The organism is Streptomyces sp. bgisy159, assembly GCF_057707805.1.
Window position 1 is genome coordinate 224,413 of record NZ_JBYIQX010000001.1, and the last position, 56,792, is coordinate 281,204.

Sequence of the window (56,792 nt, forward strand, 5' to 3'; positions counted from 1 at the left end):
CGCTTCTGGCCCTCGCGATCGGGGCCTTCGGAATCGGCACCACCGAGTTCGTGATCATGGGACTGCTGCCCGAGGTGGCGGACGACTTCGGGGTCTCCATCCCCACGGCCGGCTTCCTGGTGACCGGTTACGCCCTGGGCGTGATGTTCGGCGCCCCGCTCATGACCGCTCTCGGCACCAGGGTGCCCCGCAAGCGGATGCTGATGCTGCTGATGGGCCTCTTCATCGCCGGGAACCTGCTCTCTGCCGTCGCCCCCGTCTTCTCGGTGATGCTGACCGGCCGCGTCGTGGCCTCGCTCGCGCACGGTGCGTTCTTCGGCATCGGCTCGGTCGTCGCGGCAGACCTGGTGGCACCGGACAGGAAGGCCGGTGCCATCGCGATGATGTTCACCGGACTGACCGTCGCCAACGTCATCGGCGTTCCGCTCGGCACTCTCGTCGGCCAGAGCGTCGGCTGGCGCGTCACCTTCGGTGTCGTCGCCACCCTCGGTGTGGTGGGCCTCGCGGGCATCGCCAGGTGGGTTCCGGAACTGCCGGAGCCCGAAGGCGTGCGGCTGCGCCACGAACTCGCGGCGTTGAAGAACCCGCAGGTGCTCCTCGCCATGGCGATGACCGTCCTCGGCTTCGGCGGAGTCTTCGCGGCCATCACCTACATCGCGCCCATGATGACCCATGCCGCAGGGTTCGCCGACAGTTCCGTCACCTGGCTGCTGGTCCTCTTCGGCCTCGGCATGGTCGGCGGCAACCTCGTCGGGGGCAGGTACGCCGACCGCTCCCTGATGCCGTTGCTGTACGTCTCTCTGGGCGCACTGGCGGTCGTTCTGGCTCTGTTCACGCTCACCGCGCAGCACAAGGCGCTCGCGGCCGTGACGATCGTCCTGATCGGAGCGCTGGGCTTCGCCGCCGTGCCCCCGCTGCAGAAGCGGGTCCTCGACCAGGCGCACGGCGCCCCGACGCTCGCGTCGGCCGTGAACATCGGGGCCTTCAACCTGGGCAACGCGCTCTCGGCCTGGCTCGGCGGTCTCGTCATCGCCGCCGGTCTCGGCTACACCGCGCCCAACTGGGTCGGGGCCGCCCTCGCCGGGTCCGCGCTGCTGCTCGCCTTCGTCTCCTCAGCCCTCGAACGCCGGGAGAGCGGGCCGAGTGCCGTGGTCGCCGGTTCCCTCACCGCTGAGGAACGCGTGGCCGCCGGGAGGTGATCCGTCGCTGGGAGCGGCCGGGGCAGTCGCCCGGAACGCTGCCGACTCGGCCGGGCCGCCGTCGACCGGAAGGGACCGGGCCCTGCTCAACCTGCCGCGACCGTCAGCGGGGCGAACCGCCGGCTCCAGTCGCCGGGCAGCTCCGGTACGCCGTAGGTCATCACGGCGTTGAAGGCGACCGTGCTGAGCCCACGCTCCTTCACCCAGGCCAGCAGTTCCTCGTGACGTACGTCGATGTCGGTGCGCAACGGCCGGTCGGTCCGGGCGGCGAGGGAGGCCACCAGGGCCTTCGCCGTCTCCGTGTCCCGGGCGACCAGCGGGCCGACTACATGGGTCTCCATGTTCGGCCAGAGCGCCGCGTAGCCGATGACCCGGCCGTCGTCCTCAGCGACCCGCAGCTCGTCGGCGAAGGCAGGCAGCCGGGTGATCATGTGGGTGCGATAGGTGCCGAAGACCTCTTCGTCGAGGCGGAGAATGGCGGTGAGGTCTTCGGCCGTCGCCGCTCGTGTGGCCGTCCCGGGCCGCTCGTCACCGGACGCGAAGTGACCGCGCACCATCTCGGCGCGTCCGGTCGTCTTGAAGCCCAGCTCCTCGTAGAGGGGCCGGCCGTTCGGCGTGGCGTGGAGGGTCAGCGGGGTCGTGTCCAAGGAGGAGACGACATGGCGCATCAGCTGCCGTCCGACGCCCTGTCGTGCATACCGCTCGGCGACCAGGACCATGCCGATGGCCGCCAGGTCGGGGCGCTCCTGCGGGCCGTACCTGGTGACGATGCAGGCGGCCATGAGCCCACCGTCGGGTGCGTCGATCCCGTACCCCTGGCCGGCCGTGAGGAGAAGGCCCCACTTGTGTTCCTCGCGCGGCCACCCCCGATTCTCGGACAAGTCGGCGCAGGCGGTGAGATCGCGGAAGGTCAGTCGACGGATGGGGTGAGCGGCGGGGGAAGGAGTCGGCACGCAGGTCAGGCTGTCCGAACAGGGGGCTCCGCGTCCACCTGTTTCCACTGAGAGACATGTGCTTTTGGCCATGCCGTCGCCCGGTGCACAGTGCCCGGCAAGGTCGCCGTCGTTTCACGTGAAACTACGGCTAGAACCCTCCGCGAGGGTGCCTCACCCGAGATCGGGCGCGTGCATGGCGCGGACACCCTCGATGTTCCCGTCCAGGTAGTGCCGCAGTGACAGGGGGACGAGGTGCACGGAGGCGATGCCGACGCGTGTGAACGGCACGCGGACGATCTCGTACTCCCCGGCCGGTTCCTCGATCTCGGGCCCGTGTCGCTGGGCTGGATCCATGGACTCCAGTCGGCAGACGAAGAAGTGCTGGACTTTCACGCCGGTGGCTCCGCCGTCGTCACCGATGTGCTCGACCGTGTCGACGAAACAGGGCACCACGTCGGTGATCTTGGCGCCGAGCTCCTCGTGCACCTCGCGGTGCAGAGCGTCGATGACGGTCGGATCCTCGGGCTCCACCCCGCCGCCGGGGGTGACCCAGTACGGATCGACACCCGGTTTGGTGCGCTTGATCAGGATGAGGTCGTCGCCGTCCAGCAGAACAGCACGGGCGGTGCGCTTGACCACGGGTCGGACGGTCATGGGAGAAATGTGGCCCAGCCTGTTCCACGTGAAACATGCGCGCCGGTTTCACGTGAAACCTGGCGAACCGTAGCCAAATGAGCTCCGCCAGCGACCAGGCCTGGCGTGGTCGGGGCGTCAGCTCCACTCCGTGGCCGTCTGCAGCAGCCATTCATGAGCCCGGGCGATGTGCGGCATCCCCAGAGTGCCGGCGCGTACCACCAGGAAGTACGTCCGCAGGGGCGGCACCGCCGGCTCGTACAGGGGGACGACGTCGCCGCGTTCCCTGGCGGACGCGCACAGGTAGCGGGGCAGGACCGCCAGCCCGGCGCCCGCGCTCACGCAGCCGAGGACCGCACGCAGATCCGGGACGATGACGGTGCCGGAGGCGACGGGACGGGAGTCGAAGACGGACGCCCAGTAGCGGGAGACGAACGGCAGCGACTCGTGAACCTCGACCACGGGGCACTGCTCCAGGTCTGCCGGATCCCGACGCGATGGTTGTCCTCGTCCGACCCGTTCCGCCCACTGCGGCGAGGCGACCAGCACATGCTCCTCGTCGCACAGCGGTGTCGCCGTGAACAGGGCACCGCGCGGGCGGGCGGTGCTGATGGCCAGGTCGTGGTGGCCGGCGGCCAGACCCTCCAGGACCTCCTCGGCGTGACCGAAGGAAACGCGCACGGCGAGCGCCGTGCCGTCCTTCCCGGCGAGGCCGGTGAGCGCGGGAAGAGCCTGCTCGGCGGTGAACTCCGGGGGGCCGGCCAGATGCAGGGTGCGGGACGCGGACTCGTCACCGGGGCCCACCTCGGCGATCTCGGCCAGGGCGTCGAGATGCGGCGCGGCTCGGTGGGCGAGTTCGTCCCCGATGGTCGTCGGGGTCACTCCGCGTGCCCTCCGCAGGAAGAGAGGTCGCCCCAGCTGCCGTTCGAGCGTGCGTATCTGCGAGGTGACGGCCGGCTGCGACAGCCCCAGCAGGGCGGCGGCGCGGGTGAAGGAACCTGCCCTGTGCACGGCCACGAACGTGCGCAGCAAGGCCAGGTCCATCGCACGCCCCTTCCCCTGCCCCCTCCGCCCCCGAGGCAGGGCCCAACTATAAATAAGTCGATAGGTCTCTGTCGTCAGAGTGATTGGACACTGACACTGAGTCAACTAGCCTTGTCGACGCGGTTCTTCGCGCGCAGAACCGGGGACGGTCCGAGCCACGAGGGGGGAGGCTCGGACCGTCCGTCAGAGTCGGGGGCACCCGTCCGAAGCGCCGACAGGCCCGTCAATCCGCCGATTCCTCCAGCGCGCGCAGTACATCCGCCACCAGGTCCGCGGGGTCCTCGGCACCGACCGACAGGCGGATGAAGCCCTCCGGCACCGCGTCGCCGCCCCAGCGACCGCGCCGTTCGGCGGTGGAGCGCACACCACCGAAACTCGTCGCGTCGTCCACCAGCCGCAGCGCGTCCAGGAACCGCTCCGCACGCGCGCGGGTGGGCAGCGCGAAGGACACCACGCACCCGAAGCGGCGCATCTGCGAAGCCGCGACCTTGTGCGCGGGGTCGTCCGCCAGCCCGGGATAGCGCAGGCCGCTCACCTCGGGACGCTCCCGCAGGGCCCGCGCGAGGGTCAGCGCGGTGGTGTTCTGCCGGTCGACCCGCAGTTGCAGCGTGGCGATCGAGCGGTGGGCGAGCCATGCCTCCATCGGTCCGGGAATCGCCCCCGCGATCTTGCGCCAGCGCCGTACGGCCGTCATAGGTTCGCCCGCGCGCCCCGCGACGTAGCCGAGCAGGATGTCGCCGTGCCCGGTGAGCTGCTTGGTGCCGCTGGCCACCGAGAAGTCCGCGCCGAGGTCCATCGGGCGCTGCCCGAGCGGTGTGGCGAGGGTGTTGTCGACGGCGACGAGTGCGCCGCGCGCGTGTGCCGCCTCCACCAGCCGGCGGATGTCGCACACGTCCAGCCCCGGGTTGGACGGGGACTCGATCCACAGCAGCCGCGCACCGTCCAGCAGGTCGAGCTGGGCGTCCCCGCCCGTCGGCGCGGTGCGCACCTCGATGCCGTACGCCTCCAGCTGGGCGCGCACCAGCGGCAGCACCTGGTAACCGTCACTGGGCAGGACGACCGTGTCTCCGGCGCGCAGCTGCGAGAAGAGCACCGCCGAGATCGCGGCCATGCCGGACGCGAACACGAGGGTCTCCACCTCGTCGCGACCGGGCGCCTCCAGCTCGCCGATGGCCTGCTCCAGGCGGGTCCAGGTCGGGTTCTCGTCACGGCCGTAGGTGTAGGGGCCGGTCGGCTCGCCCGGCAGGTGGTAGTGGGCCGCGAACACCGGCCCGGGTAGCGTCGGTTCGTATTTCACCGGGTCGGGCAGCCCGGCGCGCACCGCGCGCGTGCCGTCCCCCGTACCGCGGTCATGGTCGTTCATGCCGCCCGGCCTCCCGCTTCGTCGCGTACGGCGGCGAGCAATCCGGTGCTCGCCGCCTCCACCATCTCCAGGCACTCCTCGAACCCTTCCATGCCCCCGTAGTAGGGGTCGGGTACGTCCAGGTCGTCGGGCGCGGGCCGGGCGTAGGAGCGCAGCAGGCGCACCTTGCCCGCGTCCTCCTCGGTGGGAGCCAGACGGCGCAGCGCCCGGAGGTGACCGGAGTCCAGGGCGATCACGAGGTCGAGCCGGGCGAACCACTCGGGCCGGAACTGCCGTGCCGTGTGACCCGCGGCGTAGCCGTGCTCCTCCAGGACGGAGACGGTGCGCGGGTCGGCGCCGTCGCCCTCGTGCCAGCCGCCCGTGCCGGCGCTGTCGACCTCGATCAGGTCGTCGAGTCCGGCCTCGGCCACGCGCGCGCGGAAGACGGACTCGGCCATCGGGGAACGGCAGATGTTTCCGGTGCAGACGAAACAGACGCGGTAGGTCATCGCTCAGTCCCCGTCGGGCAGGAACATGTCGAGCGCCCAGGAGACGACCGAGACGATCAACGCGCCGACGACCGCCGTCCAGAAGCCGTCGACATGGAAGCTCAGGTCGAGCTTGTCGGCGAGCCACGAGGTGAGCAGCAGCATCAGCGCGTTCACCACCAGGGTGATCAGGCCGAGCGTGAGGATGAACAGGGGGAAGGTGAGCACCTTCACGATCGGCTTGACAATGGAGTTCACCAGCCCGAAGAGCAGGGCTACGAGAAGCAGGGTGCCGACCTTCTTGCCCGTGCTGTCACCGGTCAGGGTGATCTTGGCGAGCAGCCAGACGGCGACCGCCAGGGCGCCCGCGTTGGCGATCGTCTTGACTACGAAATTCTTCATGTGTCTGATCGTGGCAGAGAGATCGTACAAGAGCACCGGGCGAGGGCGGACGAACCAGATGAAGGCATTCCGGCTGGACGAACTGGAAGCGGAGCGGGCCGCCCATGACGGCGCCTACCTGCAGTTTCTACGCGAACGCAACATGTCCGTCGGGTTGTACGCGCTCGACGCCGGCGGCCACGACCCGCAGAACCCGCACCAGCAGGACGAGGTGTACTTCGTCGTGTCCGGCCGGGCCTCCCTCACCGTCGGACGGGAGACCACGCAGGTGGCCCGCGGCAGCGTGGTGTACGTGCCTGCGGGAGTCGCCCACAAGTTCCACCACATCAGCGAGGATCTGCGGGTCCTGGTGGTGTTCTCTCCGCCCGAAGCCTGATCCGGCGCCTCAGGGTTCCCTAGGGGATCGGTCAGGGGAGGACAAGGGACGCGAGGCCCCCGCCGGGCCGCCCGCCCCCCTAGCATCGAAAGCGACATCAGGAGGATCCGGCACCGGGCCGGGTCCGAGGGCACCCGGCACAACGACGGGCGAGAGGTAAGGACGAGGGCGATGCGTGAGATCTTCGCGGGACTGCCGTGGTGGGTGAAGTGGGTCGCGGTGCCGGTCATCGCCCTGGTCGTGTTCGGCGGGCTGATAGCCAGCGTGGTCGGCTTCGTCATCGGGCTGCTGTTCAAGGTTCTGGTCTTCGTCGCCCTGGTCGGTGGACTCGTCTACGTTGTACGGAAGTTCAAGGCGAGCTCCTCGTCGCGCGGCGACTGGTGAGCGGTCCGGGAGCCGGTGAGCGGTAACAGGAATCGCCGGTTCCCTCGGGCGAGGGAAGTTTTGCGGACAGCCCGGCTGCAAGCGGTGGCGCAGGGTTAGAGTCCGGAACTCGCCGCGGGGACCACCCGCGAGCGGCGCACACCCGCCCACCCTCCCGTGTTTCCCCGGCACGGCCCGCCCCCTCGCGCTTCGGGAGTGACCCTTGGCCACGGCTGACACCGCATCCGCAGAGCCGTACGCGCCCCCCAGGCGGCCGCGCTCCTCCGCACCCCCGCTCCAGCGGCCGCCGAGCCCGGCGATCCATGACCGACCGCACTCCGCGACCACCCTCATCGGGTCCGTGCAGCGGGCGATGCGCCTGCTGGAGGCCGTCGCCGAGCACGAGTGCGGAGCCCCGGCCAAGCAACTGGCCCGCGAGACCGGCCTCGCGCTGCCCACCGCCTACCACCTGCTGCGCACCCTCGTCCACGAGGGATATCTGCGGCGGGACCGGGGACTGTTCTTCCTCGGCGAGGCGGCCGAGCGCCTGAGCAGCACAGGAGCCGCGCAGAAACGTCGCAGCACGGTCGTCGACACGCTCGCGCAATGGCGGGACACCCTCGGGGTCCCCGTCTACTACGCCATGTACCGCGACGGTGAGATCGAGGTCATGTGCGTCTCCGACACCCCCGGCAACCCCGCCGTCGAGGAGTGGGCGGACTTCCGGGAGACCGGCCACGCGCACGCCATCGGCCAGTGCCTGCTGGCGCAGATCGACGAGGACGCCCGCCGGGACCACCTCGCCCGATACCCGGTCCAGTCGATCACCCCGTACACCGTGCCCGACGACTGCGCGCTACTGCGTCGGCTGGAGCGGATGCGACGTATGGAGCCGGTGTTCGAGCGGCAGGAGTACGCGCTGGGCACGGTGTGCGCCGCCATCCCGCTCACCATCGGCACCACGGCGGCGACGATGGCGCTGTCCCTGCCCGCCCACCAGGCCGACCGGCTGGTACCCGCGGCGCAGCGGCTGCAGAGCGAGGTCGGGCGGCTGCTGGGATCGCTGGCGATCTCTATCAGTATCTGAAAACTCACTCCTTGTGATCTGTCGTGCACGTTCAGCAAGATGCCTGGGTGTCAGGGGTAGATTCCCGGCCAGTGGACAACACATGACGGGGTAAGGCGATACGCGATGCGCGAGTCCGTACAAGCGGTACAGGCAGAGGTCATGATGAGCTTCCTCGTCTCCGAGGAGCTCTCGTTCCGCATCCCGGTGGAGCTGTACTACGAGGCCACGGATCCCTATGCGGTGCGGCTCACCTTCCATCTGCCCGGGGACGCGCCGGTGACCTGGGCCTTCGCGCGGGAACTGTTGATCGACGGGGTGGGTCGGCCGTGTGGCGAGGGCGATGTCCGGATCTCGCCCGTGGACGCCGACCTGCTCGGTGAGGTGCTGATCCGCCTTCAGGTGGGCATCGACCAGGCGCTGTTCCGCGCGTCGGTGGCGCCCCTCGTGGGGTTCCTCGACCGCACCGACAAGTTGGTGCCGCTCGGCCAGGAGAACGCGCTCGCCGACTTCGACACCCATCTCGACGAGGCGCTGGGCCGGATCCTGGCAGAGGAGCAGAACGCCGGCTGAGGCATCCCGGCAGACGGACCAGGCGGAACGCTTCCGTAGAGGTGAGGAGGCGCAGGAACGCTTCTCCTCGGCGCTTCCGGCGCGAACGGAACCGGAACCGGACGGCCTGGACGCCCCGGACGGGTGGACGACAGGACGGCGGTACGGCGGACGAGGGGGTGCGGCGGACGAGGGGGGTGCGGGACCGCCCGGCCCCCGCCCCCGCCCCGCCCCGAGACTGGAGCGCCGCCCGTCGTCAGCGCTTGCGCCGGCGCCCGCGCCCGCCCCGGAGCGGGGCCGCACCGTCGCCCACCATGACCGGCGCCCCGGCCGCCGGGCGCTGTTCCGGGCGGTCGGCAGAGACGACGAGGGCGGCCAGCGCCGTGGTCACCGGCACCGACGCGACCAGACCGATCGACCCCACCAGAGTCCGCACGATCTCCTCCGCCACCAGCTCGCTGTTGGCGACCGTCCCCACACTGCTCTGCGCGATCGAGAACAGCAGGAGGAGCGGCAGCGCGGCGCCCGCGTAGGCCAGAACCAGCGTGTTCACCACCGACGCGATGTGGTCCCGGCCGATACGGATGCCCGCCCGGTACAGCCCGCGCCGGCCCAGCGCCGGGTTCGCCTCGTGCAGCTCCCAGACCGCCGAGGTCTGTGTCACCGTCACGTCGTCGAGGACACCGAGCGACCCGATGATGATGCCCGCGAGCAGCAGACCGCTCATGTCGATCGACGGGTAAAGGCCGTGGATCAGACCGGTGTTGTCGTCGGTGTTGCCGGTCAGGGCGGCCCAGCCGTTGAACAGGGAACCGAGCACACCGATCAGCAGCAGCGAGACCAGCGTGCCGAGCACGGCCACGGACGTACGGGCCGACAGACCGTGACAGAGATAGAGGGCGATCAGCATGATGACGCTCGCCCCCACGACCGCCACGACCAGCGGGTTGGAGCCCTGCAGGATCGCGGGGAGGATGAAGAAGTTCAGCACCAGGAAGCTGATGGCCAGTGAGACCAGCGCCATCACACCCCGCAACCGCCCGACGACCACGACGGCGAGCGCGAAGATCCCGGCCAGCAACGCCAGCGGCAGGCGGCGGTTGATGTCGGCAACGGAGTACTGCAGGTCCTTGGGCGCGGCGGGCTCGTAGGCGACCACGACCTTCTGGCCCTCGTGCAACTGGCGGGACTGGTCCGGCTGCACGATCTCGGTGAAGGTACGGCCCTTGTCCTTGCCGGTATCGACCCGAATCGTCGCCTTCTTGCACGCGCCGCTCGCCTGCTGCTGCGCGGAGGAGCCCTCGGCCGTGGAGGTGTCCCCGGTCGGAGTGCCCGCAGAGCCGTTGACGTCCTGGCAGCTCAGCTTGACGACCTCGGTCACCGTGGCGTGCTGCGTCTGGCGGTCGAAGCCGACGCCGGTCCGCTCGTGCGCCGGGGCGCCGCCGGGCCACAGCACCGCCAGGCCGATGGCCACGACAGCTGCGAACGGGATCAGAACGGCGGCGATGACCTTGCGCAGGTGTTGGGAGACGGGAGCCGCCGGTCCGTGACTGTGGCTGTGCCCGTGCGAGTGACCGTGGCCGGGGTCGGATCCGTGCCCGGGCCCAGAGCCGTGCCCCGGTCCAGAGCGCTGACCCGGGCCCGAACCGCGCGAGGCTCCCGGGCCCCGCGCTTGATCTCGGACGGGTCCGTCGCCGAGTACGGACGCGGGCCCACCGGGCCGCTGTTCATGGCCGCCGTGCCCGCCGTGCCCGCCGTGCCCGCCGTGCCCGCCGTGCCCGCCGTGCCCGCCGTGCCCGCCGTGCCCGCCGTGCCCGCCGTGCCCGCCGTGCCCGCCGTGCCCGCCGTGCCCGCCGTGCCCGTCGTGCCCGTCGTGACCTGCGTGGTCGTCATACCCGCCCGGACCGTCACACCCACCGGGGCCACCATTGCCGCCGCCGTGGCCCCCGCGACCGCCGTGGCCCCCGCGGCCCCCGTTTTCCGCACCGGCCGGAGCGGGACCCTGTCCGCCGGAGAAGTCGTGCCCGTCCCCGAAACCGAGACGGGGGCCAGGGTTGGCGGGGGTGCCGCCGCTGGTCCCGCCGGCCGGTTCGCGGGGCGGTTCGGGGGGCGGGTACGGGGGGCGGTGTGTCGTGGTCACCGACCGATCATCGCAAGAACGGCAGAGGCCCACTGTTCACCGCGCCACAAATGACGCTAGCGTGGAGGCACCTTTGCACACGCGGGAGCTCGGAGCACCGGGCTGAGAGGGCGCTGACCTCCGTCTTCGCGATGTTTCACGTGGAACATCGGCAGACGGCGAACGCTGCGTCGACCGCCGAACCTGTTACCGGGTAATGCCGGCGTAGGGAGTAGGTCTCATGACCAACAAGGACGCACGCACGCCTGCCTCCGTTCAGGACGAGACGTCCCAGGAGGCCGGGAAGTCCATCGGCTGGCACAAGGCGTACGTCGAGGGCGGACGCCCCGACCTTCGAGTGCCGGTCCGTCAGGTGCATCTCACCAACGGGCAGTCGGTCACGCTGTACGACACATCGGGCCCGTACACCGATCCACTCGTCGAGACAGACGTCCGCAGGGGGCTGGCGCCGCTGCGGGAAAACTGGATCATCGCCCGCGGCGACACCGAGGAGTACGCGGGCCGCCCCGTCCGTCCGGAGGACGACGGGATCAAGCACACCTCGCCGCGTGGCGGGCTGCGCAACCTCGACGCGGTGTTCCCTGGTCGGCCCCGGCTGCCGCGCCGCGGCCGGGACGGAGCCGCGGTCACGCAGCTGGCGTACGCGCGTCGGGGCGAGATCACTCCGGAGATGGAGTTCGCAGCCATCAGGGAGAACGTTTCTCCCGAGGTGGTGCGCGAGGAGATCGCGGCGGGCCGGGCGGTGTTGCCCGCGAACGTCAACCACCCGGAGATCGAGCCGATGATCATCGGTAAGCGGTTCCTGGTGAAGGTCAACGCGAACATCGGCAACTCGGCGGTGACGTCCTCCATCGAGGAGGAGGTCGAGAAGATGACCTGGGCGACCCGCTGGGGTGCCGACACCGTCATGGACCTGTCCACCGGACGCAACATCCACACCACCCGCGAGTGGGTGCTGCGCAACTCTCCCGTGCCCATCGGCACGGTGCCGCTCTACCAGGCGCTGGAGAAGGTCGACGGCCGCGCCGAGGAGCTGACCTGGGAGATCTACAAGGACACGGTCATCGAGCAGGCCGAGCAGGGCGTGGACTACATGACGGTCCACGCGGGCGTGCGTCTGCCGTACGTACCGCTGACGGCCAACCGCAAGACGGGCATCGTCTCGCGTGGCGGATCGATCATGGCGGCCTGGTGCCTGGCGCACCACAAGGAGAGCTTCCTCTACGAGAACTTCGAGGAACTGTGCGAGATCCTCGCCGCCTACGACGTCACGTACTCGCTGGGCGACGGCCTGCGGCCGGGGTCCATCGCGGACGCCAACGACGAGGCGCAGTTCGCGGAGTTGCGCACGCTCGGGGAACTCAACCGGATCGCCAAGCGTTTCAACGTACAGACCATGATCGAGGGGCCGGGACACGTCCCGATGCACAAGATCAAGGAGAACATCGACCTTCAGCAGGAGATCTGTGATGAGGCTCCGTTCTATACGCTCGGCCCGCTGACGACGGACGTCGCACCGGCCTACGACCACATCACCTCCGGGATCGGTGCGGCGATGATCGCCTGGTGGGGTACGGCCATGCTCTGCTACGTCACGCCCAAGGAGCACCTGGGCCTGCCCAACCGGGACGACGTCAAGACCGGTGTCATCACCTACAAGATCGCCGCCCACGCGGCCGATCTCGCCAAGGGGCACCCGGGTGCGCAGGAGTGGGACGACGCGCTGTCCGACGCCCGGTTCGAGTTCCGCTGGGAGGACCAGTTCAACCTGGCCCTCGACCCGGACACAGCACGGGAGTTCCATGACGAGACGCTGCCGGCCGAACCCGCCAAGACGGCCCACTTCTGCTCGATGTGCGGGCCCAAGTTCTGTTCGATGAAGATCTCCCAGGACATCCGCCGCGAGCATGGTGGCAGCCGGAGTGAGGTCGAGGCGGGGATGGCTCAGAAGTCGAAGGAGTTCGCGGCCGCCGGTAACCGGGTGTACCTGCCGATCGCGGACTGACCTCCGCCGCGGGGCGCATCGCGCCGCGGGTCTCCGGTCCGGGGTGCCGCCGTCCCCGGGCCGGGCCGGGGCCGCGGCGGGGCCCCGGTTCCGGAGGGGCGTGGGTGGCGTCAGGAGGTCGCGTCCTGGGGGTACCAGCGCAGTTCGATGATGTTGGCGTCGGGGTCGCGGACGTAGAGGGAGGTGGCGGTGCCGCGAGCGCCGAAGCGGGGGCCGGGGCCCTCGACGACGTCGAAGGTGCCGGAGGCGATGACCTCGTCCCAGTCCACGGGGTCCACGGTGAGACAGATGTGGTCGACGTTGGACTCGCCGCGGGGCCGGCTGACCAGGTCGATGATGGTCTCCGCGGTGATCCGGACCGACGGGAAGGGTGCCTTGCCGGCCCGCCACTCGGCCACCCGGACCGGCTCCAGGCCGAGTGGGCCGGTGTAGAAGGCCAGGGCGCGTTCGACGTCGGCGACGTTGAGGACCAGGTGGTCGAAAGCCTTCACACGCATGGGAGGGCCGCCTTTCGGGAGGTGGTCGTCACGGGGTGGACGCCTTCCACGATCGTCTGTGGGCAGGGCACCATCAAGGCGGAATCCGAGCGCGGTCGTTGAGCCGGATTCAACGCCGAAGGCCGAAGGGCCGGGTGCAACGCCGGGTTGAACGCCGGATCCTCGGCGGGCCGGACCAGAGACGGGGGATGAGAGCAAAGCCGTGTGGGAACGAGGCGAGATCGAGATCTTCCTGACGCTCGCAGAGGAACTGCACTTCGGCCGCACCGCCGAGCGGCTGCGGTTGACGACCGGGCGGGTCAGTCAGGTGATCAGAAAGCTGGAGCGCAGGGTCGGGGGACCATTGTTCGAACGCACCAGTCGTACTGTTCGGATCACCCCGGTCGGACGACGGCTGGCCGACGACCTGGCACCCCTGGTCACGGCCATGCAGGAGGCGGTGACCCGGGCCGCCGACGCCAGCCGCGGGATCACCGGCGAACTGCGGGTCGCGTTCCTCGGTGAGTGGACGGCGCCGGCCCTGCTTGCGGCCGTCGCCCTGTTCGGCGAGCGGCACCCCGACTGCCGGGTCGACATACGGGAGGTGCACCTGTCCAACTCGCGCGCGAGCCTGGTGGACGGTTCGGTCGACCTGCTGCTCGCCTCGTATCCGTTCGACGGGATGGCCTGTGGGCCCGCGCTGCTGCGGGAGGCGCGGGTGCTGGCCGTCGCGGCAGGCCACCCGCTGGCCGGTGCCGAATCGGTGTCACTCGAAGTGCTTGCGGACCACCCGGTGGTGCAGTACCCGGCCGTCACTTCCGAGGGGTTCAAGCGGGACCGTACGCCCGACCGCACTCCGTCGGGCAGACCGGTGCCCAAGGGGCCGGTGGGCGGGTCGTTCTCCGAGATGCTCACGCTCGTCGCGCTGGGCCGGGGCGTCCTGCCGGTCGGTGAGCACAGCCGCCGGTACTACCCCCGGCCCGACATCGTCTACGTGCCGGTACGGGACGCACCACCGATCGAACGGGGGCTCATCTGGGCCCCGGGCAACGCGACGGAACGCGTCCGGGCGTTCGTCCGCGCCGCGAGCGACGCGGCACGCGGGAAGAGCGGGTCGGCCGGTGCTGGGCCCGAACCGGCGGGAGCCGGAGCGGGCACAGAAACCGGCGTCGGTGCGCGCACGCCGTAGGGCACGCTCCGGAGCAGGAGGGCGGGGCCCGTCCTCGGCGCCGTCACTCCGGTTGGTTCTCCGGCCCGCCGAACTCCGGACTCGTGTAGTCGGGGCTGCTGAAGCGCGGGCGGGAGCTCCGGGTGGAGCCGTCGTCAGGGCTGGAGAAGCCGGGACGGTCGTAACCGATCTTCGGGAGGCGGCCGGTGGAGGCCGGCGGTCCGAGGTGGGGCAGGGCAGCCGCCGTGTCCGGGTCGGCGAGTGCCTCGCGCAGGAAGGGCAGGACGCCGCGTGTCAGCAGGGCTTCGCGCCAGGCATCCCGCGCCCGGTCGACCTCCGCGCTCAGCGCGCGGTACGACTCCGCTTCCAGCGACGGCCGGTTGCGCAGGGCGGTGAGCAGCAGGCCCACGGTGGCGACGAGGATCGCGACCGCCGTGATCGCGCCGAACGCCCAGCCCGCCGTGAGCAGGGTGTCCGCGACGGCCGGCCGGGGGTCGAGCATCCGCAGGACGTACCCGACGAGCAGGAAGATCACCGCGGCGGTCCCGGCGAGTACCGGGGTCAGCACGGCGGCGACCGCGACGGCGCCCGCACCCGCCGCCTCGGCGGCGTCTCCCATGGTGGCGGCCAGTCCGATCGTGCCTCCGCCCGGTTCTCCCCGGCCGGCGTCGTGGGCGGCGGAGGCGGTGGTGGGCGTGCGGGCCGGCGTCGGCTGGCGCAGTTCCTCGCGGAGCTTGACGTAGTGCTGGTACTCGGTCGCCGCGGCCGCCGCTATGAGGGCGGTGGCGTTGAGCGCCATGGTGCGCAGTTGCTCGGGGTTGAGCCGCCGGCCTCCGGCGGCCGGTTCCGGATGGTGTGGTGCGGAGCGCAGCGCCTCGTCGAGGAGCCGCTCGTACTCCGGGCGGTCCTCGTTGTGCAGGTGCTGCGGAACGCTGTTCATGTGCATCCCCCGATGCTCCGTAGGGCTTGGGGCTCGCATGCCAACGAGCCGTCGGGCAGAAACGGAGGGGAGCCTGCTACGGATAAGCCGATGGTAGAGCGGTGACACCGCGCGGTGACAGGGGGTTTGCCGAAATTGGCCGTACCGGCCGCCCGCCGGACCCGGCCACGACAGCGCCGGAGTACGGGCGTTCGGTGCGGATCGGCGAACGGTCAGACGTCCAGCGGCAGGGGGCGGACCAGCAGCTTTCCGGCCATGGTCACGCCGCCGTCCATCGCGATGGCGAGCCCGTCGGCGTAGACGTGCGGTCCCTCGACGACGGGTCCGGTGCCGTCCTCGCCGTCCTCGGAGCCGACTTCGCCGAGCAGATAGGGGATCGGGCTGTGGCCGTGAACGATGCGGGTGCCGCCGTACGTATCGAGCAGGGAGCGCACGGCGTCGGCGCCACCCTCGTCGCGGAAGGAGAAGCGCTTGGTGAACTTGCGGAACAGGTCCCAGCATTCGTCGGCGTCGTTGCGGGTGAGGGTCTCGCGGACGGTGTCGTTGACCGCCTCGATCGAGTCGCCGTAGTCGAGATACGCGGTGGTGTCGGAGTGGACGAGCAGATAACCGTCGACCGCCTCGACGGCGTCGAGGCGGGCCATCCACTGCAGGTGGTGGTCCTGGAGCCGGTCCATGTCGGACTTCTGGCCACCGTTGAGGAGCCAGGCCGCCTGGAAGGTGGCGGTGCCGGCTCCGGAGTTGACGGGGGTGTCGCCGAACCGTTTGGCGCCGAGCAGGAGCAACTCGTGGTTGCCCATGAGTGCCTTGCAGTAGCCGCCGGCCGCGGCGGCCTCCGCCGACAGGCGCATCACGAGGTCGATGACACCGATGCCGTCCGGGCCGCGGTCGGTGAAGTCGCCGAGGAACCACAGGCGGCTGTTCCCGGCGCACCAGTGACCGTCCGCGTCGATCAGACCCTGTTCCTGGAGGGCGGTCACGAGCTCGTCCAGATAGCCGTGGACGTCGCCGACGACGAACAGCGGTCCGGGGACGTTGCCGGGTGCCGGGGCCGCGGGGGCCTGGGCGGCGGCGGGGTCGACGGGCACCTGCAGCGTGTCACCCCGATTGATGACGGGCAGATCGCGCTGTGTGGGGGTGTACCCCTCCGGGTGCTCCACGCTCTCGTCCGGGGGCGGTACGACGTCTCCGGGATGGGCGGTGTCGCCGTACGGACCGGTCTCGTGGACGTACGCGGGCACCCGGAAGTCACGCAGCGTCGCCGTTCGCTCCACTTCCGGCCCCTGACCGGCCCCCTGAGTCATCAGACCCCTCCACCATCGCGCCGCAGCTGCACCGCTTCGGACTGCCTGGTCGCAGCGGCCCGCGGTGTCGTGGGCCCATCATAGGAATGCGGATCGCGCCGTGTGATGACCCAGGGGTAGTCAATCGGAGCGATGCTCCAGTTCAGCGTGGCTTTCGCCCCGATTGCCCGAGCTGTGCCCCGGCCGGCGTGCGCCGCCCGACCTCGCCCAGCGCTCCTCGCACGCCCCTGGGGACCGGCCCGGCCGCCCTTGACCACAGTGTCGTACGTCCCTGAGGGCCGACCCGGCCGCCCTTGCGTACTGTGTCGGCCGCCCCTGAGGACGACTCCGAGCGAGCCGCGGCAGGCGAGGTGCCGGTGCCGGTGCCGGAACCGGCACCCGCTGGCCGGGCAGCAGGTGAGGGCGTTGCGTCGGCCCCGGACGAGCCCGGCTCCCCACCGCCCCGGCTCGCTCCCCGGCCCCCGACCCCTGAACCCGCTCCGGCCCCGGCCCTCGCCTCCCGGCCCCGGCCCTCGCCCACAGGACCGGCCCTCGACCGGCCCCGGACGGCAGGACCCGACACCCCAGACCCGGTTCCCAGGCCCGGCCCCGGACCCGGCCCCCTACCCGACCCCCTCAGGCCCCCGAGGCGCGCTCACCGTCGTGCGCGGTGGACGTCGCTGGGACGAGGTACGGATGATCAGTTCGGTCGGTATCACCTGTTCGACGGGCCGGTCCGACTCCACGCCCTCGATGGCGTCGATGAGGAGCTGGATCACGGCCGTGCCGATACGTCGCGGCTTGAGCGAGAGCGTGGTGATCGGCGGCTCGGTGCTGGCGTACACGGTCGACTCGCTGCAGCACACCAGCAGCAGGTCCTCCGGGACCCGCAGCCCGTAGCGGCGCGCGGCGGCGAGCAGGTCCGTGCCGTTGGGGTCGAAGAGGCCGTACACCGCGTCCGGCCGGTCGGGCCGGGCCAGCAGCCGGTCGGCGGCGACGGCGCCGGCGCAGGGGTCGTGCGCGGGGTACGCCTCGTAGACGGGGTCCTGTCCGACCCGCTCGCACCAGCGCAGGTAGGCGGTGGTGGACAGGTGGGTGTACGTGTCCGTCGAGGTTCCGGTCAGCAGCCCGATCCGGCGGGCGCCGGCGTCGGCGAGGTGGTCGAGGATGTCCAGGACGGCGGCCTCGTGGTCGTTGTCGACCCACGCGGTGACCGGCAGTGTGCCCGCCGGCCGGCCGTCGGAGACGACCGGTAAACCCTGCCGGACGAGTTCGCTGACCACCGGGTCCTGGTCGGAGGGGTCGATCACGACGGTTCCGTCCAGCGCGACGTTCGACCACACGTCGTGGCGGGAGGTCGCGGGCAGGATGACCAGCGCGTACCCGCGGGCGAGCGCGGCGGAGGTGGCGGCGCGCGCCATCTCCGCGAAGTACGCGAACTCCGTGAAGGTGAAAGGTTCATCCCCGTACGTGGTCACGGTCAGACCGATGAGCCCCGACTTGCCGGTACGGAGCGTGCGGGCCGCCGCGGAGGGCCGGTAGCCCAGCCGGTCGGCGACCTCGCGCACATGGCGTCGGGTGGCATCGGGGAGCCTGCCCTTGCCGTTCAGGGCATCGGAGACGGTTGTGATGGAGACTCCGGCGGCGGCGGCAACGTCCCTGATGCCCGCCCGGCCCGGCCGGCTGCCTCGGCGTGAGGTTTCCGCGCGGCTCACCTGGTGCTTCCCTGCTGCTGTCATGGCGAGCCGATAGTAGGGCTCATCAGGTGGGGTAGGGCGGACGCATATGCACGCGTTGACAGGCACGTTTCTGCAAGGTCATCTTCGGTCAACTGCGTTAGAAACGAAGTCAGTTAACCGTTTCAATGCCTCTACCTGACTTGTCGGCGCGCATGAGCCTGCCAAGAAGCCGATGTCTCGAAGAGGTCTCAACTCACCTGCACGAGGGATGCGCGCCACGGCGCGAGCCACCGGCGCGTAGATATATGTACGACGCGCCCCCGCGTGGGCGACGATTGGTCTTGCTTCCTGCGCTGATGCCCCGGATGCGCCCCGGTGCCGGGGGTGACCCACGAGCTCGGTACCGACCGCTACGCAGCCGGGCCGAATCCTCATAAGGTAAGCAGTATTGAAGCCGGTGAGCCGGTATGGTCGCGAGGAGGACTGCGGTGAGCGAGACGAGCCCGAAGCTGCGTGCCGAGCTGGCGGGGATTCCCACCTACAAGCCGGGCAAGCCCGCCGCGGCCGGCGGCGCCGTGGCCTACAAGCTGTCCTCGAACGAGAACCCGTACCCGCCGCTGCCCGGCGTGATGGAGACCGTGACGGCCGCCGCCTCGGCGTTCAACCGTTACCCCGACATGGCCTGCACCGGCCTGATGGACGAGCTGTCGGAGCGCTTCGGCGTCCCGCCGGCCCACCTGTCCACCGGCACCGGCTCGGTCGGTGTCGCGCAGCAGTTGCTGCAGGCCACCTCCGGCCCCGGCGACGAGGTGATCTACGCCTGGCGGTCCTTCGAGGCGTACCCGATCATCACCCAGATCAGCGGGGCCACGTCGGTGCGCGTGCCGCTGACCTCCGGCGAGGTGCACGACCTGGACGCGATGGCGGACGCGATCACCGACCGGACCCGGCTGATCTTCGTCTGCAACCCGAACAACCCGACCGGCACCGTGGTGAAGCGGGCCGAGCTGGAGCGGTTCCTGGACCGGGTGCCCGGCGATGTGCTGGTGGTGCTGGACGAGGCGTACCGGGAGTTCATCCGCGACCCCGAGGTCCCGGACGGGGTGGAGATCTACCGAGAGCGCCCCAACGTGTGCGTGCTGCGGACCTTCTCCAAGGCCTACGGCCTGGCCGGTCTGCGGGTGGGCTTCGCCATCGCGCACGAGCCGGTGGCGGCGGCGCTGCGCAAGACGGCGGTGCCGTTCGGCGTCAGCCAGCTCGCGCAGGACGCGGCCGTCGCCTCGCTGCGTGCCGAGGACGAGCTGCTGGGCCGGGTCGGCTCCCTGGTGTGCGAGCGCACCCGCGTGGTGGACGCGCTGCGAGCGCAGGGCTGGACGGTGCCGGAGACGCAGGCGAACTTCGTGTGGCTGCGGCTGGGGGAGCGCACGGTGGACTTCGCCGCCGCGTGCGAGCAGGCCGGCGTGGTGATCCGGCCGTTCGCGGGCGAGGGTGTGCGGGTCACGGTCGGGGAGGCCGAGGCGAACGACATCTTCCTGAAGGCGGCGGAGTCGTTCCGCAAGGACCTCTGAGGGGGTCCTTCCGCGCCCGCCTCTGAGAGATTCCCCGCATTCCCCGCTTCCCCCGTAAGGGCCTCTTACGGTTTCTCCGCAGCTCAGGGCCCGTGGCGGTGGTGTCGCCACGGGCCTTTCGGGCATGTCCGCAGGACCTCTCGGACCGCGAGGGGGACCCCCCGCCCCTCAACGGTCGAACGTCTATGCTGCATAATGCTTGTGAATGTGAACGCGTTCACAAGCGATGTTCACAAGCGACCCTGTCGCTGCGCCACGGCGATGTAAGGAGAAAGCGACGTGGACCTGGCTCTGGCGCCCGAGACACTGGCGCGCTGGCAATTCGGCATCACCACCGTCTACCACTTTCTGTTCGTCCCGCTGACGATCTCGCTGGCCGCCCTCACGGCCGGACTGCAGACCGCCTGGGTGCGCACGGACAAGGAGAAGTACCTCAGGGCCACCAAGTTCTGGGGCAAGCTCTTCCTGATCAACATCGCCATGGGTGTCGTCACCGGCATCGTGCAGGAGTTCCAGTTCGGTATGAACTGGTCCGACTACTCCCGGTTCGTCGGTGACATCTTCGGGGCCCCGCTCGCCTTCGAGGCACTGATCGCCTTCTTCTTCGAGTCCACCTTCATCGGCCTGTGGATCTTCGGCTGGGACAAGCTGCCGAAGAAGCTCCACCTCGCCACGATCTGGATGGTCTCGATCGGCACGGTCCTGTCGGCCTACTTCATCCTCGCGGCGAACTCCTGGATGCAGCACCCGGTCGGCTACCGGATCAACGAGGCGAGGGGGCGTGCCGAGCTGACCGACTTCTGGGCCGTGCTGACCCAGAACACCGCGCTCAGCCAGGCTTTCCACACGCTGTCAGCCGCCTTCCTGACCGGCGGTGCCTTCATGGTCGGCATCGCGGCCTTCCACCTCGCCCGCAGGAAGCACGTGGTCGAGATGAAGACCTCGCTGCGGCTCGGCCTGGTCACCGTGGTCGTCGCCGGACTGCTCACCGCGGTCAGCGGTGACACCCTCGGCAAGGTCATGTTCGAACAGCAGCCCATGAAGATGGCCGCCGCCGAGGCCCTGTGGGACGGCGAGGACTCCGCGCCGTTCTCGGTCTTCGCCGTCGGCGACGTCGACAAGGGCCACAACAGGGTCGCCATCGAGGTGCCGGGCCTGCTGTCCTTCCTGGCCGACAACAACTTCGACTCCCACGTTCCCGGCATCAACGACGTCAACAAGGCCGAGCAGGAGCAGTTCGGGCCCGGCGACTACCGGCCCAACATCCCGGTCGCCTACTGGGGCTTCCGCTGGATGATCGGCTTCGGCATGGCGTCCTTCGCCATCGGTCTGGCCGGACTCTGGCTCACCCGCAAGAAGTTCCTGCTGCCGAAGCACCTGAGGGTCGCCGAGGACGAGGTGCCGCACCTGGTCCTGTTCAAGAACAGGGCGCTCGGAACGAGGCTCACCCCCTGGGCCTGGCGCATCGCTATCTGGACCCTGGCCTTCCCGCTGATCGCCAACTCCTGGGGCTGGATCTTCACCGAGATGGGCCGCCAGCCGTGGGTCGTCTACGGCGTCCTGCGCACCAGCGACGCGGTCTCCCCCGGCGTCTCCCAGGGCGAGGTCCTCACCTCGATGATCATCTTCACCGCGCTGTACGCGATCCTCGCGGTCATCGAGGTGAAGCTGCTCGCGAAGTACGTGAAGGCCGGCCCGCCCGAGCTCACCGAGGCCGACCTCAATCCGCCCACGAAGATCGGCGGCGACTCCCGGGACGCCGACAAGCCGATGGCCTTCTCGTACTAGGCCGAGGGAGCTGCACAGTCATGGAACTGCACGACGTCTGGTTCGTCCTGATCGCCGTCCTGTGGATCGGATACTTCTTCCTGGAGGGGTTCGACTTCGGGGTCGGCATCCTCACCAAGCTGCTGGCCCGTGACCGGGCCGAGAAGCGGGTCCTGATCAACACCATCGGCCCCGTCTGGGACGGCAACGAGGTGTGGCTGCTCACCGCGGGCGGCGCCACCTTCGCCGCCTTCCCCGAGTGGTACGCCACGCTGTTCTCCGGCTTCTACCTCCCCCTGCTGATCATCCTTGTCTGCCTGATCGTGCGGGGCGTGGCCTTCGAGTACCGGGCCAAGCGGCCCGAAGAGAGCTGGCAGCGCAACTGGGAGACGGCGATCTTCTGGTCGTCCCTGGTCCCGGCACTCCTGTGGGGCGTCGCCTTCGGCAACATCGTGCGGGGCGTGCAGATCGACCAGAACCACGAGTACGTGGGCGACTTCTGGGATCTGCTCAATCCGTACGCGCTGCTCGGCGGCCTGGTGACGCTGACGCTGTTCACCTTCCACGGAGCGGTGTTCACCGCCCTCAAGACCGTCGGTGACATCCGGGAGCGGGCGCGGAAGCTGGCGCTCCAGGTGGGCATCGCCACCGCCGCGCTGTCCCTGGTCTTCCTGCTGTGGACGCAGATCGACAGCGGGGACGCCAAGAGCCTGGTCGCGCTGGTCGTGGCGGTGGCCGCACTGGTCGCCGCGCTGGTGGCGAACCAGGCCGGACGCGAGGGCTGGTCGTTCGCGCTGTCCGGCGTCACCATCGTGGCCGCTGTGGCGATGCTCTTCCTGACGCTCTTCCCGAACGTGATGCCGTCCACCCTCGACGCCGGCTGGAGCCTCACGGTCACCAACGCCTCGTCGAGCGGCTACACCCTGAAGATCATGACCTGGTGCGCGGCTGTCGCCACCCCGGTGGTGCTGCTCTACCAGGGCTGGACCTACTGGGTGTTCCGCAAGCGGATCGGCACGCAGCACATCGCCGAGCCCGTGCACTGAACCAACGAGCGTGCACCGAACACCGACCCCGTGTCCCGAGGTGTGTTTCACGTGAAACCAATCGATCCGCGTCTTCTCCGGTACGCCCGCACCACGCGGTTCTTCCTGCTGGCGGTCGTCGGACTGGGCGTGGTCGGGGCGCTGCTGGTCATCGCCCAGGCGATGCTCATCGCCGAGGTGGTGGTCGGTGCCTTCGAGCACGGGCTGTCGGTGCCGGAACTGCGGACTCCCCTGGTGCTGCTGGCCGCCGTGGCGGGTGGCCGGGCGCTGGTCGGCTGGCTCACCGAGCTGTCCGCCCACCGGGCGAGCGCGGCCGTGAAGTCGGAGCTGCGGGGGCGCCTGCTGGAGCGCGCCGCCGCGCTCGGTCCCGGATGGCTGAGCGGGCAGCGGACCGGTTCGCTGGTCGCCCTCGCCACCCGGGGCATCGACGCCCTCGACGACTACTTCTCGCGGTATCTGCCCCAGCTGGGGCTCGCGGTGGTCGTCCCCGTGGCGGTGCTGGCGCGGATCGTGACCGAGGACTGGGTATCCGCCGCGATCATCGTCGCCACCCTGCCGCTGATCCCGGTGTTCATGGTGCTCATCGGCTGGGCCACCCAGTCCCGGATGGACCGCCAGTGGCGGCTGCTGTCGCGGCTGTCCGGGCACTTCCTGGACGTGGTCGCGGGCCTGCCGACGCTGAAGGTGTTCGGCCGGGCCAAGGCGCAGGCCGAGTCGATCAAGCGCATCACCGGCGAGTACCGTCAGGCGACCCTGCGTACCCTGCGGATCGCCTTCCTCTCCTCGTTCGCCCTGGAACTGCTGGCCACCCTCTCGGTGGCGCTGGTCGCGGTGACGATCGGCATGCGGCTCGTGCACGGTGAGATGGACCTGTACGACGGCCTGGTCGTCCTGATCCTGGCGCCCGAGGCATATCTTCCGCTGCGCCAGGTCGGCGCCCAGTACCACGCGGCGGCCGAGGGCCTGGCGGCCGCCGAGGAGATCTTCGAGGTACTGGAGACGCCCCTGCCGGAGTCCGGCACGCGGGCTGTCCCGGCCGGAGCCCTGACCTTCGAGAACGTGACCGTCCGCTACCCCGGCCGGTCCGCCGACGCGGTCGCGGACGCCTCCTTCACCGTCCGGCCCGGCGAGACCGTCGCGCTCGTCGGCCCGAGCGGCGCGGGCAAGTCCACGCTGCTGAACGTGGCGCTCGGGTTCGTCCGGCCGACCGCGGGCCGGGTACGCGTCGGCGGGGCCGACCTCGCCGGGCTCGATCTGGAGCAGTGGCGGTCGAGGATCGCCTGGGTGCCGCAGCGCCCCCACCTGGTCGCCGGCACCGTCGCCGAGAACGTACGGCTGGCCCGGCCCGACGCGGACGACTTCGACGTACGCCGGGCGCTGGCGGACGCGGGGGCGCTGGACTTCGTCGACGCGCTGCCGCAGGGCCCCGACACCGTCCTCGGCGAGGACGGCGCCGGCCTGTCCGCCGGGCAGCGGCAGCGGCTCGCGCTGGCCCGGGCGTTCCTCGCGGACCGGCCGGTCCTGCTCCTCGACGAGCCGACGGCCGCGCTGGACGGGCGCACCGAGGCGGAGGTCGTGGCGGCGGTACGGCGGCTGGCGGCCGGGCGGACCGTGTTGCTGGTGGTGCACCGGCCGGCACTGCTGGGCGTGGCGGACCGGGTGGTGCGGCTGACCGAACCGGCGGCACCGGCCGCACGGCACGGCGCCACCATGCCGTCCGGCGTCACTATGCCGTCCGGCGCTACCACGTCAGCCGGCGTCGTCACGTCGTTCGACGCCACCACGTCGACCGGCGTCACCAGGCCGGCCCCCATCACCGGGCCGGCCCGCGCCCGGGAGGTCTCCGGCACGGTGCCCGAGGCGGCGGGCGCCGCGCCGGCGAGGAGCGTCCTCGCCCGGGTCCGCGCCATGTCGGGCGCCCGGCGCGGTCGGCTCGGGGCGGCCCTGTTGCTGGGCAGCCTGGCGCTCGGCAGCGCGGTCGGCCTGATGGCCACGTCCGGCTGGCTGATCTCGCGCGCCTCGCAGCAGCCACCCGTGCTGCACCTGATGGTGGCCGTGACGGCGACCCGGGCCTTCGGTATCGGGCGGGCGGTGTTCCGGTACGCCGAGCGGCTGGTGTCGCACGACGCGGTGCTGCGCATGCTCGCCGACACCCGGGTCGCCGTCTACCGGCGGCTGGAACGGCTGGCCCCGGCCGGACTGCGCGCCACCCGCCGCGGCGATCTGCTGTCCCGGCTGGTCGCGGACGTGGACGCCCTGCAGGACTACTGGTTGCGCTGGCTGCTGCCGGCCGGCGCCGCCGCCGTCGTCTCCGCCGGTGCCGTCGGGTTCACGGCCTGGCTGCTCCCGGAGGCGGGTGCGGTGCTGGCCGGCGGACTGGTCGCGGCCGGTGTGGGCGTACCGCTGATCACCGCGGCGGTGGCCCGCCGGGCCGAGCGCCGGCTGGCCCCGGCCCGCGGGGAGCTGGCCACCCGGGTGGCCGACCTGCTCACCGGCACCGCCGAGCTGACCGTCGCCGGGGCGCTGCCCGCCCGGACCGCCGAGGCCCGCGCGGCCGACGGGGTGCTGACCCGGATCGCCGCGCGGGCCGCGACGGCGACCGCGCTGGGCGACGGGCTGACCGCGCTGGTGTCCGGGCTGACCGTCGCGGGAGCCGCGCTGGTCGGAGCCCGGGCGGTCGGCGACGGCCGGCTGAGCGGTGTGGCGATGGCCGTGGTGGTGCTGACCCCGCTGGCCGCCTTCGAGGCGGTGCTGGGGCTGCCGCTCGCCGTGCAGTACCGCCAGCGGGTGCGCCGGAGCGCCGAGCGGGTGTACGAGGTGCTGGACTCCCCCGAGCCGGTGCGGGAGCCGGAGCGGCCCCGGCAGGCACCGGTGTCGCCGTTCCCGCTGGTGGTGAAGGGGCTGACCGCCCGCCACGCAGGCCAGACCCGGGACGCGCTGGCCGGGGCCGACCTCACGCTCGCCGAGGGGCGCCGGATCGCCGTGGTCGGCCCGTCCGGCTCCGGCAAGACGACCCTCGCCCAGGTGCTGCTGCGCTTCCTCGACCCGGACACCGGCGGCTACACGCTGGGCGGCGTGGACGCGTACGCGTTGGCCGGCGACGACGTACGGCGGCTGGTCGGGCTGTGCGCGCAGGACGCGCACCTCTTCGACAGCTCGGTGCGGGAGAACCTGCTGCTCGCCAGGAAGGACGCCACCGAGGCCGACCTGCGCGACGCGCTCGCCCGGGCCCGGCTGCTGGAGTGGGCCGACGGGCTGCCGGACGGGCTGGACACGCTGGTCGGGGAGCACGGGGCGCGGCTGTCCGGCGGGCAGCGGCAGCGGCTCGCGCTGGCGCGGGCCCTGCTGGCGGACTTCCCGGTGCTGGTGCTCGACGAGCCCGCCGAGCACCTCGACCTGCCCACGGCCGACGCGCTCACCGCCGACCTGCTGACCGCCACCGAGGGCCGCACCACCCTGCTGATCACCCACCGGCTGGCCGGACTGGAGGCCGTGGACGAGGTGGTCGTCCTGGACGAGGGACGGATCGTGCAGCGCGGGCCGTACGCCGAGCTGGCGGCCGGTCCGGGCCCCCTGCGCGCGATGGCCGAGCGGGAGGCGGCGGCACAGTCGCTGCTGAGGGCGGGGTGAACACGATGACGTACCAGCGGCCCGCACACCGGCTCGTCCCGGCCGCCAGGTCGTCGTAGGCCCACGTCACGTCCGGCACACCGCCTTCCGAACCCCGGGCCGCCGGTCCCTCGGCGGAACTCGCCGCACGGGTGCCGCAGTTGCCGGAGACGATGCGGTCCGCGGGCAGCGGTGCGGAGCCGCACTCGACGCTGGACCGCATCTGCGAGACGGCCGCCGCGCTCACCCGGACCCGGTACGCGGCCGTCGGGGATGGTCGCCGAGGACCTCGACGGGCTCTGCGAGTTCGTCCACCACGGCGTCGACGGGCCGCCGCGGCGGACTGCGCGACCTCCGGCACCGCGCGCGGTCCCCGGGCGGCGACGGTCACCACGGCGCCGGCACAGGAAAGGACGGCGGAGGCACCACCGTGGTCGGGGAGGCGCCGCACCGAGGCGGGCGCCGCCCGGCATCCGATGAGCCATCCGGGTCTGCGTGTCCCCCGGGCGTATGTCTTGAACAGGCCCCGGGGCAGGCCGCCGGGCGAGGATCACTGACATGCGCTCACTTCGCCGCCGCCCGCTGCTCGTCTCGGTCCTGCTGTGCGCCGCCGCGGTGCTGGCGGCGCGCCCGACCACCGCCGACGGCGAGTACGACGACGGCCGCTCGGGGGCCGGTGCGGAGGTGGCCCGGCTGTACGCGGAGGCGGCCGCGGCGACCCGGCAGTGGGAGGAGGGCCGGCGCGCGGCCGACGCGCAGCGGGCCGAGGCCGAGCGGATCGAGGGGCTGCTGGGCCGGGAGCGCCGCGAACTCGCCTCCCTGCGCGAGGACCTCGGCCGCATCGCCCGCGCCCAGTACCGCGACGGCGGCGGCCTCCCCGCCGCCGCACAGCTCGTCCTCGCCGGCAGCACCGAGGACCTGATGCGCGGTCAGCGGGTTTTCTCGCAGGCCAACCAGGCCGTCGACAACGCGATCGACAAGAGCCGCCGTGCCGAGCGCCGGCTGGCCGCCGACGAGGCGCGGGCGGCGACCGCCTGGCGGGCCCTGGAACGGCGCAACGCCGAACTCGCCTCCCTGAAGAAGGACATCGAGCACAAGCTGCAGGCGGCTCGGATCCGCTTGCAGGGCCAGGCGGACGCCTCGGCCGCCGCGGGCGCCTGCCGGGGCGCGGTGCGCCTGGACCAGCCGTCTTCGCACTTCACCAGCGCGTGGGTGGCGCCCGTGGAGGCGTACGCGATGTCGGCGGGCTTCGGCAGCGGCGGCTCGCGCTGGGCGAACCGCCACACCGGGCAGGACTTCGCCGTGCCGATCGGGACGCCGGTGCGGGCGGTCGGCGAGGGCCGGGTGGTGCGCGTGGCGTGCGGGGGCGCCTTCGGCATGCAGGTCGTTCTCGAACACCCCGGCGGCTACTACACGCAGTACGCCCACCTGGCCTCCGTCGCCGTCGACCAGGGGGAGCGGGTGGCCACCGGACAGTGGATCGGCCAGTCCGGCACGACCGGCAACTCCACCGGGCCGCACCTGCACTTCGAGGTGCGGGTCACCCCGGAGACGGGCTCGGCGGTGAACCCGGTGCCGTGGCTGGCGGCCCGGGGCGTGCCGGTGGGCTGACGTGGCGGGACGGGTGCCCCGGGTGGCGTGCGGGGGCGCCTTCGGCATGCAGGTCGTCATCGATCGGCCCGGCGGCACTTCATGGGCCCCGTGAGCTTCCGGCGCGTCGGGCAGTGCGTGGACGTCCCGGGACAGCGCTCAGCCCCGTTCGGCCACCAGTCGCTCGATGACGACCGCGACACCGTCGTCGTTGTTGGCGACCGTGCGCCCGGAGGCCGCCGCGACCACGTCCGGGTGCGCGTTGCCCATGGCGTACGACCGGCCCGCCCAGGTCAGCATCTCGACGTCGTTGGGCATGTCACCGAAGGCGACGACCTCCTCGTGGGAGATGCCGCGTTCCGCGCAGCACAGGGCGAGCGTGCTCGCCTTGGACACATCGGGCCCGCTGATCTCCAGCAGGGCGCTGGGGCTGGACCGGGTGACCGTGGCGAGGTCGCCGACGGCGAGCCGGGCGAGGCCGAGGAAGGCGTCGGGGTCGAGCGTCGGATGGTAGGCGAGGATCTTCAGCACGGGCTCGTGCGCGCTCGGGGCGTCGGGACCCAGCAGCTCCTCGGCGGGCGCCAGGGTGTCCGGCACCTCCATGTGCAGCTTCGGATACGCCGGTTCCTGGTTGAAACCGTAGGTCTGCTCCACCGCGTACACCGTGCCCGGCGCCGCCTGCCGCAGCAGACGCACGGCGTCCAGCGCGTTCTCGCGGGCCAGCTCGCGCACCTTCACGAACCGGTGGGTGCCGGGGCCGCCGTGCAGGTCGACCACGGCGGCGCCGTTGCCGCAGATCGCCAGGCCGTGCCCGTGGACGTGGTCGCTGACGACGTCCATCCAGCGGGCCGGGCGGCCGGTGACGAAGAAGACCGCGATCCCCGCCTCCTCGGCGGCGGCGAGCGCGGCGACCGTGCGTGGGGAGACCGTCTTGTCGTCCCGCAGCAGCGTGCCGTCCAGATCGGTGGCGATCAGCCGGGGCGGGAGGGCGGCGGCCGACGTCTCGGGCTCTGTAGTCGCTGAGGTCACCGGCCCATTCTCGCGCATATGCCCGCACGGCCGTGCGGCAGTGCGCACAGATGAGACGCAGACGACGCCCGCCCCCTTGTCGGGTCAGCGCCGGGTCGCTGCCGGGTCAGCGCAGCTGCGCCGGCGCCTCCATGGCGATCCGCTCGAAGACCTTGGCGTCGGCGGCGAAGTCCGAATCCGGGATCGGCCAGTGGATCACCAGCTCGGTGAAGCCCAGCGCCTGGTGGCGGCCCGCGAAGTCGACGAACGCGTCCAGCGACCCCAGCGGCCGGCTCCGGTCCGGGGTGAACCCGGTGAGGAGGATCCTGTCGAGCTCGTCCGGCTGCCGTCCGACGGCCGCGCACGCCTCGCCCAGCTTCTCGATCTGGCCCGCGAGAGCGCGCACCGACTCCTCGGGCGTGCCGTTCTCGAACAGCTTCGGGTCCCCGGTGGTCACCCACGCCTGCCCGTGCCGGGCGGCCAGCCGCATCCCGCGCGGGCCGGTCGCGGCCACCGCGAAGGGCAGCCGGGGCCGCTGGACGCAGCCGGGGATGTTCCGCGCCTCGTGCGCCGAGTAGAAGGTGCCGTCGTGGGTGACGGAGTCCTCGGTCAGCAGCCGGTCGAGCAGCGGGACGAACTCGCCGAGCCGGTCGGCGCGCTCCCGCGGGCTCCAGGGCTCCTGGCCGAGCGCGGTGGCGTCGAAGCCGGTGCCGCCCGCGCCGATGCCGAGGGTGATCCGGCCGCCGGAGATGTCGTCCAGGGAGATCAGCTCCTTGGCGAGGGTCACCGGGTGCCGGAAGTTCGGCGAGGTCACCAGCGTGCCGAGCCGCATCCGGTCGGTCGCCGAGGCCGCGGCGGTCAGCGTGGGGACGGCGCCGAACCAGGGGCCGTCGCGGAACGGGACGCGCCAGGAGAGGTGGTCGTAGGTGTAGCCGGTGTGGAAGCCCAGCTCCTCGGCCCGCGACCAAGCGGCGCGGCCGCCCTCGTGCCAGCGGCGGTGGGGGAGTATCACGGTGCTCAGACGCATGGCCCCGACGATACGCGCCGAGGAGCCGACCCCTTCGCCGGCCGGTGCCGTCGTCGCTCCCCCCGGCCGGTGCCGTCCGGCGGGGCGCGGGGACCGCGGGTGCAGCAGGTGCTTCCGCGCATCAGCCGCATCATGTCCCCCGCATCGGCCATTACAGCCGTCCGGTCGCACGCGGTCACCGGTACGGGTGGCGCTTCCGCGGCCTCGGGGGCGGAGAGCGAGTGCCCGCGTCGCGCCGCTGTCACTGTGAACCGCATCCGCCGCGGCGGCGAACCACGCGGTGTACCACGCCCGGAGATCGCCCGGCGACCCCTGTTCCCGTCAGGAAACGGAGTTCCTGTGCGACGTCGCAGTGCCGCTCTGCTCACCGCCCTGCTCGCCTCCCTCGCGGTGGGGGCCGCGTACCCGCAGAGCAGCGACGGGTCACCGCCCGGACTCGACAGACTGCGTCAGAGCGGTGAGGTACGTGGTGCCCGAGGGCCCCTCCCCGGTGCCGAGGTGACGCTGCTCCAGGCCGGGGACCGACCCGGTGCGGGCGCCCGCCCGCTGGCCCGCGCGCGCAGCGACTCGCGCGGCCGTTTCAGCCTCTCCTACCGTGCTCCGCACAGCCCGGACGCCGTGCTGTACCTAACCGCGGACGCGGGACGGTCCGGTTACGGGGACGACCGGGCCGCCCGGGGCGCGCGGCCGGTCCGGCTGGTCGCGATGCTCGGTGTCGGCCGCCGTACCGGGAAGGTGGTGCTCAACGAGCGCACCACGGTCGCGGCGGGCTTCGCGATGGCGCAGTTCACCCAGGGAGGCGAGGTCGCGGGCCGCGGCCCCGGGCTGCAGAACGCCGCGGCCGTCTCCCACAACCTGGCCGACGTCGGTGACGGGACGGTCGCCACGCTGCTCGCCACCGCACCCAACGGCGACCGCACGTCCACCCTGCGCGCCTTCAACACGCTGGCGGACATCCTGTCCGGCTGCACCGCCGGGCAGACCTGCGACGCGCTCTTCGAACTGGCCGCACGGCCCGGCGCCCCCGCGCCCCGGGAGACCTTCCAGGCGGTGGCGGACATCGCCCGGCTGCCCGGGCAGCACGCCACCGGTCTCTTCGCCCTGGCGGACGGCCGGAACACCTACCGGCCCCGGCTGGCGAAGGCCCCCGACGCGTGGACGCTCGCCCTGCGCTACGTGGGCAACGGGCACGAACTGGACGGTCCGGGCAACGTCGCGTTCGACGCGGAGGGCACGGCCTGGATCGTCAACAACTACACGTTCGGCGCCGATCCCTCGCGGTCCGTGTGCGGCTCGCGCATCCTGTCCCGGCTCACTCCGACCGGCGCCGACGTGCCCGGCGCCCCCTACCGCGGCGGCGGGCTGTACGGCGCGGGCTTCGGCGCCGCCGTCGACCCCCGGGGGCACGCCTGGGCGGCCAACTTCGGCTTCCAGGGCACCGGCTGCCCGCTCGACGCCGGCCGCCTGTACCGCAGTGTCTCCGAGTTCGGCCCCGACGGCCGGCCCCTGTCACCGCCCCGGGGCTGGCGCCGGGGCGGCATCCTCCAGCCGCAGGGCACCCTGTCGGACCGCGACGGGAACGTCTGGGTCGCCAACTGCGGGGGCAGGAGCGTCACCCGGATCCCGGACGGGGATGCGCGGCGGGCCCGGAACATCGCGCCCGGCGGTGACAGCCTGGTCAAGCCGTTCGGTGTCACGGTGGACACGCGCGGGCGGGCCTGGGTGACCGGCAACGGGAGCGACAGCGTCACGCTGCTGTCCCCGCAGGGCAGGCCCCTTCGCTCGATCACCGGCGGCGGGATCAAGCGGCCCATGGGCATCGCCGCCGACAGCCTGGGCCACGTTTACGTGGCCAACAGCGGCGCGGTGGTCGCGCCGTGCGAGGGCACCACGCCGGCCATGGTCGCCGAAGCGGTCGCCGACATCGTCACCCGGCACGTCGACGCCTCGGTCACGATGATCCGCCCCGACGGCACCACCCCCGCCGAGCCCTTCGTCAACGACGGTCTGTTCCTGCCCTGGGGCATCGCGGTGGACGGCGACGACACGGTCTGGGTGGCGAACTTCGGCGGCCACCGCCTGGCCAACCTGTGCGGTGCCCGCCTGTCCGCCTGCCCGCCCGGGCTCCGCACCGGCGACCCGATCTCGCCGGCGGACACCGGCTACACCAGCGACGGGCTGGAACGCAACACCGCCGTGCAGATCGACCCCTCGGGCAACGTCTGGCTGGCCAACAACTGGCGGGACGTGCCGGTGCAGACCAACCCCGGCGGCCACGAGATGGTGGTCTTCGTCGGGCTGGCCGCCCCGGTCCGTACCCCGCTGTTCGGGCCGCCCCGGCACCTCTGACCGAGCGGGAGCCGGGTGTGGCTGTTCGGCGATCCGCCGCTCACCGCACCCGGCCGCTCAGCCACGGGGTGAGGGCGAGCATCGGCATGAACTCCTTGTGCGTACGGTCCCCGGGCAGCGGGACCATGAGGAAGTAGCCGGGCGGGAAACGGCGTGCCTTGACCCAGGCGTGGCCCTCGTACAGCGAGCGCAGGAAGGCGGGGACGTCGGCGCGTGCCACGTCGGGGCAGTCGACGCCGTCCACGCCGATCAGCGCGTCGTCCTCGGGGAAGAGACGGACCCGTACCCGGGGCGAGCCGCCGAGTTCCACCAGGGCCTCGTGCGGCAGCGAACCGTCCGGGTCCACGGTGACGCCGACGCCGGCGGCGCTGCGGCGGGAGGTCTGGTCGGCGCCGATGTCGTGCGTGACCCGGATGTCCCGCCCGTACGCGGCGGCGAGGGTCCGCAGGGCGGCGACGGCGGACTCGGTCGTCGGGAATTGGTCCATACCTCTGCTCATGCCGGGGAAGACGCCCCCGGGCGGCCGGAGGTTCAGCCCCGGCCCGGGAACCGCAGATGGCGGGGCGGCACCGCCTTCGTCAGCCAGACCCCGTTCGCGCTGACGTGGAAGACGTGGCCGTCGCGGTGCATGGCCCCCGCGTCGACCGCGAGGACCACGGGCCGGCCGCGCCGGGCGCCGACGCGGGTCGCGGTCTCCCGGTCGGCCGAGAGGTGCACGTCGTGCCGGTTCATGGGGCGCAGCCCCTCGGCGCGGATCGCGTCCAGGAAGCGGGCCACGGTGCCGTGGTAGAGGTACGCGGGCGGGGTGGCCGGCGCCAGTCCCAGGTCGACCGCGACGCTGTGGCCCTGGCTGGCGCGGATGCGGGTGCCGTCGACGGCGAACCGATGCTTGTCGTTGGCGGCGACCACCTGGTCCAGCTCCTCCCGGGTGAAGCGGAACCCGTGGGCGCCCGCCGCCGCGATGAGGAGGCCGATCTCCACCCAGCCGCCCTCGTCGAGGGTGAGCCCGATCTGCTCGGGCTGGTGGCGCAGGTGCTTGGACAGGTACTTCGACACCCGCACCGTTCGTCTTTCGTCCATCCCTCCAGGGTGACGCGCGAGAGGTACGTCACGCGAACGATTTCCCCGCGGAGGTTTGATCCACAGCCAACCACGCTTATCCACAGGCCCAGTTGTCCAGTCTGTGGACAACTCGGCGTCTCGTCGGGCCATTTGGAGCTCTAGAGTCGCGGCTCCACCCGCGCCAGCGCCCGCAGCACCCGCGGCGCGAACCGCGCCAGCGCGTGGGCGCCGCGCGCCTCGGGCGTCACCGGCACCACCGCCGCGTTGTCCGCCACCGCGCGCAGGATCGCGTCGGCGACCTTCTCCGGCGGGTAGTTGCGCACCCCGTACGCCCGCGCGGTCCGCCTCTGCCGCCGCTTCTCCTCCTCCGCGTCCACGCCGACGAAGGTGGCCGTGCCGGTGATGCCCGTGTTGACCAGCCCGGGGCAGATCGCGCTCACCCCGATGCCCCGGCCCGCCAGCTCCGCCCGCAGGCACTCGCTCAGCATCAGCACCGCCGCCTTGGAGGTGCCGTACGCGGACAGCACCCGGGACGGCTGGTAGGCCGCCGCCGAGGCGGTGTTCACGATGTGCCCGCCCTGGCCGCGCTCGGCCATCCGCGCGCCGAAGAGCCGGCAGCCGTGGATGACGCCCCACAGGTTGACGTCGAGCACCTTGCGCCAGTCCTCGGGTGTGGTGTCGAAGAACGAACCGGACAGGCCGATGCCGGCGTTGTTCACCAGCACGTCCACCACACCGTGATCGCGGTGCACCCGCTCCGCGAGCTTCTCCATGGCCTGCGCGTCGGAGACGTCCACCGTCTCCGCCCAGGCGTCGGCCGCGCCGATGAGCCGGCTCATCTCGGCGGTCCGGGCGGCGCCCTCCGCGTCCCGGTCGACGGCGATCACGCGCGCGCCGGCCTCCGCGAAGGCGTACGCGGTGGCCCGCCCGATACCGCCGGCCGCACCCGTGACCAGCACCAGCTGTCCGGCGAACCGGTCGGCGTACGGGCCGCCGCCCGCCCGCTCGGCGCCCGGCCGGCCGCCCTCCACCGAGGTCACGAAGTCGGTGATCCACCCGGCGAGCCGGTCGGGCCGGGTGCGCGGAACCCAGTGCCGGGCGGTCAGGGTGCGCCGGGTCAGCCGCGGCACCCACCGCTCCAGGCCGTCGTACAGGCGGGGGGAGAGGAACGCGTCGTCCAGGGGGGTGATGAGCTGCACGGGCGCGTGCGCGTACGCGTCGGGGCGCGGGTGGCGCAGCCGGGCGCGGACGTTGTCCCGGTACAGCCAGGCGCCGTGGGCCGCGTCCGACGGCAGGGAGGGCGTCGGGTAGCCGTCGCCGGGCACCTGCTCCAGGCGGCGCAGCAGCCCGGGCCAGCGCTTGCCGAGGGGGCCGCGCCAGGCGAGTTCGGGGACGGCCGGCGTGTGCAGCAGGTAGACGTACCAGGACTTGGCGCCCTGGCCGAGGAGCTGGCCGACCCGGCGCGGGGTCGGCCGCTTCACCCGCTCGCCGATCCAGTGGCCGAAGTGGTCCAGGGACGGCCCCGACAGCGAGGTGAAGGACGCGATCCGCCCCTCGGTGCGCCGCACCGTGACGAACTCCCAGGACTGCACCGAGCCCCAGTCGTGCCCGACCAGGTGGACCGGGCGGTCGGGGCTGACGGCGTCGATCACCGCCAGGAAGTCGTCCGTCAGCTTCTCCAGCGTGAACCCGCCCCGCAGCGGTTTCGGCGCGGTGGAGCGGCCGTGGCCGCGCACGTCGTACAGCACGACGTGGAAGCGCTCGGCCAGCCGGGTAGCGACCTCGGACCAGACCTCCTTGCTGTCCGGGTAGCCGTGGACGAGGACCACGGTCGGCGCCCCGGGATCGCCCAGTTCGGCCACGCACAGCTCGACCCCGCCGGTGCGCACCCTGCGTTCGCGTGCCTCCACGCCGGTCACTCCCCCTTCGCCCAGCGCCGCGTGTGCGGCAGATCGTCGTCCAGCCAGAACGCGCTCTCATCGGGGTCGGCCGAGTCCGTCACCACGAGGATCTCCTCGAACTTCGCCCCCGTTCCCCGGAACCCGAGGTGCGGCTCGACCGCCCACAGGCCCGGCCGCGGCGGGTGGTCGGAGAAGCGGTACGGCGACCACAGCGGCGACCAGCCCTCACGGTGGCCGTGCAGCACGTCGGAGAGCAGCCCCTTCAGGGACTGCGTGCCGAACCCGAACACATGGGGCGCGAAGCGGCGTTCGCGCACCCGGTCCACCTTGTGCGCGATCACGCCGAACGGATACGCGCGGTGCCGGTTGGCGTACCCCTGGCGGACCATGAGGCGGTCCACGTCCTGGTAGATCTCGCGCAGCGACCGCCGCTCGCGCACCTCGCGCAGGATCAGCGCCCGGTGCTCCTCCAGGTCGGCCATCAGCCTGTCCTGGAGGGGGTTCGGGCCCAGCGACCCGGAGTAGCCGATGTCGGCCGTGTACCCGCCGTACACCGGTGCCATGTCGAGGATGAACGGCATCCCCGGCTCCAGGCGCCGGTCGGTGGGGAAGAACTGCAGGGGGATCCGGAACCCGGTGAAGGCCGTGCGGTCGCCGAACCAGGCGAACGGGAGGTGGAACCAGTCGCGCACCCCGCGCTCGCGCAGCCACTCCCGCTGCATCCGCGCGGCCTCACGCTCCGTCACCCCGGGTGCCAGCCGGGCCGCGACGGACTCGGCGCACTCGTAGGCGAGACGTTGTACGTTCCGGAAACCTCGCAGCTCCGTCGCGCGTTCACTGGATGACGCCGTAGTCATGCCACCTCGCCCACCGTTGCGGTACGTGCCCGTAACTTGACACCGCAGAATCTCGCACTTGTTAGACCTGGCGTCAATAGGCGGGGCCGGGCCCGTCCGCCGACCGGCCCCGTACCTCTCAAGGAGGGGGTCCCTTACGGAACCCCTACATCTGAGGTCTGACCCCAACACGGCTCTGCGGTCTGACGACCGGCCGGGCTCCCGTCACTACCGTCGAGGACGTGACTGTGATCGCGACCGAAAGCCTGAGCAAGCGGTTCCCCCGGGTGACCGCGCTCGACCGGCTGTCCGTGGACATCGGAGCCGGTGTGACCGGACTCGTCGGAGCCAACGGCGCCGGCAAGTCCACCCTGATCAAGATCCTGCTGGGTCTGTCCCCCGCGAGCGAGGGCCGCGCCGAAGTGCTCGGCCTCGACGTCGCGAGCAAGGGCGCCGCCATCCGCGAGCGCGTCGGCTACATGCCGGAACACGACTGCCTGCCGCCCGACGTCTCGGCCACCGAGTTCGTCGTGCACATGGCCCGCATGTCCGGCCTGCCGCCCGCCGCCGCCCGCGAGCGCACCGCCGACACCCTGCGCCACGTCGGGCTCTACGAGGAGCGCTACCGCCCCATCGGTGGCTACTCCACCGGCATGAAGCAGCGCGTCAAGCTCGCCCAGGCGCTCGTCCACGACCCGCGGCTGGTCTTCCTCGACGAACCGACCAACGGCCTCGACCCGGTCGGCCGTGACGAGATGCTCGCCCTGATCCGCCGCATCCACACCGACTTCGGCATCTCGGTCCTCGTCACCTCCCACCTCCTCGGCGAGCTCGAACGCACCTGCGACCACGTCGTCGTCATCGACGGCGGCAAGCTGCTGCGCTCCAGCTCCACCACCGACTTCACCCAGACCACCACCACCCTCGCCGTCGAGGTCACCGACAGCGACACCCACCCCGACGGCACCCGCGCGGTCCGCGAGGCGCTTCACACGCGCGGGGTGACCGTCCAGGACGGCAGCGACGGCCTGCCCGGCGCCGGCCACATCCTGCTGCTCACCGCGGCGGGCGAGGAGACCTACGACCTGGTGCGCGACGTCGTCGCCGACCTCGGCCTCGGCCTGGTCCGCATGGAACAGCGCCGCCACCACATCTCCGAGGTCTTCAAGAACGAGGAAGAGCAGCCCAAGGAGGCCGTCGGCCATGGCAGCTGACCAGCCCACAGCCACCGCGCCGGGCGCCCAGTCCCGGATCCACGACATCGGCTACCGCAACTACGACGGCCCGCGCCTCGGCCGCTCGTACGCCACCCGCTCCCTCTACTCGCAGTCCCTGCGCGGCGCCTACGGCCTCGGCCGCTCGGCGAAGTCCAAGGTGCTGCCGATGCTGCTGTTCGCCGTGATGTGCGTCCCCGCGGCGATCATGGTCGCCGTCGCCGTCGCCACCAAGGCGAGCGAACTCCCGGTGGACTACACCCGCTACGCCATCATCATGCAGGCCGTGATCAGCCTGTACGTCGCCTCGCAGGCACCCCAGTCCGTCTCGCGCGACCTGCGCTTCAAGACCGTACCGCTGTACTTCTCGCGGCCCATCGAGACCGCCGACTACGTACGGGCGAAGTTCGCGGCGCTGGCCTCCGCGATGTTCCTGCTCACCGGGGCCCCGCTGGTGGTGCTCTACGGGGGCGCGCTGCTGGCCAAGCTCGACTTCACCGACCAGACCAAGGGTTTCGCGCAAGGGCTCGTCTCCGTGGCACTGCTCTCCCTGCTGTTCGCCGGCCTCGGCCTCGTCATCGCCTCGGTGACCCCGCGCCGCGGCTTCGGCATCGCCGCCGTCATCGCCGTGCTGACCATCTCCTACGGCGCGGTCTCCACCCTCCAGGCCATCGCCGACACCAACGGCAACTCCGTCTCCGCCGTCTGGATGGGCCTGTTCTCCCCGGTCACCCTCATCGACGGAGTGCAGTCGGCCTTCCTGGGCGCCTCCTCCGCCTTCCCCGGCGGGGTCGGCCCCTCGCACGCGCAGGGCGCGGTGTACGTCCTCGTCACCCTCGGCCTGATCGCGGCCGCCCACGGCCTGCTGATCCGCCGCTACAAGAAGGTGGGACTGTGACCACGCTGCAGATCGACCACGTCTCCCGCTGGTTCGGCAACGTGGTCGCCGTCAACGACATCACCATGACCATCGGCCCGGGCGTCACCGGCCTGCTCGGCCCCAACGGCGCCGGGAAGTCCACCCTCATCAACATGATGGGCGGCTTCCTCGCCCCCTCGACCGGCACGGTCACCCTCGACGGTCAGCCGGTCTGGCGCAACGAGGCCGTCTACCGGCACATCGGCATCGTCCCCGAGCGCGAGGCGATGTACGACTTCCTCACCGGCCGCGAGTTCGTCGTCGCCAACGCCGAACTGCACGGCCTCGGCGCCCGGGCCGCCCAGCAGGCCCTGGCCACCGTGGAGATGGAGTACGCGCAGGACCGCAAGATCGCCACGTACTCCAAGGGCATGCGCCAGCGCGTGAAGATGGCCAGCGCCCTGGTCCACGAACCGTCCCTGCTCCTGCTGGACGAACCCTTCAACGGCATGGACCCGCGCCAGCGCATGCAGCTGATGGAACTGCTGCGGCGCATGGGCGACGAGGGCCGCACGGTGCTGTTCTCCTCCCACATCCTCGAAGAGGTCGAACAGCTCGCCTGGCACATCGAGGTCGTGGTCGCCGGCCGGCACGCGGCCAGCGGCGACTTCCGCAAGATCCGCCGCCTGATGACCGACCGGCCGCACCGCTACCTGGTCCGCTCCAGCGACGACCGCGCCCTCGCGGCCGCGCTGATCGCCGACCCGTCGACGTCCGGCATCGAGGTCGATGTCGCCGAGGGCGCGCTCCGCGTCCAGGCCGTCGACTTCGGCCGCTTCACGGCACTGCTGCCGCGGGTCGCCCGGGACCACGGCATCCGGCTGCTCACGGTCTCGCCGTCCGACGAGTCCCTCGAGTCCGTCTTCTCGTACCTGGTCGCGGCGTAGGAGGCCCTGATGTACGACCCCACCGTCGCCCGGCTCACCTACCGGGCCCTGCTCGGCCGTCGCCGGGCGCTCATCCTGGGCGCGCTGCCGCTGCTGCTCGTCGTGATCTCCGTGATCGTGCGGTCCCTGACGGGCGCCGACGACCAGACCGCCGCCGACCTGCTGGGCGGGTTCGCCCTCGCCACCATGGTGCCGATCATCGGCGTCATCGCGGGTACCGGCGCGATCGGTCCCGAGATCGACGACGGCTCCGTCATCTACCTGCTGTCCAAGCCGCTGAAGCGGCCGACGATCATCTACACCAAGCTGATCGTGGCCATCGGCGTCACCATGGTGTTCTCCGCCCTGCCCACCCTGATCGCGGGCTACATCCTCAACGGCAACGGCCAGCAGATCGCGGTCGCCTACACGGTCGCGGCCCTGGTGTCCTCGATCGCCTACGCCGCGCTGTTCCTGCTGCTCGGCACCGTCTCGCGGCACGCGGTGGTCTTCGGGCTCGTCTACGCGCTCGTCTGGGAGGCACTGTTCGGCTCCCTCGTGCCGGGCGCCCGCACCCTCAGCGTCCAGCAGTGGTCGCTGGCCGTCGCCCACAAGGTGGCCGGCGGCGACCTCGTCACCTCCGACGTCGGTCTGACCACGGCGACGGTCCTGCTGGTCGTGGTCACGGCGGCGGCGACCTGGTACGCGGGCCGGAAGCTGCGGACACTGACGCTCGCGGGCGAGGAGTAGCCGTCCGCGCGGGCCCGGACGCCCGCGCCGCGCCGACGCGAGCGGGAGCCCGATTTCCGGCCGTGGCTCTGCCGACGAACCGCCCGCGGGTCGGTCCGTCGGCAGAGCCTGCTGCCGTCGGTGCCGCTGCCGTCGGTTCCACTGTCGTCGGCGCCACCGCCGCCGACCGCACGCAAATTCGGTGGCGCCCAAGGGGGCGCCACGGCACAGTGGTTGCTGTCCACACCGCCGGACCGCACGGTCCGGCCACCGACTGGGAGAGGAGCGGGACGATGCCCATGCACGGCAGTACGTCCGGCTCCCGACAGGGCGGCCCGCGGCGGGCTCCGGAGTAGCCATTACCTCTCCGAAGAGCCCGCCCCGCACGGGGAGCCGCCCGGGGCGGCCGCTTCGAGCACGCGAAGTCGCTCTCGCGTGGGCCGCCCACCCGGAGGATTGGCCGAGAGGCAAGGCACCGGCTTGCTAAGCCGCGGTCGGGGGAAACCCCGCGCACGTTCGATCCGTGCATCCTCCGCAAGACGTCACCACCGGCACCCGGCGCGCCCCCCTGAGCAGTGAGGGTCACGCCGGATCACGCCGGGCCCGGTGGGATCGTCCTGGTCGGGCGGCGGGGCCCGCCCGGACCGCTCGTCCGCTGTGTCGCCATGCCCCACACCCCGGTCGGCCGTGCCCCGGTCGGTCAGTGGCCCAGGTCGTACTCACGCGATCGCATGAGGGGGAAGCCGGCAGCGGTCCGGCGGCCGCCGACGCCCGGTCAGCCCAGCAGGCGCTCCAGCACCACCGCGATGCCGTCGTCCTCGTTCGAGGCCGTCACCTCGTCGGCCACGGCCTTCAGCTCCTCGTGCGCGTCCGCCATCGCCACGCCCCGCGCGGCCCACCCGAACATCGGGATGTCGTTCGGCATGTCGCCGAAGGCGATGGTGTCGGCGGCCTTGAGACCGAGGCGGCGGGCCGCGAGGGAGAGGCCGGTGGCCTTGGTCAGGCCGAGGGGCAGCAGTTCGACGATGCCCGCGCCGGCCATGGCGACCCCCACGAAGCCGCCCGCGATCCGGCGGGCCGTCTCGGCCAGCTCGTCGTCGGACAGCTCGGGATGCTGTATGTAGATCTTGTTCAGCGGGGCGCTCCACAGATCGGCCGCGTCGGTGAACGGCGTCGACGGCAGCCGCCCGGTGACCGCGTACCCCGGGCCCACCAGGACCTCGCCGTCGAGGCCGTCCCGGCTCGCCGCGAGGTGCAGCGGACCGGTCTCCGCCTCGATCTTGGCCAGCGCCACACCGGCCAGCTGCCGGTCCAGGGTCACGGACGTCAGCAGACGGTGCGCCCCGGCGTCGTACACCTGCGCGCCCTGCCCGCAGACCGCGAGCCCCCGGTAGCCGAGGTCGTCGAGGACGTGCCGCGTCCAGGGGGCCGCGCGGCCGGTGACGACGATGTGGGCGGCGCCCGCCGCGGTGGCCGCGGCGAGCGCGTCACGGGTGCGCTGGGAGACCGACTCGTCGGAGCGCAGCAGCGTGCCGTCGAGGTCGGTGGCGATGAGCCCGTACGGGAAGCTCACCGGGCCACCGGCTCCAGGACCTCCCGGCCGCCCAGGTACGGCCGCAGCACCTCGGGGACCCGGACCGAGCCGTCGGCCTGCTGGTGGTTCTCCAGGATCGCCACGATGGTGCGGGGTACGGCGCACAGCGTGCCGTTGAGCGTCGCCAGCGGCCGTACGGTCTTGCCCTCACGGACGCGGATCGACAGCCGGCGGGACTGGAACTCGGTGCAGTCCGAGGTCGAGGTCAGCTCGCGGTACTTGCCCTGGGTCGGGATCCACGCCTCGCAGTCGAACTTCCGCGCGGCCGAGGAGCCGAGGTCACCGGTGGCGACGTCGATCACCCGGAACGGCAGTTCCAGCGAGGTCAGCCACTGCTTCTCCCACTCCAGCAGCCGCTGGTGCTCGGCCTGCGAGTCCTCCGGGGCGACATAGGAGAACATCTCGACCTTGTCGAACTGGTGCACGCGGAAGATGCCGCGCGTGTCCTTGCCGTGCGACCCGGCCTCGCGGCGGAAGCAGGGGGAGAAGCCCGCGTAGCGCAGCGGCAGCTTCTCGGCGTCGATGATCTCGTCCATGTGGTAGGCCGCCAGCGGCACCTCGGACGTGCCGACCAGGTACAGGTCGTCCTTGTCGAGGTGGTAGACGTCCTGCGCGGCCTGGCCGAGGAAGCCGGTGCCGGCCATCGACTGGGGGCGGACCAGCGCCGGCGTGAGCATCGGGGTGAAGCCGGCGGCGGTGGCCTGGGCGATCGCCGCGTTCACCAGGGCCAGCTCCAGCAGGGCGCCGACACCGGTGAGGAAGTAGAAGCGGGAGCCCGACACCTTCGCGCCCCGCTCGACGTCGATGGCGCCGAGCGACTGGCCGAGCTCCAGGTGGTCCTTCGGGGCGAAGCCCTCGGCGGCGAAGTCGCGGATCTCGCCGTGCGTCTCCAGCGTGGCGAAGTCCTCCTCGCCGCCGACCGGGACGTCGGGGTGGACCAGGTTGCCGAGCCGGAGCAGCAGCTCCTGGGTCTCCGTGTCGGCCGTGTCGCGCTCCGCGTCGGCCGCCCTGACGTCGGCCTTGAGCTGCTCGGCGCGCTTGAGCAGCTCGGCCTTCTCCTCGGCGGAGGCCTTGGGGATCAGCTTGCCGAGGGACTTCTGCTCGGCGCGCAGCTCGTCGAAGCGGACGCCGGACGACCTGCGCCGTTCGTCGGCGGACAGGAGAGCGTCGACGAGCGCGACGTCCTCTCCACGGGCACGCTGGGAGGCGCGCACACGGTCGGGGTCCTCACGGAGCAGGCGAAGGTCAATCACGGGGTCAAGGCTACCGGTGCGCGGTCATCGCCCTCGACTCACTATTCCCGCCTGCGCCTTACCCGCCGTTCTGGGGCAATTGCCGACTGTGTCGGGAGGTGTCAATGAAAAAGCGTCTCACTCCCTGGGACGGGGCAGGTGAGAGGTCCCGCGTTGACCGGACTCCCTTGTGGGGAACGGCACTTGTCCACAGGCGGGGGGTGTGCGGCGAAGTTATCCACAGGGTGTGCGGAAGATCTGTGGACGTGGGAATTGATCATTCCGCAACGGGGTCCCTGAGGGAGAAAGTGTTGATCAAAACGCCCTCCAGCTCACTTTCGAGTGGAAAAGGGTCGCCCCAAAGGATTGATCGAAGGAAACAAGTGGACGAAGGGTGATGTGTGGGGTGAGTGCCCCCCAGGAGGACCATAGGGCGATTTGTCGACCGACCGGCCTGCGCGTGTCGACTTGTCCCCAGGTCGAGAAGCCAACCTGTGGATAACTTCTGTGGATAACCGGAAGCCCCCGGAGGGGCGGCTAGAAGCGCCCGTCCTGGCAGCGCGCCACCCAGTCCGCCGCCGCGGTGAAGTCCCCGTCGGTGGTTCCCTGCCGCGGGGGCGCCACCTCCGCCGACGTGAGGTCCGCCCGCGGGTACGACCCGAGGAACCGCACCTCCAGGCAGACCCGCTTCAGCCCCATCAGCGCGTCGGCCACCCGCCGGTCGGAGATGTGCCCCTCGGCGTCGATGCAGAAGCAGTAGTTGCCGATGCCGGCCCCGGTCGGCCGGGACTGCAGCAGCATCAGGTTGATGCCCCGGGTCGCGAACTCGCCCAGCAGGTCACGCAGGGCACCGGGGTGGTCGTCACGCTGCCACAGCACCACCGATGTCTTGTCCGCGCCGGTCGGCGCCGCGGGCCGGGCCGGGCGCCCCACCAGCACGAACCGGGTCTGGGCGTTCTCCGCGTCGTGGATCCCGGTCTCCAGCGCCTCCAGGCCGTACCGGGCCGCCGCGAACTCACCGGCGAAGGCCGCGTCGTACTGCCCCTCCTGCACCAGGCGCGCCGCGTCCGCGTTGGAGGCGGCCGACTCCCAGGCCGCGTCCGGGAGGTTCTTGCGCAGCCAGTTGCGCACCTGCGGCTGGGCCGCCGGGTGCGCGGAGACCGTCTTGATGTCCGCCAGCTCCGTGCCCGGCCGGACCAGCAGCGCGAAGGTGATCGACAGCAGCACCTCGCGGTAGATCATCAGCGGGGCACCCGCGACCAGCTCGTCCAGCGTGGTGGTGATGCCGCCCTCGACGGAGTTCTCGATCGGCACGAACGCGGCCTCCGCCTCCCCGACGCGCACCGCGTCCAGCGCCGACTGCACGGACACGTACGGGACCAACTGCCGGGTGGCCGCCTCGGGCAGCGTCCGCAGGGCGACTTCGGTGAAGGTGCCTTCGGGGCCGAGATACGCATAGCTGGCTGGCATGACCTCACCCTAATGGGCCCGCGCGCACCCGGCCGGTGCGTCTCACGACAATCACTCGGCCGGGTGGTTTGAAACCCCGTAAGGGTCAGACGAGCCCGCGCACCGCTCATCCCTCCAGCAACGCCTGCCCCACATATTCGCCTTCCGCAGCCCCACCCGGCACCGCGAACAGCCCGCTCGTCTCGTGCCGGATGAACGCGGACAGCGCGTCGCCCCGGTCGAGCTTGCGCTGCACCGTGACGAAGCCGCGCAGCGGATCCGCCTGCCAGCAGATGAACAGCAGCCCCGCGTCCGGCGTGCCGTCCGCGTCGATGCCGTCGTGGTACGAGAACGGCCGCCGCAGCATCGCCGCTCCGCCGTTCTGGTCGGGCCGGCTGATCCGGGCGTGCGCGTTGACCGGCACCACCAGATCACCGCTCGCGTCGGTCTTCTCCAGGTCCATCGCGGTGGTCTCGGTGCCCCCGGTCAGCGGCGCCCCGTCGGACTTGCGGCGCCCGATGACCTGCTCCTGGGCCGCGACCGACAGCTTCTCCCAGTCGTCGAGGAGCATGCGGATCCGGCGCACCACGGCGTAGGAACCGTCCGCCATCCACGCCGGCTCCCCGTCGGACGGCACGAAGATCCGACGGCCGAAGTCCGCCTCCGACGGCTTGGGGTTGCGGGTGCCGTCGATCTGGCCCATCAGGTTGCGTGCCGTCATGGGGTGCGCGGTGGCGCCCGGCGTCCGGTTGAAGCCGTTCATCTGCCAGCGGACCCTGGCCGCCCGCCCGGCGTCCTTCTGGATCGCGCGCAGTGCGTGGAAGGCGACCAGCGCGTCGTCGGCGCCGATCTGCACCCACAGGTCGCCGTCGCTGCGCTTCCTGTCGATGTGGTCCGAGGAGAACTCCGGCAGCGGATCGAGGGCGGTCGGCCGCTGCTTCTCCAGGCCGGTGCGGGAGAAGAAGCTGTGGCCGAAGCCGAAGGTCACGGTCAGCGAGGACGGTCCCGCGTCCCGTGCCACATCGGTGTCGTCGTGCGGGGCCGCCTCGCCCGCCATCAGCCGCTGGGCCGTTCCCGACCAGCGGCGCAGCAGCGCGGCGGCCTCCTTGCGGCCCGCCCCGGGCATCAGGTCGAAGGCGACGACATGGCCGCGGGCCTGCAGGCCCTGCAGGATGCCTGGCTGATGTTTCCCGTGAAACATCACCCGCCCGCTGCCCACGGAGGACAGCGGGGCCGCCTGGGCGGGGGCGGCGGCGTAGCCGGCACCCGCGCCGGCCGCGCCGAGCACCAGGCCGGTCGCGCCGGCGGTGCCGAGCAGCGCGCGCCGGGAGACGCCGGAGGTCTCCGGCGGGGACGGGGGGACGGACGTGGGGGCGTCTTGAGTGGACTGGTCGGGCATGTGGGGTCAGCCGATCTGAGCGTTCTTGGAGACGGTCGCCTGGTCGATGTCGGAGGTCCGCACGGTGACGGCGATCTTCCACTCGCCGCCGAGGGGGATCTGCACCCCGCTCGCCGACCAGTGGCCGGTGGCGATGTGGTCGGGGACGACGGGCAGCGGCCCGATGCCCTGGGCTTCGAGAGTGAAGGCGAGCTTCACCTCGGGGATGTCGAAGGCGCGCCCGTTGGGCCGGGTGACGTAGACGTGCAGGTCGTTGCCGCCCACGCGCGCGGGGTCGATGTCGACGCTGACGACGCCCTTGCCGTCCGTGCCGCCGGTGTCGAAGACCATGTCGAGGGTCACCGCCCCGGTCGTACCGGACGCGGCCGCCGCCGCCGTACCCGCCGTCGCCGCTTCGGCCGCCAGTTCGGTGCGGCCCGGCTCGGTCGAGGTCAGCGCGGTGGTCACGGCGAGCACCGCGACCGCGACAACGGCCTCCACGAGTACCGAGCGGCGCAGTCCGAAGCGGCCCGGGTCGGAGTCGCGCAGCCGCTTCTGCCGCGCGGCCGCCATGGCGGCCCGCTGCCGGGCGAGCTGGGCGGCCCGCTCGGACCCACCGGCCGTGTCGACGCCGAGGGCGCCGGTGCCGGCTGTGCCGGGGCCCGATGTGTCGGTGGTCGCCGTGTCGACGCCGACGGTGTCAGTGCCGGCCGTACCGGCGCCCGCCGTGTCGACGCCTGCCGTGTTCTCGGCGCGGCCGGCGGCGCCTGGTGCGGCGGCCGCGGCGACCCGCTCCTCGCGGGGCGCCTCCTCGTCGTCGTCCACCTTCGCCGGGGTCGCGTCGGCCAGCCGCGCCGTCCACCGCCGCGACAGCCAGGCGACCCCGAGGACCACCGCCACCAGCCCGATCTTCACCAGCAGCAGCCGCCCGTACGCCGTGTCGGTGAGCGCCGACCACGCGCCGAGCTGCCGCCAGGACTGGTAGACGCCGGTCAGCACCAGCGTCACGACGGCACCGGCGGCGACGGCCGAGAACCGCCGTACCGCCGCGGCCTCCACGGGCCGGTCGGCGGGCGCCCGGTACAGCGCGACCAGCAGCGTGGCGAGCCCGCCGAGCCAGGCGGCGACGGCCAGCAGGTGCAGGATGTCGACCGGCATGGCGATCCCGGGCTGGAGCCCCGTGGAGGCGTGCTCGGACATCGCCCAGCCGGCGGCGAGCCCGGCCGCGACGACGGTCCCGCCGACGGCCAGCCCGAAGGTGAGGTCCCGCCGCTCGTCGCCCTCCCGTTTGTCGTACGCGCCGAACAGCACCGCGACGAAGAGGGCGGCGGCGGCCAGCAGCAGCAGCCGGGAGACCAGCGCCGCTCCCGTCTTGGTCTGCAGCACCTCGCCGACCAGGTCCAGGTCGAAGACGTCGGCGAGCTTCCCGGAGCCGGTGTACGAGCCGCGCAGGAGCAGCAGGGACAGGGTGGCGGCGGTGAGCGTGACCCAGCCGGAGACGACCAGCCGCTGCACCGCCCGCACCGAGGTCCCACGCGGCCAGCAGGCCAGCACGAACGCGGCACCCCCGGTCATCACCACGAATCCGGCGTACGACAGGTAGCGCCCGAGCCCGTACAGCCGGCCCACGATCCCGCCGCCGGCGGTCGGCGTGTCCACCGAGGCGGTGGTCGCGGAGGGCGCCCCGATCGAGAAGGTGAAGGCGCCGGCGACGGGATGGCTGTCCGCGGACACCACCTGGTAGGTCACCGTGTAGGTGCCGTCGGGCAGTCCGGCGCGCAGCCCCACGGCGTACGTGGTCCCGCTGACGTTCGCCGGTCTGCCGGTGTCGACCCGGCTGCCCTTGGGGTCGAGGACGCGCAGCCCGTCGGCGGCGGTCGCGACCTGCTCGGAGAAGGTCAGCGAGACCTGCCCGGGAGCCTTGTCGACCACCGTCCCCTGAGCGGGGTCGCTGCCGGTGAGCGCGGCGTGCGCGGAGGCCGGGCCGGCGCACGCGAGCAGCGCGCCGGCGACGGCCAGCACCAGCAGTACCAGCGTTCGGACGCGGGGGGCGATGGCCTGCGTCAAGGTGGTCCCCTCCCTCAGTCGCCGTGGTCCGGCGTGAACGTGGCGGCCTCCACGGGGATGTCGACCGTCACCGTGCCGGACTCGGCGAAGTGCAGTTCGAGAGACACCTTCTCGCCCTGGCGCGGCTTGCGCCTGAGCTTCTCGAACATCAGGTGGTTCCCGCCGCTCTCCAGCACCAGCCGGCCGTGCGCCGGCACGTCCAGGGCGTCGACCTGCTTCATCGCGCCGCCCTGCGTGGTGTGCAGGGTGACGCTGCCCGCCACGTCGCTGGTGGCGGACGTCAGCTCGTCCCGCTTCCCGCCGTCGTTGGTGACGGTGAGGAAGCCGGCGGCCATGGAGTCGGAGACCGGCTCGGGCATGTAGGCGGAGCCTATGGACAGGTCCGGGGTCCCGTCGTCCGGCGAGCCGCAGCCGGTGAGCCCCAGGGCGCCGGCCAGCAGGGCGGCCGGCAGGGCGAGCCGCCTCACGGGTTCTCCCCCTTGATCAGCCGGGGCAGGTCCGCGGTGTAGTCGTCGACGGTGGCCTCCTCGGTGAACAGGACATAGCCCTGGTCGGTCTTCGGGGAGAAGGCGATGACCTGGGTGCCGTGGGTGGAGACCAGCTTGCCGTTCTTGTCCTTGTGGGGCGGCTCGATGGCGATGCCGACGGTGCGGGCGGCGGCCTGGATGGTGGCGAAGTCGCCGGTCAGGCCGATGAACTCGGTGTCCATGTTCTTCAGCCACTTGCCGAGTTCCGCCGCGGTGTCCCGCTGCGGGTCGGTGGTGACGAACACGACGCGCAGCCGGTCCTGCTCGGCCTTCGGCAGCTGCTTCTTGGCGATGGCGATGTTGCTCATCGTCAGCGGGCACACGTCGGGGCAGTTGGTGTAGCCGAAGTACAGCAGGGTCGGCCGGCCCTGGGTCGCGGCCCGCAGGTCGTAGCTCTTGCCCCGGGTGTCGGTCAGCACCAGGTCGGGCTTGGTGAACGGCTGGTCGAGCACGATCGCGGCCGGGCGCGCGGTGGTGTCGGCGGAGACGGCGGCCACCGGGCTGCCGGTGTCCGTCCCGGTGCCGCAGGCGGAAAGGGTGAGGGCGGCGGCGGCCAGCAGCGCGGCCGCGGCGAACGTCTTCTTGCGCATGGAGAAATGTCCCAGAAAGTGAGGACCCGGCGCGTACCGGGGCACACACGCGTGCGCGTGCGTCCGCCCCGGTACGCGCGGGAGGCGGGAGCGTCAGGCGTCGGAGGCGGTCCGACGGCGGCCGGCGAGCACGCCGTACGCCACACCGGCGACACCGATCACGATGCCCACGATGCCGAGGACCCGGGCGGTGGTGTCGCTGGAGTCGGCCGGCTCGGCGACCTCGGCCGTCGCACCGGCGGTCTTGGCGTCGGCGGAGCCACCGGACTCCTTCGAAGCGGCCTTGGCGTCGGCGGCCGAGCCGTGGCCGTCCGCGGCGGCGGACAGCGCCAGCACCGGCGCCGGGTTGTCCGGCTCCTCGGCACCCTTCTGCGGCACCTCGATCCAGCGCACGACCTCCTTGTTGGAATACGTCTGAATCGCCTTGAAGACGAGTTCGTCCGTGTCCTCGGGCAGCGCGCCCACGGAGACCGGGAACTGCTGGATGAAGCCGGGCTGGATGCCCTGGCCGTCAGCGGTCCAGGTGACCTTGGTGACGGCCTCGGAGATCTTCCGCCCGTGCACCTCCAGCGGCTCGGCCAGCTTGCCCTTGGTGATCTCGATCTTCCAGCCGTCGATCTGCTGGGGCCTGACCGAGGACAGCGGGTGGTCGGCCGGGAAGTTGACCTCCAGCTTGGTGGTCGAGGCGTTGTCGCGCTCGTTGGGCACGCGGAAGTTGACGACCGCGTAGCCGCCCTTGGCGGCGGTGCCCTCCGGCTGCACGGTGACATGGGCGAAGGCCGGCGCGGACAGGGCGAGCACGGCGGTGCCGGCGGCAGCGGCGACGGCGACGAGACGGGAAGCCTTCATGGCGGGAAACACTCCACGGTGGGTGAGTTCGGGTGAGGCGCGCGTGCGGGAATCCGGCACGCGCGTGTGCCGCACGACGGCGGCCACCCTCCTCGGGGAGGTGCCGGGCGCGTCAGGCGGCGAGGACGACGCGGGCGGCGGGCGGGCCGCGCCGTATCACCGTGTGCTGGAGGTCACCGAGGGCCGGCCGGTGCGGCGGCGCGAACAGCGCGGTGGGCCTGGGGCCCGTCACCGGCGCGGACGCCGGCCCCGCGAGCAGCAGGCGCACGAGCGCCAGCGCGCCGCGCAGCGACCGGACGAGCGCCACCTCGGCGACGTCCTGCGCCGACAGGTCCAGCAGCCGCAGGACCGCCAGGTCGCCGCGGCGCAGCAGCCAGCCGGTGGCGACGGCCGCGAGGACGTGGCCGAGCACCATCGGCAGGGAGGGCACCAGATGGGAGCAGCCCCCGGCGATCAGGTCGCCGGAGTGCGCCACCGCGTCGCCGCCCCGGAGGCTGTCGTACACGCGCGCGTCGACGAGGATGCGCTCGGCCTGTGCCGGATCGAGCGCGCTCGCGGGGGTGCCGCACAGCAGCCGGGCGGCCTGCGCCACGAGCGAGGCGTCGGACGAGGGTCCCGGTACGGCCGTGACGGTGGCCGAGGCGGTCTGCTGCCCCAGCCCGAACAGCACGTGCAGCAGGGTCTGCCCGAGCGCCAGCGGCACCACGATGCCCGGCAGGGACCGGGCGCGCCCGGCGAGCGGTGCCACGACCGCGAAGACCGCGAGGAAGCCGGTGCCCAGCGTCCACAGCGGGAGCGCGGCGCAGGAGGCCAGGGAGTGCCCGGCCCCGGCCAGCACGACACAGACCGCGGCGAACACCGCGGCCCGCAGCAGCCGGAGGTCCGCTCCGGTGCGCGCCGTGCGCTGGTGGGGGTCGGTCATGGCGGGCCCATCATCCCACTGGCCCGACGGCGTCCCGACGGCAGGGCCGTCTCGTTCCGGCCGGATCCGAGCCGGACCGCTCCGCGGCGAAGATCACCTCACCGAAGGGAAGATCACCTTCTGGTGTGAGTGGTGCGGATGCACACCACATACACCGTTTGATGCGTCCGGCGCATCCCCCATATGGGCGGCATCACGTCCAATCCGTGCTTACACAGGGGTTCCTACGGCAATACGTAAGAGGTATGTCGAGCCGCGGCCGGGAGGCTGGAGCATGAGCATCTGGTGGTCACTGCACCTGCGGCGCGACGCCGCGAGCGTGCCGCTCGCCCGACGCCTGCTGATCGGCGCCATGGAGACGGCGGGCGTGGACCCCGACATCTCCTACGACCTGTCCGTGGCCCTCAGCGAGGCCTGTGCCAACGCGGTCGAGCACGGCGGCGGCGCGGCGTTCGGGGCGGGGTCGGAGGCCTACCGGGTCACCGCGTACCTGGACGGCGAGATGTGCCGGATCGAGGTCGCCGACGCCGGGCCGGGGTTCACCCGGGACACCGACGTCCGCCCGGTCCGCGCGGACGCCGAGCACGGCCGCGGTCTCTACCTCATCAGCGAACTCGCCGACCATGTCCACATCGGCGGCGAACCGGGGCAGGGCGGCGCGGTGGTCAGCTTCGACAAGATCCTCAAGTGGCGGGAGGACGCGCCGCTGGTGGCCGTGTGACGGCCGGGCCGCCGGCCGTGTGACAGCGGCCACGGCTCACAGGCTCGCCAGCAGGTCGCCGAGGGGAGCAGGGACGCCCGCGGTGTCGAGGGCGTCGACCAGGAGGTGGCCGTAGCGGATCTTGCGGCCCTTCTTCGTGCCGAGGAAGCGGCGCATCTGCTGCTGCGGGGTACGGCCCCGCTGCGCGGGCTGGCGCAGGAAGGTCTGCCAGGCCTGGAGATCACCCTCCGCGCGGACGACCTCCTCGACGCGGGGCACGCCGAGCGCACGGACGAGTTCGTCCTCCAGGTCCGACACGCACACGAAGAACTCCCGGCGCGGCGCGCGGGCCCGCTCCAGCGCGCGGTCGTAGAAGCCCCGCTCGCCCTCGTCGCACAGCCCGGTCAGCCGCAGGCCCAGGCCGGGCGGCCCGAGCAGTCCGGCGAACCGGCCGACGCTCATCGCCCCGCCCATCGGCATCACGCACACCCCCTCCGCGGACAGGTCGCGGCCGTGGCGCGCGGCCAGCGTCTCGACGGCCGCGAGGTCACTCGGGCCCTCCAGCAGCACCGCGGTCCGTACGTCCAGCCGCGCGGCTAGCTCCCGAGCGGGCTCGCCCGGTCCCCCCGCCGCCCACCTGGTGACCGCGTCCCGGAGCGCTCCCATATCCGCCATGCAGCGATTCTGCTCCCACCCAGCCACTGGGAGCACGACCTTTTCCCCGGGGCGCACACACCCTGCGCCCCCGCCGGTCACAGACGGCTGCCAGTCGCTGCCCAGGCCGGTCACGGCCGGCGGTTCTAGCGTCGCGGCATGACGGGAGAGAGGGGAGCCGGAGTGGTCGGCGGGCTCGGCGATGTCGTGGGGCGGGGGCCCGGGGCGGCCGGGGACGGGATGCTCGCCCGGGCCGCCGTCGCGGCACTCACCGCCCAGCTGGCGCTGGCGCCCAAGCCGGGGCTGCCGGATCCGCGGGATCTCGCCGCGCGGGCCGGCCGGCCGGACCACGGCACGCTGCGCTGGTCCGCGAAGGCGCTCGAACCGGGGTTCGCCGCGATGGCGGCCGCCGCCCGCCGCGCGGGGCAGCCGACGCCGGGGCTGCGGGCCCGAGCTGGGCGCGGTCGGGCGGTGTGCCGAACACGTGGTGGGGCTGGCCGGCGGCGGGCACCGGGGCGCGCTGTGGACGCTCGGCCTGCTGGTCGCGGCGGCGGCCCTGGAGCCCGGCGCGCGAGGCGCCGACGTCACGGACGCCGCCCGGCGCATCGCCGCGCACCCGGACCGGTCCGCGCCCCGGCGCCCCTCGCGCGGCTCCACGATGTCCGCGCGCTACGGCGCCGCAGGCGCGCGCGGTGAGGCGCGCGCCGGGTTCCCGCACGTGCGCCGGGCGCTCACGGCGCTCGTGGAGGCGCGCACAGCGGGCGCGACGGAGCCCGAGGCCCGCCTGGACGCCCTGCTCACCGTGGTGTCCACCCTCCAGGACACCGAACTCCTCCACACCGCCGGTCCACGGGGCCTGCGGCACGTTCAGTCCGGCGCCCGCGAGGTCCTGGCGGCGGGTGGTACCGCAACCCCGGCCGGCCGGGCGGCCCTGACCGCCCTCGACGCCGACCTGCACGCGCGCGCGTGGAGCCCTCGGGGCAGCGCGGGCCTGCTGGCGGGCGCCCTGTTCCTGGACGCCCTCCCCGACGTCATCCCACCCGCACCGGCCGGCTGACCCCGCCCTGTGACGTCCGGCCGGCGGCCCACCGTGCCGCCGGCCCCATCGCGTACGACGCCGCGACCGTCACCGCGCCGAGCAGCAGCCATCCGGGCGGCCCCCACTCCACCAGCAGCGAGGTCAGCACCAGCGGCCCCAGCGTGCGCGCCACGGCCACCCCGGTGCCGAAGAACCCCTGGTACTCGCCCACCCGAGCGGCCGGAGCCAGCGCGAAGGACAGCTGCCACGCCCCCGCCGACTGGCCCATCTCCGCGACCACCTGGAACACCGCCCCCACCACCAGCAACGCCACCGACGTCCACAGCCCGGCCCCCGCCGACAGCGCGAACGCCCCGCACGCGGCACACATCACCCATCCCGCACGCCACAGCGCCCGCGTGGCCGAGCCCAGGCCGTCCACCCCGCGCGCCGCCCCATGGCGACGGTGGCGCCCTCCAGCACCCGGGTGAGCAGCGCCAGGCCCTGCACGTACCCCGAGGTGATCACGATCCGCTCCGGCGATGCGATCACCCCTCGCGCGCGCCCCGGGTAACCGGACAGCGCCGTGCGCAGCTCCACCCGCCCGCGCGGGTCGTCGTAGGCGTACGCGAGCGAGGGCGCCTTGGAGATGGCGTGCCGCAGCGCCCGCGACCAGGCGGCGGCGGGGAACGCGCCGACGTCCGGGCTCCCGGGCCGCAGATCGAACCGGGGCGCACGCGCGCGTACGCCGGTCTCGTCCGGCCCGGTGGCGACGGACGGCACCGCGGCCACCCGCGTTCCCGACCCCTGCCGAGCGGTCAGGTACCCCCCGGCGACCAGCTGGTCGTACGCGGCCTTCACGGTGTTGCGGGAGACCCCCAGCTCCTCCGCGAGCTTCCGCGTCGCGGGCAGCCGCTCGCCGGGAGCCGGCCGCCCTCGCCGGACGGCGTCGCGCAGGGCACGTTCGAGCCCGGCACGGCGCCCTTCACCGGTGTCCGCGTCGAGATGGAGGTCCACCGACCGCCGATCAGCTCGCGGTCGCCCTGAGGCCCGCCATCCAGGCCTCGACCTCGTCGGACCGCCGGGGAAGCCCCGCCGACAGGTTCCGGTTGCCGTCCTCCGTCACCAGGATGTCGTCCTCGATCCGCACCCCGATCCCCCGGTACTCCTCGGGCACGGTCAGGTCGTCGGCCTGGAAGTACAGCCCGGGCTCGACGGTGAGCACCATCCCCGGCTCCAGCACCCCGTCCACGTACGTCTCGGTCCGCGCGGCGGCGCAGTCGTGGACGTCCATGCCGAGCATGTGCCCGGTCCCGTGCAGCGTCCACCGGCGCTGCAGCCCCAGCTCCAGCACCCGCTCGACGGGGCCCTCGACGAGCCCCCACTCCACGAGCCTCTCGGTCAGCACCCGCTGGGCCGCGTCATGGAAGTCCCGGTACTTCCCGCCCGGCTGCACCGCCGCGATGCCGGCCTCCTGGGCGTCGTACACGGCGTCGTAGATCTTCTTCTGGATCTCGCTGAACCGGCCGTTGACCGGCAGCGTGCGGGTGACGTCGGCCGTGTAGTAGGTGTGCGTCTCGACGCCCGCGTCCAGCAGCAGCAGGTCGCCGGAGCGCACGGGCCCGTCGTTGCGCACCCAGTGCAGCGTGCAGGCGTGCGGTCCGGCGGCGGCGATGGTGCCGTAGCCGACGTCGTTGCCCTCCACGCGCGCGCGGAGGAAGAACGTGCCCTCGACGTAGCGCTCGGAGGTGGCCTCGGCCTTGTCCAGCACGCGGACGACGTCCTCGAAGCCGCGCACCGTGGAGTCGACGGCCTTCTGCAGCTCGCCGATCTCGAAGCCGTCCTTGACCAGCCGCGCCTCGGAGAGGAAGACCCGCAGCTCCTCGTCCCGCTCGGCGGTGACCTTGTCGGTGAGCGCGGTCTCGATCCCGGCGTCGTACCCGCGTACGACCCGCACCGGGCCGGTGGCCTCGCGCAGCTTGTCCGCCAGCTCGCGCACATCCGAGGCGGGGATGCCGTAGAGCCGCTCGGCCTCGCCCAGCGAGTGCCTGCGCCCCACCCACAGCTCGCCCTGGCCGGAGAGCCAGAACTCTCCGTTCTCCCGGTCGGAGCGCGGCAGCAGGTAGATCGTCGCGGTGTGGCCGTCGCCCTTGGGCTCCAGCACCAGGACACCGTCCTCGGTCTGGTTGCCGGTGAGGTACGCGTACTCGACGGACGCGCGGAAGGCGTACTCCGTGTCGTTGGAGCGGGTCTTCAGGTTCCCCGCGGGGATCACCAGGCGCTCGCCCGGGAAGCGCGCCGACAGCGCGGCCCGCCGCGCGGCGGTCTCGGTGGCCTGGGCGATCGGCCGCAGGTCGCGCAGCTCGGTGTCGGCCCAGCCCGACTTCATGTTCTCGGCAAGCTCGTCGGACACGCCCGGGTACAGGCCGTTCTTCCGCTGCTTGATGGGCTCTTCCTCAGAGGTCTCCGGGGTCTCCGGGAACTCTTCAGCCACGGTCATCCTCCTCGATAGGGCGCTGGACCCCGTCCATCGTACGGTCGCACGGAAGGGGGCCCAGAGGCGGAGGAACCATTACAGGGTGATCGGGCACACCTGGTATGGCCGTGCCCCGAGACGCGTTATGGCAGGTCAGTACGGGCGACGGGGGCGGGCCCTCAGTCGAAGCGCGCCGCCAGCAGCACCACGTCCTCGGCGCTGTCGGCCCGGTCCAGCCCGTCCGGCAGCACGGTGCGCAGCACATGGTCGGCGAGCGCGTCCGGATCCTGGCGGACGCCCTTGGGCGCACCCGCGGCCGCCGCGTGCAGCCGGGCGAACGCCCGGTCGGTGGGGTCGCCGGTCCGCTGCAGCAGCCCGTCGGTGTACAGCAGGATCGTCTCGCCCGGTTCCGCGGCCAGTTCCACGCTCGGTGCCTCCCAGCACGCGAGCATGCCCAGCGGCGCCGACACGGACGTCTCCACGAACTCGGTGCGCCGCGCCCCCACCAGCAGCGGCGGGCAGTGCCCGGCCCCGGCGAGGGTGATTTTGCGCAGTGCGGGCTCGCAGTACGCGAACAGCGCGGTCGCCGACCGGGCCGGCTCGGTCAGCCGCAGCAGCAGCTCCAGGTCGGACAGGACCGCGACCGGGTCCTCGCCCTCCATCACGGCGTAGGCGCGCAGGGAGGCCCGCAGCCGGCCCATCGCGGCGACCGCGCTCGGTCCGGCGCCGGTGACCGAGCCGACCGCGAGACCGAGCGCCGCGTCCGGCAGGGGCAGCGCGTCGTACCAGTCGCCGCCGCCGCGCGGGCCGGTGCGGTGCCGGGCCGCCAGCTGGACCCCGGCCACCCGGGGCAGCCGGGCGGGCAGCAGTTCCTCGGCGATCGTCGCCATGCACGCGCGCGTGTGCTCGACCTCGCGCAGCCGGCCCAGGTGCTCGGCGGCGTACCGGACGTACAGACCGACCAGGTGGCGTTGGCGTTCCACCGGCTCGGCGGGCTCGTCGTACAGCCACACGGCGGCGCCGAGGCGCCCGGTGGACCGGCCGGCGAGGGGCAGGGCGTAGCTCGCGGCGTAGCCGAGGCGGGCGGCGACCTCACGCTGGCGCGGGTCGAGGCCGTCCTCGGCGAACAGGTCGGGCTGGGCGATGGCCCCCTCGCCGCCGGGCAGCCCGTCCAGGATCCGCCCGTACGACAGCGCGCTGCGCGGCACGGTCTCGATCTGGCCGAGGTCGGCGCGGCCGAGGCCGAGGCCGATGGTGGTGTCCGGGCCGAGGCCGTCGGCGGGCTCCAGGACGACGAGGCCGCGCTGGGCGCCGACCAGGGAGGCGCCGGCGCGCAGCACCTCCTGAAGGGCGTCGGACAGGGAGTCGGTGCGGGCGAGGCGCTCGGTCAGCTCGTGCAGGGTGGTGAGGTCCGAGACCCAGCCGGCGAGGCGGTCCTGGAGCAGCGCGCCGGGGGCGTTCGGCGCGGGGACGGATGCGGTTCCCGTGGCCGTGGGCGCGGGCGCGACAGTGTGTGCGGGCGAGGGAACCGTCGAATCGATTCCGGCCACTTTCGGAGGGTGAGGGGCGTTCATGGCGTCCGGCTCTCGGACCGGCGCGTTTTGCTCAAAAGCATCGCAAACCCCCATGTGATTCTGCGCCGCCAGCAGTGTCTCCACATGTACACGCACTCGTGAGGGGATGTCCAGCATTGTCCTGCGAGGATTCCTGGTGTCCGTGGGCAGCGGGAGCACTTGTCGTACGGCCCTTGCGCA

49 protein-coding genes, 1 tRNA gene and 3 pseudogenes (1 of these 53 running past the window's edge) are annotated in these 56,792 nt (G+C 72.4%); 21 read left to right on the forward strand and 32 right to left on the reverse strand.

Translation table 11 applies throughout. The features are described from left to right. On the forward strand, nt 1-1,199 hold the 3' portion of the coding sequence (locus tag AC3ET3_RS01055) for an MFS transporter (protein ID WP_432156554.1). Its footprint begins 10 nt before the window's first position; 1,199 of the gene's 1,209 nt are visible here — the last part of the coding sequence; the start codon falls outside the window, past its left edge; its stop codon occupies nt 1,197-1,199. Between the two features lie 86 nt (nt 1,200-1,285). Here the strand turns inward: AC3ET3_RS01055 and AC3ET3_RS01060 are convergent, their stop codons facing one another. The 6 genes from AC3ET3_RS01060 to AC3ET3_RS01085 form a co-directional block, all read right to left on the reverse strand. Next, nucleotides 1,286-2,152 (reverse strand): GNAT family N-acetyltransferase, encoded by an 867-nt coding sequence (locus AC3ET3_RS01060; RefSeq protein WP_432156553.1) that lies wholly within the window; start codon nt 2,150-2,152, stop codon nt 1,286-1,288. A 153-nt stretch (nt 2,153-2,305) separates the two neighbouring features. Next, nucleotides 2,306-2,788, reverse strand: a complete 483-nt coding sequence (locus AC3ET3_RS01065; RefSeq protein WP_432136579.1) for an NUDIX domain-containing protein — start codon at nt 2,786-2,788, stop codon at nt 2,306-2,308. A gap of 117 nt (nt 2,789-2,905) precedes the next feature. Then, nucleotides 2,906-3,811, reverse strand: coding sequence for a LysR family transcriptional regulator (locus tag AC3ET3_RS01070; RefSeq protein ID WP_432136580.1), 906 nt, complete (start codon nt 3,809-3,811; stop codon nt 2,906-2,908). A gap of 223 nt (nt 3,812-4,034) precedes the next feature. Further along, nucleotides 4,035-5,174, reverse strand: coding sequence for a cystathionine gamma-lyase (locus AC3ET3_RS01075; RefSeq protein ID WP_432136581.1), 1,140 nt, complete (start codon nt 5,172-5,174; stop codon nt 4,035-4,037). Next, nucleotides 5,171-5,662, reverse strand: a complete 492-nt coding sequence (locus AC3ET3_RS01080; RefSeq protein ID WP_432136582.1) for a low molecular weight protein-tyrosine-phosphatase — start codon at nt 5,660-5,662, stop codon at nt 5,171-5,173. The genes AC3ET3_RS01075 and AC3ET3_RS01080 overlap by 4 nt, the downstream gene beginning before the upstream one ends. Before the next feature lie 3 nt (nt 5,663-5,665). Further along, nucleotides 5,666-6,043: a phage holin family protein gene (locus AC3ET3_RS01085; protein WP_435611455.1), complete on the reverse strand. Its 378-nt coding sequence runs from the start codon at nt 6,041-6,043 to the stop codon at nt 5,666-5,668. A 58-nt stretch (nt 6,044-6,101) separates the two neighbouring features. On the opposite strand from AC3ET3_RS01085, the gene AC3ET3_RS01090 reads away from it, so the two are divergent. From AC3ET3_RS01090 to AC3ET3_RS01105, 4 genes are all read left to right on the forward strand, one after another. Next, the gene (locus AC3ET3_RS01090) at nt 6,102-6,419 is read left to right on the forward strand and encodes a cupin domain-containing protein (protein ID WP_435611503.1); all 318 of its coding nucleotides are present in this window, start codon (nt 6,102-6,104) and stop codon (nt 6,417-6,419) included. Between the two features lie 171 nt (nt 6,420-6,590). Then, nucleotides 6,591-6,803, forward strand: coding sequence for a DUF5326 family protein (locus AC3ET3_RS01095; RefSeq protein ID WP_435611456.1), 213 nt, complete (start codon nt 6,591-6,593; stop codon nt 6,801-6,803). A 202-nt stretch (nt 6,804-7,005) separates the two neighbouring features. Beyond that, entirely contained in the window at nt 7,006-7,869 is an 864-nt protein-coding gene (locus tag AC3ET3_RS01100; protein WP_432156552.1) for an IclR family transcriptional regulator, read from the forward strand. Nucleotides 7,870-7,974: 105 nt separating this feature from the next. After that, nucleotides 7,975-8,421, forward strand: coding sequence for an SsgA family sporulation/cell division regulator (locus AC3ET3_RS01105; protein WP_432136586.1), 447 nt, complete (start codon nt 7,975-7,977; stop codon nt 8,419-8,421). A gap of 235 nt (nt 8,422-8,656) precedes the next feature. Here AC3ET3_RS01105 and AC3ET3_RS01110 read toward each other — a convergent pair whose 3' ends face one another. Both AC3ET3_RS01110 and AC3ET3_RS01115 read right to left on the reverse strand, forming a co-directional pair. Continuing rightward, nucleotides 8,657-9,874: a YibE/F family protein gene (locus tag AC3ET3_RS01110; RefSeq protein WP_435611457.1), complete on the reverse strand. Its 1,218-nt coding sequence runs from the start codon at nt 9,872-9,874 to the stop codon at nt 8,657-8,659. Between the two features lie 17 nt (nt 9,875-9,891). Next, nucleotides 9,892-10,293, reverse strand: a complete 402-nt coding sequence (locus tag AC3ET3_RS01115; RefSeq protein WP_435611458.1) for a hypothetical protein — start codon at nt 10,291-10,293, stop codon at nt 9,892-9,894. A gap of 467 nt (nt 10,294-10,760) precedes the next feature. Between AC3ET3_RS01115 and thiC the strand changes: the two genes are divergently transcribed. Next, on the forward strand, nt 10,761-12,545 hold the full coding sequence (gene thiC, locus AC3ET3_RS01120) for a phosphomethylpyrimidine synthase ThiC (protein WP_435611459.1): 1,785 nt from the start codon (nt 10,761-10,763) through the stop codon (nt 12,543-12,545). 110 nt (nt 12,546-12,655) lie between these two features. Here the strand turns inward: thiC and AC3ET3_RS01125 are convergent, their stop codons facing one another. After that, nucleotides 12,656-13,042, reverse strand: coding sequence for a VOC family protein (locus AC3ET3_RS01125; RefSeq protein WP_432136589.1), 387 nt, complete (start codon nt 13,040-13,042; stop codon nt 12,656-12,658). Nucleotides 13,043-13,244: 202 nt separating this feature from the next. Between AC3ET3_RS01125 and AC3ET3_RS01130 the strand changes: the two genes are divergently transcribed. Then, on the forward strand, nt 13,245-14,210 hold the full coding sequence (locus AC3ET3_RS01130) for a LysR family transcriptional regulator (protein WP_435611460.1): 966 nt from the start codon (nt 13,245-13,247) through the stop codon (nt 14,208-14,210). Between the two features lie 43 nt (nt 14,211-14,253). Here the strand turns inward: AC3ET3_RS01130 and AC3ET3_RS01135 are convergent, their stop codons facing one another. The 3 genes from AC3ET3_RS01135 to AC3ET3_RS01145 form a co-directional block, all read right to left on the reverse strand. Next, a complete protein-coding gene (locus AC3ET3_RS01135; RefSeq protein WP_432136591.1) occupies nt 14,254-15,135 on the reverse strand; it encodes a hypothetical protein in 882 nt (293 codons plus the stop codon). 206 nt (nt 15,136-15,341) lie between these two features. After that, the gene (locus tag AC3ET3_RS01140) at nt 15,342-16,433 is read right to left on the reverse strand and encodes a metallophosphoesterase (RefSeq protein ID WP_432136592.1); all 1,092 of its coding nucleotides are present in this window, start codon (nt 16,431-16,433) and stop codon (nt 15,342-15,344) included. Nucleotides 16,434-17,035: 602 nt separating this feature from the next. Continuing rightward, nucleotides 17,036-18,151, reverse strand: a complete 1,116-nt coding sequence (locus tag AC3ET3_RS01145; RefSeq protein ID WP_432136593.1) for a LacI family DNA-binding transcriptional regulator — start codon at nt 18,149-18,151, stop codon at nt 17,036-17,038. A gap of 428 nt (nt 18,152-18,579) precedes the next feature. Between AC3ET3_RS01145 and hisC the strand changes: the two genes are divergently transcribed. The 6 genes and pseudogenes from hisC to AC3ET3_RS01175 all read left to right on the forward strand — a co-directional run bounded on the left by hisC (nt 18,580) and on the right by AC3ET3_RS01175 (nt 27,692). Continuing rightward, nucleotides 18,580-19,659, forward strand: a complete 1,080-nt coding sequence (gene hisC, locus AC3ET3_RS01150; RefSeq protein ID WP_432136594.1) for a histidinol-phosphate transaminase — start codon at nt 18,580-18,582, stop codon at nt 19,657-19,659. Between the two features lie 279 nt (nt 19,660-19,938). Beyond that, nucleotides 19,939-21,447 carry a cytochrome ubiquinol oxidase subunit I gene (locus AC3ET3_RS01155; protein WP_432136595.1) on the forward strand — a complete coding sequence of 503 codons (1,509 nt, stop codon included), beginning with the start codon at nt 19,939-19,941 and terminating at the stop codon, nt 21,445-21,447. 20 nt (nt 21,448-21,467) lie between these two features. Further along, nucleotides 21,468-22,472: a cytochrome d ubiquinol oxidase subunit II gene (cydB, locus tag AC3ET3_RS01160; RefSeq protein WP_432156536.1), complete on the forward strand. Its 1,005-nt coding sequence runs from the start codon at nt 21,468-21,470 to the stop codon at nt 22,470-22,472. Between the two features lie 51 nt (nt 22,473-22,523). Continuing rightward, a complete protein-coding gene (cydD, locus tag AC3ET3_RS01165; protein ID WP_432136597.1) occupies nt 22,524-26,102 on the forward strand; it encodes a thiol reductant ABC exporter subunit CydD in 3,579 nt (1,192 codons plus the stop codon). Between the two features lie 104 nt (nt 26,103-26,206). Beyond that, nucleotides 26,207-26,405: pseudogene (locus AC3ET3_RS01170) on the forward strand (histidine kinase); the annotation flags it as partial. A 234-nt stretch (nt 26,406-26,639) separates the two neighbouring features. Continuing rightward, on the forward strand, nt 26,640-27,692 hold the full coding sequence (locus AC3ET3_RS01175) for a peptidoglycan DD-metalloendopeptidase family protein (protein ID WP_432136598.1): 1,053 nt from the start codon (nt 26,640-26,642) through the stop codon (nt 27,690-27,692). A 138-nt stretch (nt 27,693-27,830) separates the two neighbouring features. Here the strand turns inward: AC3ET3_RS01175 and AC3ET3_RS01180 are convergent, their stop codons facing one another. Further along, nucleotides 27,831-28,718: an HAD family hydrolase gene (locus AC3ET3_RS01180; RefSeq protein ID WP_435611461.1), complete on the reverse strand. Its 888-nt coding sequence runs from the start codon at nt 28,716-28,718 to the stop codon at nt 27,831-27,833. Between the two features lie 88 nt (nt 28,719-28,806). Beyond that, the gene (locus AC3ET3_RS01185; protein WP_432136600.1) at nt 28,807-29,706 is read right to left on the reverse strand and encodes an LLM class flavin-dependent oxidoreductase; all 900 of its coding nucleotides are present in this window, start codon (nt 29,704-29,706) and stop codon (nt 28,807-28,809) included. Between the two features lie 339 nt (nt 29,707-30,045). Here AC3ET3_RS01185 and AC3ET3_RS01190 point away from each other — a divergent pair, with 339 nt between their 5' ends. Beyond that, the gene (locus AC3ET3_RS01190) at nt 30,046-32,055 is read left to right on the forward strand and encodes an NHL repeat-containing protein (RefSeq protein ID WP_432136601.1); all 2,010 of its coding nucleotides are present in this window, start codon (nt 30,046-30,048) and stop codon (nt 32,053-32,055) included. A gap of 40 nt (nt 32,056-32,095) precedes the next feature. Here the strand turns inward: AC3ET3_RS01190 and AC3ET3_RS01195 are convergent, their stop codons facing one another. From AC3ET3_RS01195 to AC3ET3_RS01210, 4 genes are all read right to left on the reverse strand, one after another. Continuing rightward, complete coding sequence (locus AC3ET3_RS01195) at nt 32,096-32,542, reverse strand: hypothetical protein (protein WP_432136602.1); 447 nt, start codon at nt 32,540-32,542, stop codon at nt 32,096-32,098. Between the two features lie 44 nt (nt 32,543-32,586). Continuing rightward, nucleotides 32,587-33,135 carry an RNA 2'-phosphotransferase gene (locus AC3ET3_RS01200; protein WP_432136603.1) on the reverse strand — a complete coding sequence of 183 codons (549 nt, stop codon included), beginning with the start codon at nt 33,133-33,135 and terminating at the stop codon, nt 32,587-32,589. 140 nt (nt 33,136-33,275) lie between these two features. Next, nucleotides 33,276-35,036, reverse strand: coding sequence for an SDR family oxidoreductase (locus AC3ET3_RS01205; protein ID WP_435611462.1), 1,761 nt, complete (start codon nt 35,034-35,036; stop codon nt 33,276-33,278). Beyond that, nucleotides 35,033-35,875: a M24 family metallopeptidase gene (locus AC3ET3_RS01210; protein ID WP_435611463.1), complete on the reverse strand. Its 843-nt coding sequence runs from the start codon at nt 35,873-35,875 to the stop codon at nt 35,033-35,035. The genes AC3ET3_RS01205 and AC3ET3_RS01210 overlap by 4 nt, the downstream gene beginning before the upstream one ends. 227 nt (nt 35,876-36,102) lie before the next feature. On the opposite strand from AC3ET3_RS01210, the gene AC3ET3_RS01215 reads away from it, so the two are divergent. The 5 genes from AC3ET3_RS01215 to AC3ET3_RS01235 all read left to right on the forward strand — a co-directional run bounded on the left by AC3ET3_RS01215 (nt 36,103) and on the right by AC3ET3_RS01235 (nt 40,117). Then, on the forward strand, nt 36,103-37,068 hold the full coding sequence (locus tag AC3ET3_RS01215) for an ABC transporter ATP-binding protein (RefSeq protein WP_432136670.1): 966 nt from the start codon (nt 36,103-36,105) through the stop codon (nt 37,066-37,068). Then, on the forward strand, nt 37,058-37,966 hold the full coding sequence (locus AC3ET3_RS01220; protein ID WP_432156530.1) for an ABC transporter permease: 909 nt from the start codon (nt 37,058-37,060) through the stop codon (nt 37,964-37,966). The genes AC3ET3_RS01215 and AC3ET3_RS01220 overlap by 11 nt, the downstream gene beginning before the upstream one ends. Beyond that, nucleotides 37,963-38,874: an ABC transporter ATP-binding protein gene (locus AC3ET3_RS01225; RefSeq protein WP_435611464.1), complete on the forward strand. Its 912-nt coding sequence runs from the start codon at nt 37,963-37,965 to the stop codon at nt 38,872-38,874. The genes AC3ET3_RS01220 and AC3ET3_RS01225 overlap by 4 nt, the downstream gene beginning before the upstream one ends. A 9-nt stretch (nt 38,875-38,883) precedes the next feature. Continuing rightward, a complete protein-coding gene (locus tag AC3ET3_RS01230; protein ID WP_435611465.1) occupies nt 38,884-39,603 on the forward strand; it encodes an ABC transporter permease subunit in 720 nt (239 codons plus the stop codon). Between the two features lie 429 nt (nt 39,604-40,032). Beyond that, a tRNA-Ser gene (locus AC3ET3_RS01235) sits at nt 40,033-40,117 on the forward strand. Between the two features lie 240 nt (nt 40,118-40,357). Here the strand turns inward: AC3ET3_RS01235 and AC3ET3_RS01240 are convergent. The 9 genes from AC3ET3_RS01240 to AC3ET3_RS01280 all read right to left on the reverse strand — a co-directional run bounded on the left by AC3ET3_RS01240 (nt 40,358) and on the right by AC3ET3_RS01280 (nt 50,190). After that, complete coding sequence (locus AC3ET3_RS01240; RefSeq protein WP_432136609.1) at nt 40,358-41,155, reverse strand: HAD family hydrolase; 798 nt, start codon at nt 41,153-41,155, stop codon at nt 40,358-40,360. Then, entirely contained in the window at nt 41,152-42,429 is a 1,278-nt protein-coding gene (gene serS / locus AC3ET3_RS01245) for a serine--tRNA ligase (protein ID WP_432156528.1), read from the reverse strand. Before serS ends, AC3ET3_RS01240 begins: the two co-directional genes overlap by 4 nt. Before the next feature lie 516 nt (nt 42,430-42,945). Continuing rightward, nucleotides 42,946-43,878, reverse strand: coding sequence for a prephenate dehydratase (gene pheA / locus AC3ET3_RS01250; RefSeq protein WP_432136611.1), 933 nt, complete (start codon nt 43,876-43,878; stop codon nt 42,946-42,948). Between the two features lie 106 nt (nt 43,879-43,984). After that, entirely contained in the window at nt 43,985-45,256 is a 1,272-nt protein-coding gene (gene efeB / locus AC3ET3_RS01255) for an iron uptake transporter deferrochelatase/peroxidase subunit (RefSeq protein ID WP_432136612.1), read from the reverse strand. Between the two features lie 6 nt (nt 45,257-45,262). Then, complete coding sequence (locus AC3ET3_RS01260) at nt 45,263-47,302, reverse strand: copper resistance CopC/CopD family protein (protein WP_435611466.1); 2,040 nt, start codon at nt 47,300-47,302, stop codon at nt 45,263-45,265. Between the two features lie 14 nt (nt 47,303-47,316). Next, nucleotides 47,317-47,769, reverse strand: a complete 453-nt coding sequence (locus AC3ET3_RS01265) for a copper chaperone PCu(A)C (RefSeq protein ID WP_432136614.1) — start codon at nt 47,767-47,769, stop codon at nt 47,317-47,319. Beyond that, the gene (locus tag AC3ET3_RS01270; protein WP_432156526.1) at nt 47,766-48,419 is read right to left on the reverse strand and encodes an SCO family protein; all 654 of its coding nucleotides are present in this window, start codon (nt 48,417-48,419) and stop codon (nt 47,766-47,768) included. The genes AC3ET3_RS01265 and AC3ET3_RS01270 overlap by 4 nt, the downstream gene beginning before the upstream one ends. A 93-nt stretch (nt 48,420-48,512) precedes the next feature. Then, on the reverse strand, nt 48,513-49,268 hold the full coding sequence (locus tag AC3ET3_RS01275) for a YcnI family copper-binding membrane protein (RefSeq protein WP_435611467.1): 756 nt from the start codon (nt 49,266-49,268) through the stop codon (nt 48,513-48,515). 112 nt (nt 49,269-49,380) lie between these two features. Then, a complete protein-coding gene (locus tag AC3ET3_RS01280) occupies nt 49,381-50,190 on the reverse strand; it encodes a hypothetical protein (protein WP_435611468.1) in 810 nt (269 codons plus the stop codon). 274 nt (nt 50,191-50,464) lie between these two features. On the opposite strand from AC3ET3_RS01280, the gene AC3ET3_RS01285 reads away from it, so the two are divergent. Beyond that, the gene (locus tag AC3ET3_RS01285) at nt 50,465-50,911 is read left to right on the forward strand and encodes an ATP-binding protein (RefSeq protein ID WP_432136618.1); all 447 of its coding nucleotides are present in this window, start codon (nt 50,465-50,467) and stop codon (nt 50,909-50,911) included. A gap of 36 nt (nt 50,912-50,947) precedes the next feature. Here the strand turns inward: AC3ET3_RS01285 and AC3ET3_RS01290 are convergent, their stop codons facing one another. Continuing rightward, the gene (locus tag AC3ET3_RS01290) at nt 50,948-51,565 is read right to left on the reverse strand and encodes a TOPRIM nucleotidyl transferase/hydrolase domain-containing protein (protein ID WP_432136619.1); all 618 of its coding nucleotides are present in this window, start codon (nt 51,563-51,565) and stop codon (nt 50,948-50,950) included. 219 nt (nt 51,566-51,784) lie between these two features. On the opposite strand from AC3ET3_RS01290, the pseudogene AC3ET3_RS01295 reads away from it, so the two are divergent. Continuing rightward, nucleotides 51,785-52,601 (forward strand): annotated as a pseudogene (locus AC3ET3_RS01295) (triphosphoribosyl-dephospho-CoA synthase). Here the strand turns inward: AC3ET3_RS01295 and AC3ET3_RS01300 are convergent. The 4 genes and pseudogenes from AC3ET3_RS01300 to AC3ET3_RS01315 form a co-directional block, all read right to left on the reverse strand. Further along, entirely contained in the window at nt 52,576-52,953 is a 378-nt protein-coding gene (locus AC3ET3_RS01300; protein WP_435611469.1) for an MFS transporter, read from the reverse strand. The pseudogene AC3ET3_RS01295 and the gene AC3ET3_RS01300 overlap by 26 nt on opposite strands. 65 nt (nt 52,954-53,018) lie before the next feature. Next, nucleotides 53,019-53,579, reverse strand: a pseudogene (locus AC3ET3_RS01305) (GntR family transcriptional regulator); the annotation flags it as partial. 10 nt (nt 53,580-53,589) lie between these two features. Then, nucleotides 53,590-55,062 (reverse strand): aminopeptidase P family protein, encoded by a 1,473-nt coding sequence (locus tag AC3ET3_RS01310; RefSeq protein ID WP_432156524.1) that lies wholly within the window; start codon nt 55,060-55,062, stop codon nt 53,590-53,592. Between the two features lie 155 nt (nt 55,063-55,217). Further along, a complete protein-coding gene (locus AC3ET3_RS01315; protein WP_435611470.1) occupies nt 55,218-56,729 on the reverse strand; it encodes a PP2C family protein-serine/threonine phosphatase in 1,512 nt (503 codons plus the stop codon). Between the last annotated feature and the right edge of the window lie 63 nt (nt 56,730-56,792).

Coding starts and splice junctions, on each gene's coding strand:
- AC3ET3_RS01125 (WP_432136589.1), bottom strand. CDS start 13,042: ATGCGTGTGAAGGCTTTCGACCACCTGGTCCTCAACGTCGCCGACGTC.
- AC3ET3_RS01095 (WP_435611456.1), top strand. CDS start 6,591: ATGCGTGAGATCTTCGCGGGACTGCCGTGGTGGGTGAAGTGGGTCGCG.
- AC3ET3_RS01220 (WP_432156530.1), top strand. CDS start 37,058: ATGGCAGCTGACCAGCCCACAGCCACCGCGCCGGGCGCCCAGTCCCGG.
- AC3ET3_RS01080 (WP_432136582.1), bottom strand. CDS start 5,662: ATGACCTACCGCGTCTGTTTCGTCTGCACCGGAAACATCTGCCGTTCC.
- AC3ET3_RS01175 (WP_432136598.1), top strand. CDS start 26,640: ATGCGCTCACTTCGCCGCCGCCCGCTGCTCGTCTCGGTCCTGCTGTGC.
- AC3ET3_RS01140 (WP_432136592.1), bottom strand. CDS start 16,433: ATGACTCAGGGGGCCGGTCAGGGGCCGGAAGTGGAGCGAACGGCGACG.
- AC3ET3_RS01210 (WP_435611463.1), bottom strand. CDS start 35,875: ATGACTACGGCGTCATCCAGTGAACGCGCGACGGAGCTGCGAGGTTTC.
- AC3ET3_RS01200 (WP_432136603.1), bottom strand. CDS start 33,135: ATGGACGAAAGACGAACGGTGCGGGTGTCGAAGTACCTGTCCAAGCAC.
- pheA (WP_432136611.1), bottom strand. CDS start 43,878: ATGCCAGCCAGCTATGCGTATCTCGGCCCCGAAGGCACCTTCACCGAA.
- AC3ET3_RS01230 (WP_435611465.1), top strand. CDS start 38,884: ATGTACGACCCCACCGTCGCCCGGCTCACCTACCGGGCCCTGCTCGGC.
- AC3ET3_RS01270 (WP_432156526.1), bottom strand. CDS start 48,419: ATGCGCAAGAAGACGTTCGCCGCGGCCGCGCTGCTGGCCGCCGCCGCC.
- AC3ET3_RS01065 (WP_432136579.1), bottom strand. CDS start 2,788: ATGACCGTCCGACCCGTGGTCAAGCGCACCGCCCGTGCTGTTCTGCTG.
- AC3ET3_RS01180 (WP_435611461.1), bottom strand. CDS start 28,718: ATGCGCGAGAATGGGCCGGTGACCTCAGCGACTACAGAGCCCGAGACG.
- AC3ET3_RS01300 (WP_435611469.1), bottom strand. CDS start 52,953: ATGTGTGCCGCGTGCGGGGCGTTCGCGCTGTCGGCGGGGGCCGGGCTG.
- AC3ET3_RS01195 (WP_432136602.1), bottom strand. CDS start 32,542: ATGGACCAATTCCCGACGACCGAGTCCGCCGTCGCCGCCCTGCGGACC.
- AC3ET3_RS01290 (WP_432136619.1), bottom strand. CDS start 51,565: ATGGCGGATATGGGAGCGCTCCGGGACGCGGTCACCAGGTGGGCGGCG.
- AC3ET3_RS01105 (WP_432136586.1), top strand. CDS start 7,975: ATGCGCGAGTCCGTACAAGCGGTACAGGCAGAGGTCATGATGAGCTTC.
- AC3ET3_RS01280 (WP_435611468.1), bottom strand. CDS start 50,190: ATGACCGACCCCCACCAGCGCACGGCGCGCACCGGAGCGGACCTCCGG.
- efeB (WP_432136612.1), bottom strand. CDS start 45,256: ATGCCCGACCAGTCCACTCAAGACGCCCCCACGTCCGTCCCCCCGTCC.
- AC3ET3_RS01075 (WP_432136581.1), bottom strand. CDS start 5,174: ATGAACGACCATGACCGCGGTACGGGGGACGGCACGCGCGCGGTGCGC.
- AC3ET3_RS01115 (WP_435611458.1), bottom strand. CDS start 10,293: ATGACGACCACGCAGGTCACGACGGGCACGACGGGCACGGCGGGCACG.
- cydB (WP_432156536.1), top strand. CDS start 21,468: ATGGAACTGCACGACGTCTGGTTCGTCCTGATCGCCGTCCTGTGGATC.
- AC3ET3_RS01275 (WP_435611467.1), bottom strand. CDS start 49,268: ATGAAGGCTTCCCGTCTCGTCGCCGTCGCCGCTGCCGCCGGCACCGCC.
- thiC (WP_435611459.1), top strand. CDS start 10,761: ATGACCAACAAGGACGCACGCACGCCTGCCTCCGTTCAGGACGAGACG.
- AC3ET3_RS01070 (WP_432136580.1), bottom strand. CDS start 3,811: ATGGACCTGGCCTTGCTGCGCACGTTCGTGGCCGTGCACAGGGCAGGT.
- AC3ET3_RS01185 (WP_432136600.1), bottom strand. CDS start 29,706: ATGCGTCTGAGCACCGTGATACTCCCCCACCGCCGCTGGCACGAGGGC.
- AC3ET3_RS01315 (WP_435611470.1), bottom strand. CDS start 56,729: ATGCTGGACATCCCCTCACGAGTGCGTGTACATGTGGAGACACTGCTG.
- AC3ET3_RS01135 (WP_432136591.1), bottom strand. CDS start 15,135: ATGCACATGAACAGCGTTCCGCAGCACCTGCACAACGAGGACCGCCCG.
- AC3ET3_RS01145 (WP_432136593.1), bottom strand. CDS start 18,151: ATGACAGCAGCAGGGAAGCACCAGGTGAGCCGCGCGGAAACCTCACGC.
- AC3ET3_RS01090 (WP_435611503.1), top strand. CDS start 6,102: ATGAAGGCATTCCGGCTGGACGAACTGGAAGCGGAGCGGGCCGCCCAT.
- AC3ET3_RS01285 (WP_432136618.1), top strand. CDS start 50,465: ATGAGCATCTGGTGGTCACTGCACCTGCGGCGCGACGCCGCGAGCGTG.
- AC3ET3_RS01085 (WP_435611455.1), bottom strand. CDS start 6,043: ATGAAGAATTTCGTAGTCAAGACGATCGCCAACGCGGGCGCCCTGGCG.
- AC3ET3_RS01310 (WP_432156524.1), bottom strand. CDS start 55,062: ATGACCGTGGCTGAAGAGTTCCCGGAGACCCCGGAGACCTCTGAGGAA.